Consider the following 49,279-nt stretch of genomic DNA (forward strand, 5'->3'; position numbering starts at 1 on the left):
GTGCCATTGCTGGAAATAACCATAGACCGTTCGCCATTTAGGAAAATCATGGGGCAGAAGTCGCCAGGCACACCCCGTTCTGAGCATGTAAAAAATAGCATTGAGTATCTCCCGCAGACTAGTTTTCCGTTTTCTTCCCCCAGTTTTTGCTTTGGGTAAATGGGGTTCTACCAATTGCCACTGGCTATCTGTGATGTCCGTGCTGTAAAATTCTCGAATTATCATTAATTATGGTGAAAATTTTATTCTTTTCACCATTTTCCATTCTTCACCCTACTTTTCAAACACGCTCTTAGAACGGATTTGAAAATTGTGAATGATCCATTAGGCCAAAGATTTTTGATCTAACCAATCTAGGGTGCGGTGAATCGCCCAATTTTCGTCCGGGTCGTTGCTAGCCTGCTGACAGGGACCATTGGCAATGTAGCCCACATGGCCACCCTTGGGGGTTATCTGTAAATCCACACCGGTAAGTTGGTTTTGCAAGCCGGGTAATTCTTCTACTATGGCGGGATGGAACATGGGATCATCGGCGGCGTAGAGCAATAGGGTTGGTTTAACAATTTTGCTCAACAGGGGCAAGGCACTGCTGACTTCGTAATAATCTTCCACAGAGGCCAATCCGAGGCGATCGATCACCAAATTGTGGTCAAAGCCCCAAATAGTATTAGCCCGTTCAATGGCTTGGGAATCAAATTCCCCCGGATGGTGACGATGCAATTGCCAAGCCAATTCCTTCAGCTTGTTGGCGATCGCCTTTTCCAAATATCGTCCCACTGGATGGCTGGTTAAATAATTGAGGGAGCGCTGGGAATCAAGGCTAGGGCAAATGGCCATGGCTCCCCCAATGTCTGTGGGAGAAAAGGAAGTTAGCATTGCGTCGTTGTTACCCCAATCTGCCAAAGTTTGACCCTTATAAACCCCCCAGAGAGAAAGCTGACCCCCCAGGGAATAACCCCCAAACCAAAAGGGGCCGGGGTAACCCAAAGCCTTTGCTTGGGCGGCTAAATAAACAAAATCTTCCCCTTCATATAAACCGTCGGAGGTGAGGGTAGGGGAGAGTTCCGCCGTTTTACCGTGGGCGCGCCAGTCAAACAAAATTACGTCATAGTGCCGTTCATAGGCCCAGCGTCCCCATTGTCGCAAAAAGCCTTGATCTTCCAGGGAGCCAGTGATGCCATAGGTGGCAATTAATGTCCCCTTAGCTTGGGAAGGAATGGGCGATCGCCAAACATGGAGGGGCACTCCTTGGGAGCCGGTCATTACCTGGCTGATGTATTCAGGTTCCCTCGTCCGGGCTGAGTTTAAGCAACGTTGATTGGCCACAAAGGCAGTGTAGAGAGTCATGGCCAAGCCCGATGATAGATACCAAGGGGGAGTAAACCGGGGCCAAGCTTGACACTTTTCGGACGGGGCCAACAAAGGCGATCGCATAAATTGAAGTTTAGTTAAGGGCTATGCAATCCAACCCGCTAAGGAATGGGAATGGCATCAATCTGTAATTTAACCTTTTCGTCGGGATAGCTGGCTAAACGGATCGACACACTGCGCACCGAATCCGGCAGCGGGCCAAATAACTCGATGGTGCCTTTATACGCTTGGCGATCGCCGGGTAAGGAAGGAGGCAAAGAATCAGTAAAGGAACTCAATAAATTATTATCCTGGTCCCTGACTTCCAAAAAACTATACAAAAACTCCACTTCCTCCGAGCCATTATTTTGTAAGCTCACCGCCAACTGCAGTGTACGGCGATCTTGGGTAATATTCTCTACCCGCATCAAGACCCCTTGATTTTCGTCGCTGACTAGGGGGCTTGCAGCATTAGAATCTAAGACTTTTTTTCCGTCTCCGTCTCCACTTCAGACTTTTCTTGTCCCTGGTCTGCGTTGGCAGAGTTGGTTTCCCCCTTGGGTAGTTTCTGTTGTTTCTTAATATATGCCCTAGTTTCTTTCGCCACCTGTTGAATATTGACGGGCTCAAACTTGGCACCGGATTCCGACCCATCTGTGGGTTTTTCCCCTGGCTCATCCCCAGGCGGAATAATGAACTGCTCCATGGGGTTACTGGGCGGTTGCACAACCCCCTCCAGGGCCGCATCCCCCAATTTATAGCTAATAAAGGCCGTAGCCCCCATGCCAGCCAACACCGCTAGGAAAAGGGCTAGGGGACTGAAGACAAAATCACCAAAATTGAATTTAGAGCGACGCTTAGCTTTAACGACCTCATTAGCCATGGGAAAAGGGAGAAAAATTTAATTAGAACTGGGCAACGTCACCTAGCGGTCCACCGATCCCATGATAATATCGATACTACCGAGGATCGCCATGATGTCTGCCACCTTCACCCCCTTGAGGATGTGGGGCAGAATTTGCAGGTTGTTGAAGTCCGCAGAACGGATTTTCCAACGCCAGGGGAACACATCGTCATTGCCTTGAATGAAAATACCCAATTCTCCCTTACCGCTTTCCAAGCGCACGTAATGTTCGCCGGCAGGAATCTTAAAGGTGGGAGCAACTTTTTTGGCAATATACTGGTATTGGAAATCATTCCATTCGGATTTTTTGCCTTCTTGGAGTCGTTTAGCTTCCAGATTTTCGTAGGGGCCACCAGGCATGGCTTTGAGGGCCTGACGAATGATCTTAACCGACTCCCGCATTTCCCGAATTCTGACTAGGTAACGGGCAAAACAGTCCCCAGCGGTTTCGTACTGCACTTCCCAATCAAGCTCGTCGTAGCACTCGTAATGATCCACCTTACGCAGGTCCCATTTCACCCCGGAACCTCGGAGCATGGGGCCCGATAATCCCCAGTTAATGGCTTCTTCCCTGGTCACAGTGCCCACCCCCTCCACCCGGCGACGGAAAATGGGGTTGTTGGTAATTAGTTTTTCGTACTCGTCAACCTTGGGCAAAAAGTAGTCACAAAAGTCCTCGCATTTATCATTCCAACCGTAGGGCAAATCCACAGCTACCCCACCAACGCGGAAATAATTATTGTTGATCAACCGCATGCCAGAAGCAGCTTCCCACAGATCATAAATCATTTCCCGTTCCCGGAAAATATAAAAGAAGGGAGTTTGGGCCCCCACGTCCGCCATAAAGGGACCAAGCCAAAGTAAATGGTTGGCGATGCGGTTCAGTTCCAGCATGATCACCCGGATATACTGGGCCCGCTTAGGAACTTCAATGTCGGCTAGCTTTTCTGGAGCATTGACGGTAATAGCTTCGTTGAACATACCGGCGGCGTAGTCCCAACGACTAACGTAGGGAACGTACATAATATTGGTACGACTTTCAGCGATCTTTTCCATGCCCCGATGCAGATAACCAATCACCGGTTCACAGTCCACCACGTCCTCCCCATCCAGGGTCACAATCAAACGTAACACCCCGTGCATAGACGGGTGATGGGGCCCCATGTTGAGCACCATTGGTTCGGTTCTGGTTTCAATCTTGGTCATACCCGGTTAACTGCTATCGGCAGAGATGTGGTGTGGTTTTAATGAGAAAATCTCTTTAGCAAATCATATGGCATGGCCATTGGGGAGGCAAGGCGGCATTACTGCTCTTTGGTGATCCCCGCCGGCCTTTTGGGGGAAACCGGCCTACAATATTCAAAGTTTTGTTGTTTTGCTTCCAATGGGCTGGAGCGGGGTGTGGTTTGAAAAATTTTTCTGGTGGCATGAAAAAATTAACGTCCTTTCCCTTCCCTTTATTCAAGTTATTCAAATCTCTTAAGTCTTCTAAAAGTTTTTCTTTTCAGGCGATCGCCGGCCGTTGGCCGATGTCCCGTAAATGGGCATTAATGCTAATTCCCCTCGCTTCCATTGGTACTATTCCTCTGTTGTTGGCTTGGAGTGGTTATGGGGAAGACCCCAATGCCATCGCCAATGGCAAAACTAATAGCGGTACCGAAGTAATGGCCGACATGGCCGGGGAAGAATTGATTAAAACCCTGCCGCCCCTGAGCCAAATTCCCTCCCCTCCTGGTTCTCCGGCTTCGGGCTTAAAAAGTCCCCGTCCCATCACTGCCGAAAATTTAGCGAAAAGTGCCCCGGCAACCCCCACTGGGCCAGCGGGTAATATTTCAAATCGTGCTGTTACATTCCCGGCACTTGGGAACAGCGCCCCTGTTCAAAATACCAATACCGCTTCGGTTCCATCTGCCCCGCAATCCCCAGCCTCCGGTAGTCCCCAAACAGCTCCAGCACCGCCCCCCATGGCCAGTCCAGTGGACTACACTCCCCCACCGTTGGAAATTCGGGTCGGCATTCAAAGAGATGTACCCAGTGTGGCGATCGCCGTTTCCAGTCAAGGATATCTCCAGGACCGCCAAGGCCAAGGGCTGATGAGTCTCAATGCTGGCCAAGGAATTAACGTCACTGCCCAAGGTAACAGTCTCCTGATTAACGGTCGTTCTGTTCCCGGCGTAGTCTGGTTTACGGCCGACGCCAATGGTTACCTGGCCGTAGGCGATCGTTGGTACCGGGGACGGGTGTTGTTAGTGCCCAGGGGCGACAAGGTTTTGGCAGTCAACTACGTCAACTTAGAACATTATCTAACCAGTGTAGTCGGTAGCGAAATGCACTCCACCGCCCCCACCGAAGCCCTCAAAGCCCAGGCGATCGCCGCCCGTTCCTATGCCCTGGTCCATATGGTACGCCCCGCCAGCCAGTGGTTTGACCTGGGGGATACCCAAAGATGGCAAGTTTATAAGGGCATCGGCAGTGAGCAGGGCCCTTCCCACAATGCTGTTACTTCCACCCTCGGCCAGGTGTTGAGCCATAACGGTGGTGTGGTGGAATCCCTCTATGCTTCTACGGATGAAATTGTGGCCCGGGTACATAAGGGGAGGGGCATGAGCCAGTATGGAGCCTACGACCTAGCCCGTCAGGGTTATAACTATCAGCAAATTCTCAATCGTTACTATCCTGGGGTGGAAGTGGCTCGGGTAGTGTTAAAAAACTGAGCGATTACTTTCCCGGATGCTTCCGTTTTGGCGATAAAGTATAGGCAGTTACTAATCAATTTTCTTATTCCAGTTTTCTCACCCCCAGCAAAACTATGAGCACCCAAGATAAAGCCCGTGAACTTCTGGCCAAAGAGCGTCAAAACGAACAGCAACTTCATGAAAATATGGCGGCTCGGGCGGCGGAAACCGAACTAACCGTAGCGGAAGACTTGGATGAGAAAGCCAGGGAATTGTTAGCAGAGGAACGGCAACAGGAAAAGCATGTGGAAGAAACAATGCTTAGTCGCTCCACCGAAGAGTTGAGTTAGTTTTTCCTAAACCCTTGCCTCAATAGTTTTTTCAGTGGTTACCCTAGGGGTTAGGGCGCTATTCTTCCTGTACAGGGACTAAAACTCAATGCCGGGTTGGGCCTTAACATTTTGCTCCCGGAAAGGATGTTTGATCAGGGTCATTTCTGTGACTAAATCGGCCCGGTCAATCAATGGTTGGGGTGCTCCCCGGCCTGTCAAAATAACGTGATTAGATTCCGGCTTCCCTTGCAGGCCGGCTAGTACTGTTTCCACGTCCAGATAGCCCAGCTTTAACGCCACATTTACCTCATCCAGTAGGACTAGTTGGTAATCGGGATTGCGGATATACTCCAGGGCTTTTTGCCACGCTGCATGGGCGATCGCCTGGTCCCGTTGCCGGTCTTGAGTTTCCCAGGTAAAACCTTCTCCCAGGGCCAAAAAAGTTAATTGGTCTTGCCAAGGGGTAAAGGCCGCTTTTTCCGCCGGTTCCCAGGCCCCTTTGATGAATTGAATAATTCCTACCCGATAACCATGACCCAGGGACCGCAACACCATGCCCAGGGCGGCGGTGGTTTTTCCTTTGCCGTTGCCGGTGTGAACAATTACCAGACCTTTCTCTGCCTTAGCAGAGGCAATGCGCTCATCCTGTAAAGCTTTGCGCTTTTGCATCTTAATTTTGTACTGCTCGTCGGACAGGGAATTGACCATGGTAACTGTTAAGAATTTCTGCAAAAATTGTAACTCTTACGGGGGACAAATGTTAAGAATTTGTTGTGAAAACTGCGATGATCCCCATTTTTATTTACGATAACAATAGATTAAAAAATCAATATTTTAGAAAAACTTCTAGCAATAGAGGAGAGATGAAAATGGATATCAATCAATATTTTGCCAATTGTAGTGATGATTATCTCGATTCTGAACAAGATAATTCTGAGCAACTTTTGCTGGCAGATCTAACAGGATCAGAAGAGGATGGCATTTTTTTTGATGGTTTAACTGACCGAGATACGGGTTTTGGTCATGTGGTTAGATTAATGAGAATGCCCCACCTGGACAATGGCAACCTCAGCGGTGGTGATCCCGATGACAATTGGTATCAAGCGGAAGTGGTAGGGGAAGAAGCCGTGGGGGGCGACAATCCTACTCCCGATCAGAATGTGACGGAAGGATTACTGCAATCCATGGGCATTGCCAGTGTGGACGGTAGGCCGGTGGCCACAGTGAGAAACTTTGGGGCTAGGGATGAACGTCGTTGGGAGTTGGATCCCGATTCCGCCGAAGACCATCAAAATCCCCAGGACGAAGACTAAATTCAAATTGAGTTTTGGGTAGAAAGTTTTGGGATAGAGCGATTAGAATCAGGGCTGAACTATTTACTGCCCCCCTAGCTCTTATTTTTACCGTCTGCCTTTTGCATGACTGAATTACCCCCCAATCCTAATTCCACCGTTGTTTCCCGTCGTACTGCGCTCAAGCTTTTAGGGGTGGGTACCCTGGGGGGCGCCATTGGTTATTCCCGTTTAGCTAAGCCCCAGCCGGCCCGGTACGATACTGATCGCCTAGATTTGCCGCAATATTTGTCCCAACTAAAGTCGGTGGTGGTGGTGGGAGCTGGTTTAGCTGGTTTAGCTTCAGCCTATGAACTGAGCAAGCGGGGCTTTAAGGTTACCCTTTTGGAAAAATCGCCAAATTTAGGGGGCAAGGTGGCGGGCTGGCCCATCCAGGTGGGGGAAGAAACTTTCCAGATGGAGCACGGTTTCCACGGCTTTTTCCCCCAGTATTACAACCTCAAAAGCATTGTTAATGAATTGGCGATCGCCGACAATTTTCGTTCCCTTGATTTCTATTCTTTAGTCTTTAAAGAGGGCTATGAGCCGGAGGTGTTTCGCCCTAGCCATTCCGCCTTTCCCTGGAATATTGTCGATCTGACCATTTCTTCCCCGAACCGATTGCGCTGGGGCATTAATTTAACCAAGCCTGCCCATTGGCAAGTTTTTCGAGCCATTACAGGTTTTCAAATTCCCAAAAGCTATGACCAACTAGATAGCATCACCGTCAGTGATTGGGTGGCGAAGGGTTTCCCCAAAGGTTTGTACGATCTTTACTTCCTACCCTTTGCCAAATCTAGCTTGAACGCCCCCGATGTGTTGAGTGCGGGGGAATTGATGCAGTTTTTCCATTTTTACTTTTTCGGTAATCCCGAAGGCCTAGCTTTTAATGGCACCAAGGACGATATGGTGACTAGTTTGGTCATGCCTATGGTGGAATCCATCAAAGCCCACGGCGGACAAATCATCACCGAAGCCACCGTTAGTGCGATTAACTGTGACCAAGGTTTAATCCAATCCCTCCAGTATGTGCAGGGGGATGATCCGGTCAGCGATGTGCCGTTTACTGTGCCCCGCAATGATCTGCTTACCCAGGCAAACCCAGGGGGGAATGTTTACTATGGCGCTGGCGATCGGGTTTATTGGGCTAAGCCAGAAGGAAAAGAAGCTCTATCCCTCACCTGTAGCCATCAAGGTTGCACCGTTGCCAAACAGGAGAATGGTCAATTTATCTGTCCTTGCCATGGCGCTGTGTATGATGCGGATGGTCAAGTTATCCAAGGGCCAGCTAAGCGAAATTTAGCCAAGTTTGCGGTTAAACCGGGAAGTAGTGCCACGGAAGTACAGTTGGTGTCCCGCACCAAGGACAAACCACCGGCGCAAACCCTCAAAGCAGATTATTATGTGCTGGCGGCGGATGTAGTGGGCATGAAAAACCTGGCCGATCGCCTGGGGGGAGATGTTAATCCCCAATTTGTCCAACAGGTGAAAAACCTAGCGGTGGCGGATCCCTTTGCAGTGGCCCGGTTTTGGTTTGATCAAGATTTTGAATGGCCCCACAGTAACTTCGCCTCCCTATCCGGTTACCGTTTAACCGATAGCATTACCCTTTATCACCGAATCCAAAATCAATTTATTGCCTGGGCGGAACGCACCGGGGGCAGTGTGGTGGAGTTACACGCCTATTGCTACAAAGAAAAAGAGTTCCCCACCCAGGGGGATTTGTTAGCCACCTTTGAGCAGGAATTGTACGAAATTGTCCCCTCGTTAGCTACGGCAAAACTCCTACACCGGGAATTGGTTAACCAGAAAAATTTCTCCGGTTTTCCCCCCAACAGCTACGGCGATCGCCCGGAGACGGAAACTCCGGTGGCCAATCTTTTGTTCGCTGGGGATTGGGTGAAAATGCCCTTTCCCTGCGGTTTGATGGAGCGGGCCATCAGCAGTGGGCTATTATCAGCCAACGCCATTTGTCATCAAGAGGGTTTGCAACGGCGGGAATTGTTAACGGTGATGCCCGAGGGAATTTTGCAAATTTAGCCCTAGTTTAGCCTTCGGTCTAGAACAGTGCTGGACTATTTATGGTGGGAAATCATTGTTGATTCAGATTGATCAGCAGGATTGATCAACTCTCCCGCGCCAATATCGGCGCAGAAAAACTAGGGTAAAAGGAACAAGAGCAAGGTTCTACTCCGTCTCCCTGGTGGTGATGGTATGACTAAGATGAATTGGATCTGGTTTGCCCAGGATTTTGCTGGCTAGTGTTAGCCTAACAGGGTGGTTGTGGGGAATGAATAGCGCCTGAAATTATGGTCACCGATCGCCAAAAGTCTGAGTCCCCCTTGGGGGTGCCCCGGTTAGCAGAGCATTCCAGGGCGGTTTTCCCCTGGGCAATGGTGGTGGGCTTTAGCAGTGGCGTGGTAGTGGCGATCGCCGGGGGGGTGACCTACGGTCATTATTGGGTGCAACGAAATGTGTCTCCCTTGGTGGGGCAAGCGGTGGAACATTTCTTGAATCGTCCGGTGGAGTTGGGGCCATTAACCAGTGTTTCCCTCACCCATCTAGAATTTGGTGCCACTAGCATTCCGGCTACAGCCACCGACCCCAACTGGGTACAACTCCAAAGTTTAAAGATTAGCTATAACCCCTGGCAATATCTCCAAGATGAACATCTCGGGCTGACCATCACCGCCATGGAACCCCAAGCCTATTTTGAACAGGGGCGATCAGGGCAGTGGTGGCATACAGAGATGGGGCAATTAGCGGAAGATTTTCCCTTCCAACTGGAAAAATTAATTGTTCGTCGGGGTCGGGGCACGGTGGTTAGTCGCAACGGTCACCAAGCTCTCAATCAACCCATTCAATTACGGTTAAATGATGCCCAATTTTGGCAAGGGTCGAACCAAGAGCTTTTCCGTTTTCGTCTCCAAGGTCAACTGTTACCCCTGGTGGAGCGCCACAGTTACCTAAATTTGGAGGGAACGATTGACCCAGCCCAGGAACGCTGGCAACTCCAGGTCAAAAGTCGCCATTTACCCCTCACCGCCCTCAAGCAAATTTTGCCCCTACCGCTGAATTTTCAAAGGGGTACCCTAGACAGTGACTTGGCGATCGCCGTTGAGGATCAACAACTGGCTTCCCTGGATGGGGAGGTGGATTTACACCAAGCTAGTTTGCAACTGCCCCAACTGGCCCGCCCCTTAACTGCCATTAATGGCCCTCTAACTTTCCAAGGTCGCAAAATTCAACTGGGACAAGTGAAAGGACAATTGGGAGAAATTCAAGCCCAAAGCAAGGGTCACATTGACTGGCAGGATGGCTTTAACCTGGCGATCGCCACCGCACCGTTGGAAGTCAACAAAATTTTCCAGGGGCTACAGTTTCCCCCGGCCACCATGCCCATCAGTGGTCAATTAAGTTCCACGGTCACCATTCAAGGGCCTCTCGAAAATCCGCAAATTAACGTCGCCCTACAAAAAGCAGGTAAAAATTCCCTCCAGATTGAAAACTTAGCCCTAGATGATTTCCAAGCCAACGTCAACCTAGAAGGCGATCGGGTGGTGGTGAAACATTTTCAGGCTTCACCCCACAGCGGCGGTAACCTAACCGGATCGGGGCAAATTCAAGCCCACAGACAAGGAAATAAACTGGATTGGCAACCGTTCCAACTGCATATTCAGGCTGACAAAGTTGATGTGCAACCCTGGTTAGAGGGGGATTTAAGTGCCCAATTACCACCCGTTTTACCCCTATCAGGGCAAGCCCAAATCACAGGAAAATTATCTGAACCTCCTACTTGGCAGGCCCAGGCCCAAGCTGATGTTGCCCTCGCAGGGGGATTGGTTAAAACCAACGATTTTGCCTACCAGGGAGGGCAATGGCAAGGCAATTTTCAACTGCAGAATTTATCCCTTAGCACTTTCGACACGGCATCAATCCCAGACAGTTTCAAGCAGGGCAAATTGCAAGCCCAGGTGTGGGCTGAGGGCAATCAGCAAGACCAGTCACCATTGCAGCTACAGGGTCAAGGGCAAGTAACTCTACCCCAGGGCACCGTGGCGATCGACCAATTTCAACTCCAGGGTAAACAATGGCAAGGGGTTTTTGTGGCGAAAAATATTTCCCTGGCAACCCTGCCCGGTATGGATCAATCCTGGTCGGGAACTTTGGCTGGGAACTGGACTGGCAAGGGAGAACTAGACCAACCTCTGCCGCAATGGGATTTAGCCGGGGCTGGGCAATGGCATTCCCCCCAGGGGACAGTAAACATTGAAAAATTCAGTGTAGGGGAGGAAAACTTCACTGCCCAACTCAACTCGGAGGGCATAGATTGGCAGGCTTTGCGCATTGGTCAACCGGGGCAGGTGGCGGGAAAATTGAGTCTAACCGGGCGGTGGACTGGGGAAACGGCTCAGTTGACGAACTTAACAGGAAATTTAATTAGCTCCCAGGGTTGGCAATTATTATCCGACCCCGTGGCGATCGCCTTTGACTGGCAAGGCTCCCAGCTTAAGTTAAGCCAACTCCGTAGCAAGGGTTTAAACGCCCGGGGAAATCTACAAATTGCCATTGCTGGGGTTAAAACCGGTTTTGATTTCCAAGCGGCAATCAAGGCTATGGACCTCCAGGTGGAGGCTACTGGGTTACCCCTAGCCAAAATTATTCCCACTCCCCCAGGGGCTCCGTTGGCGGGAAATTTAGATTTCAAGGGAGATGTGACTGGCTCCGGTGGGCAACCTTTATGGCAAGGGCAATTGGCAGTGAACCATTTGCAGTTAGGGGAATTTAAATTTGCCTCCCGTTTAAGGGGTGAGGCGGAAAAAGATCCGCAGGGATTACAGTTGGCTCTCCAGGGAGAAGGGGAACAAATTCGCCTCAGTTTAGACCCCAAGCACCAACCAACGGCGGTGTTATTTAAGCGGGGACCATGGCAACTGGCAGGGCAAAAACAGGCTGACCAATGGTCTTTAACAGCCCATTCCTTACCCCTAGAGGCTTTGCAAAATAGTCTGCCCTTAGCCCTTACCCTTGTTCCCAATGGCGACAAATCTTTAACGGATTCCTTGGCCAAACTCCAGAGCCAACCTTGGGGAGGACAATTGTCGGGGCATTTTCAGCTTGACCTGGCCCAAAAAACGGCGATCGCCACTAGGGTTAATATCAAGCAACCCCGTTGGGGTAATTTTAGCGCCCAGGATTTAACCGGCAATTTTCGCTACGGCCAGGGGCAACTAACGGTGGACAATGGTCGTTTGCGCCATGGCCAGAGTACAGTTTTAGTGCAGGGGCAAGCCAATTTCCAAGGCGATCAACCCCAGTGGGGCGGGGAAATTAGTTTCCGTCAAAGCCGGATTGAAGATGTTTTAACGGCTCTGCAACTGTTCACCTGGGAAGATTTTGGCCGGGGTTTTCAGCCCCCCATTTACGGTACTGCTAAGGATTTATACGGTGAAATAGGCAAAGATTTAGACCAAGAAAATTTGCCACCGCTGGTTAGTGTGGGCAATGCCTTGGATGATCTGGCCACTCAATTTAATCAACTGGCCCAGAGTGAAGCTAGCTTGGCCCCAACGGAGACCAATCATGAACCTGTACCAGATTTAGACCAACTGCGGGGACAACTGCAGGGCAAAATTACCGTGGAGAAACGGGAAGACTCTCCCCTGGCGGCCAACTTTAACCTTTGGGGCCAAGATTGGCAGTGGGGCGACCATGGGCTGGGGCAATTGCAATTGGCGGGGCGCTGGCAGGGGGATAATCTTAGCTTTGCTCCCCTGGAACTACGAAGTGGCGATCGATTTTTGCGGGTAACAGGGTCACTGGGACCCCAGGGCCAACAGGGAGAAATTCAACTCCATCAACTACCCCTTGGTCCCTTAGCCAAAATTTTACGTCTCCCGGCCCACTTTGCTCCAGAGGGGGATGTATTTGCTGATTTTCGCCTCCGGGGTAGCCGGCGGGACCCTCAATTCCAGGGCAAAGTGCAAATTAAAGAGAATCGCTTTGGTCCTTTAGCGCTGGAAAAAACTGAGGGGGATTTTAGTTACCAGGCTGGTCGCTTAGATTTTCAGTTACAAAGTCTGGTTAATTCCCTCACGGAACCCCTGCAATTACAGGGTAGTGTGCCCTACGTCTTTCCTTTTGCTAGCCAAGCCCCCAACAGTGATCATTTTTCCGTAGCGTTAAAGTTAAAAAATGACAGTTTGAAGTTGATCAACCTACTCAGCCGTGGACAATTAAGTTGGCTAGGCGGTCAGGGAGAAGTGGATTTAGCTTTGTTGGGTTGCCTTGATCCCTATAAACAAACCCTGTACCAACTCCAGGGGCTGGGGGAAATTACCATCCACAATGGGGCGATCGCCGCTCAGATGTTACCAGATAAGCCCTTAACCCAGGTCAATGCCCAAATTACGGCGGACTTAAATACGCTCCAGGTCACCAATTTAACTGGGCAGATTAGTGGCGGGAGATTAGCGATGGTGGGCAGTCTACCCCTGCAAAATGCCTTACCCGATGTGGACCAGGGTTTACAACTAAGCTTAAATAATTTGGCGGTGGATATTCCCAATTTGTACCAAGGGGCTTTGGGGGGATTGGTGCAGATTACCGGCACGGCGATCGCCCCCCAAATAGGAGGTCAATTAGCCCTGGGCAATGGCAATATCTCCGTGGGGCAAACCCTACCTACCTTGGGTTCCGGTGCTTCTTCCCAGCGGGGCTTAACGTTCAACAACTTAAACTTGGTGTTGGCGGAAAATATCCGGGTGCAAAATTTACCTTTTCTCGATTTTGCCGCCGCTGGCCAAGTGACCCTGAATGGTACCCCACAAAATTTACGTCCTGAGGGGGAAATTAAGCTCAAAGGGGGCCAGGTGAATCTATTTGCCAGCCAATTAAGGTTGGATAATAACCAAAATAACAGCGTTTATTTTCTGCCCCAGCGGGGTTTGGACCCCTATCTCGATTTATATTTGCTCAGTTCCGTCAGTGAAACAAGCCGCAATATTGCTAATCGTCCTTCCCAATCCTCCGAGATTCCAGAACCCTTTAGTGCTAACCAAGACAGCCTACAAACGGTGCGTATCCAAGCCCACATTAATGGCTATGGCAGTGAGATTAACCAAAATATTCAGCTCACCAGTACCCCCCGGCGATCGCCGCAGGAAATTATTACGTTGTTAGGGGGCGGTGTGCTCAGTACCCTTGGTCAGGATAGTACTCAAACCACAGTGGGGCTAGCTAATTTGGCCGGGTCCGCAGTGTTGGGCCCAGTCCAGGGGCGCATTGGGGAAGCTTTAGGACTAAGTGAATTTCGCATTTTTTCCACTCCCTTAATGAACGAAGGCGATCGCCTCCAGGGAAATCAAATTGGAGTAGCGGCGGAAGCTGGAATTGATATTACCCCCCAAATAGGAGTGTCGGTGCAAAAAATCATCAACTCTGATCGCCTACCCCAGTGGGGCTTGGAATACCGGGTTAACGACAGCACTGTGATCCGGGGGTCTAGCAATTTCCAAGACGACAGCCGGGGCATAGTGGAATTTCAAAAAAGGTTTTAGCCTTTGCTAGCCGGAGGTCTCAACTTTATGGGGGGAGCATGTTAGTGACGGTAGTCAGTTCCTAGGTAAAAATGATTTAGCCATTGGCAATGATGTGCAGATCAACAGTGGGCAAACAGCGCATTAACCGTTGAATAATGGAACCCTTGATCAGTAAATGCCACCGCGATCGCCGACTTTCCCCCAACACAATTTGGGTGATGCGATAGGTTGTGGCCACCTGGGCAATGGCCCCCACCACGTTGTCGGATTCCTGGCGAATAAATTCCCCTTCAAACTCCTGGGTCAGATGTTGACAAGTTTCCACATGGAGTGCCTCCACCTTGGAGAGAAACTGATTGGTGGGAGCCACAAACAAGACAAATAGACGACCATTCATTTGACTGGCAATGCGCCCCCCCCGTCGCAATAATTGAATGGAATTGGGGTAGGTGGAAATACACACCAAAATCCGTTCGTGGACAGCACAGTGATTAGTCTGTTGATCATGGCGACTATTTTCCTCAATATTGTTGGCCACTTCCCGCAAAGCCAGTTCCCTCAGGGCCACCAAATTCTGGCGCTTGAAAAAGTTTTGCAGGGCTTGGTTGATTTTGTCCTGGGCGTAAATTTTGCCTTCCTGCAAACGCTCTTGCAAGGTTTCTGGGGTAACATCAACCACTACCACTTCGTCAGCTTCATCCAAAAGGCGATCGGGCACCCGTTCCCGCACCACCACCCCGGAAATTTTATACACCAAATCATTGAGGCTTTCTAGATGTTGAATGTTGATGGTGGAATAGACGTCAATGCCTGCGGCCAAAATAAGTTCCACATCTTGATAGCGTTTTTCCCGCTCCGCACCGGGGATGTTAGTATGGGCCAACTCATCCACTAACGCCAACTGCGGCGATCGGGCCAGAATGGCTCCGGTATCCATTTCCAGCAACGATCGCCCTTGCCAAATCATGGTTCTGAGGGGGACTTGCTCCAGACCAATGGCTTTTTGGGCCGTTTCCTCCCGGCCGTGGGTTTCCAACAGGCCAATCACCACGTCAAAGCCTTCCTGCTTGAGCTGTTGCCCCTCCTCCAACATGCGATAGGTTTTGCCAACCCCCGGGGCCATGCCAATGAAAATTTTGTGTTTACCCCGCCGGTGAGGGGGGGACGCCGCTGGAGTCAAGGAACTGGATTGACCGGCATGGATCATGGTGATGGGGCAGAGGGGATTTGCAGAAAGCAGAGGGGCCTGCCTCGGTCCGTCGTTGAACGGTCTAAGTTTTCATGGGCAGGACGATAGGTCGGATCAAGGTTTCAATTCCCAACCCGGTGTAGCTCATAGGTAAGGGAAGTTGAATGCAAACTCTGGCTAACCATGGCCCGTAGGCGATCGCCGTGGTGAACCACAAGAATTTTTGCTTGAAACATCAGAGGCAAGGGTTTAACGGTTATCGAGGGCCAGGTTGAGGGTGAGGACATTGACCCCAGGCTCACCAAAAATGCCAAGGAAGCGCCCCTCAGTGTGTTTAGTTATCAGGCTTTGCAACTCCTGGGGAGGAATAGATCTGGCCTTGGCCACCCGGTCGAACTGGGCTTGGGCCGCCGCTGGGCTAATGTGGGGATCAAGCCCTGACCCAGAGCTGTAAAGCAAATCGGCAGTGGGTTGCACGGCATTGTCCTCTAAGCGTTGGGCCTCTGCTTCAATGCGGGATAAAAGGTCAGGATTACTGGGAGCTAGGTTGCTTGCACCGGAAATGCCCGTGGGGGAAGCATCTGCCCCTTCACTGTAGTTAATGGCACTGGGGCGACTCCAAAAATAGCCCTCCTCGGTGAAGGTTTGTCCGATCAAAGCCGAACCCACAACTTGCCCCTGGGAATCAGTGATCAGGCTACCATTGGCCTGGTAGGGAAAGACCAGTTGACCAATCACTAATACGATCGCCGGGTAAATGAGGGCTGTTAAAATCCAAAGCAGGGCAGTACTGCGTAAACTAATCACAAAATTGCGAATCATGGCAAAGTTTTAGAGTTTTTTTGAAAGGTTTTATTTTGCCCCCTAAATTTCCCAATAATGGAGGATTTTTACTTAACTTCCCCCTAATTTTTTTGGGGGGGCAGGGGGCGTTTGAAAGATGCTTTTAGGCAAAATATCAGGTTAGTAATGGAGCATAAAAATTAACCAAACTAGTTTGAAAAAGTAACCTTAAAAACGTTCCGGCTCAATAATTACCATGGCCAGGTAAACAGCCAATCCCAGAACAATGATTACTAGGAGGCCAAGGGCATAGGCCGTTCCCCGGTCAATGGCGCCGTTACCAGCAGCATAAATGGGGGAGGCGATCGCCAAATTGCATAAAGTCGCCAGCAAGATGATGCGGCCAATGACGGAGGTTTTAGAAGTAGAAAACATCGGAGTTGGAGTAAAGGAGAAAGTAGGGAAAAATCTCTGGGGAAAGGGCACAATGGCAAAACCTTGCAGTCATCGGACATCAAAGCAACGAAATACCGAGGTCTATGAGCTTGATGGCCACAAAGGGCACAATGATGCCCCCCAGCCCATAAACCAAAATGTTGCGCTGGAGTAATTGATCGGCACTTAAAGGACGAAACTTCACCCCCCGTAGGGCCAGAGGAATGAGGGCAGGGATGATCAGAGCGTTGTAAATCAGGGCCGAAAGTACGGCGGATTGGGGACTCTTCAAATCCATGATGTTGAGGGCACCAATGCCAATACCGGCGAACATGGCAGGAATAATGGCGAAATATTTGGCAATGTCGTTGGCCAGGGAAAAAGTGGTCAATGCCCCCCTAGTGATTAGAAGTTGTTTGCCAATGGTGACCAGGTCAATCAGTTTAGTGGGGTCAGAATCGAGGTCCACCATATTGGCCGCTTCCTTAGCCGCTTGGGTGCCGGAATTCATCGCTAAACCCACATTGGCCTGGGCGAGGGCCGGGGCATCGTTGGTACCGTCTCCGGTCATGGCCACCAACTTACCAGCGGCTTGTTCCTGTTGAATAACCTGGATTTTGTCTTCCGGAGTAGCTTCGGCAATGAAGTCATCAACCCCCGCTTCCTTGGCAATTACCGAAGCAGTAATGCGATTGTCCCCCGTGAGCATAACGGTGCGGACCCCCATGCGTCGCAGTTGATTAAATCGTTCTTGAATACCTGGTTTGATGATGTCCTTAAGATAAATTACACCGTAAATCTCATCGTTACGACAGACCGCTAAGGGGGTGCCCCCTAGATGGGAAACCTTTCCGTAGGCTTCGTCAAGGCCGGTGGGAGACTTGCCCCCCCTTGACCGCACAAAGCCCCGGATGGCATCCACCGCCCCTTTCCGCACTTCACTGCCATCGGGTAAATCGGTGCCGCTCATGCGAGTCCGAGCAGAAAATTCCACCCCCTCCGCCTGCTGGCGATCGAAGTCCAAAGTAGCTCCCATCTTTTCCGCTAGGCGCACAATGGATTTTCCCTCTGGGGTAGTGTCAAAAATACTTGCCGCCAAGGCGATCGCCGCCACTTCTTTCAAAGAATGACCATTCACTGGCAGAAAGGTCTCCGCTAAACGGTTCCCCAAAGTGATAGTGCCCGTCTTATCTAACACCAAGGTGTTGATGTCGCCGCAGGCCTCCACGGCCCGCCCGGAAGTGGCCACCACATTAAACTGGGCTACCCGGTCCATGCCAGCAATGCCAATGGCACTCAGCAAACCGCCAATGGTGGTGGGAATCAACGCCACCAAGAGGGCAATAAGTAGGGTAATGCTCACCGGGCTATCGATGTAATTAGCCGGGGGAGGCAGAGTTGCCACCACAATTAGGAACACCAAGGTCAACACCGCCAACAATACCGTTAGGGCAATTTCATTGGGGGTTTTACTGCGTTCTGCCCCTTCCACCAGGTCAATCATGCGGTCAATAAAGCCCTTACCGGGATCTGCTGTCACCCGGATGATCAGTTCATCGGAAATGATGCGGGTGCCCCCCGTCACGGAACTGGCCACATCGGAACCTGGTTCCTTCAGTACCGGAGCCGATTCCCCCGTAATGGCGGATTCATCCACCGAGGCCACCCCCTCCAACACTTCCCCGTCGGCAGGGATAATATCGCCGACCGAAACGACAATACGATCGCCTTTCCGTAGATGGGTGGAGCTGACCATTTCTAGGGAACCATCGGCTAAAATTCGCTGGGCATAGGTCTGAGTCTGGGTTGAACGCAGGGCATCGGCCTGGGCCTTTCCCCTACCCTCGGCCACGGCTTCGGCAAAGTTGGCAAATAAAACCGTAAATAACAAAATAACCGTCACTAACCCGTTAAACATGGCTGAGGTGCCAGTAACCCCAAATAGGTTGGGATTGAGAGTCAACATCCCAGTGATCAAGGTGCCGACCCAAACCATAAACATGACCGGATTTTTGACCATGATTTTGGGATTGAGCTTCACCCAGGCTTCCTTGAAAGCCCTTTGATAGAGATCGGAAAGATTGGCTTTTGGGGTGTGTCGCCGCTGCTGCCGTGGCCCCCCCGGTTGTCGCACAGTGGAAGTGGAGTTCATAATCTTAGGTAAAAATCGGATTTAAGGGTAGAGAAAAGGTAGCAACCAAGGATCTGCTAAACCAAATTGAAAGCTTCCGCCACTGGACCGAGTACCAAAATGGGCAAAAAGGTCAGGGCACCGAGGATGATGATGGCTCCGGCGGTAATCCCGGTGAATAGGGTTGTATCGGTGTGGAGAGTACCGCTGGTTTCCGGAACGGGTTGTTTGCGGGCCATGCCATCTGCCAAGAAAATTAGGGCAACAATTGGTACATAGCGTCCGGCAATTAACGAGAAACTGGCGCTTAAATTCCACCAAAGAGTGTTATCCGCCAAACCTTCAAAGCCAGAACCATTGTTGGCGGCGGCGGAAGCATATTCGTAGGCCACCTGGGAAATGCCATGGAAGCCCGGATTACTAATGCCCGCTAGGGTGTCAGGAAAGGCGAGGGTGATAGCGGTGGGAATTAAAATGGCAATGGGGTGGATTAGAAGAATTAAGCTAGCGAGGACAATTTCCCGTTTCTCAATTTTGCGACCCAAAAATTCCGGTGTCCTTCCCACCATCAATCCAGTGAGAAAAACCGTCAGGATGAGAAACACAAACAGATAGGCTGTGCCCGTGCCCTGGCCTCCCCAAATAATTTGCAGGAATAGGTCCGATAGGGTAACAAAACCCCCAGGGGGCATGAGGGAGTCATGCATGCCGTTGACTGCTCCACACATGGTTCCCGTTGTGGACACAGCCCACAGGGCCGTTAATACCCAACCAAAGCGCACTTCTTTACCTTCTAAATTGGGTTGGGTTTCCCCCAGAATTTGATTGATCAGAGGATTACCTTGAAATTCCCCCACAGCGGCAATGGCAATCAGAATTCCATAAAGAATAAACACCATCCAAAAAATTAACCACCCTTGCTCGGGGTTGCCTGCCATGATGCCGTAAGTAATGATGAGGCCGGCGGGAATCACCATCATAATTACCGTTTCCAAGAGGTTGGCAAAATTATTGGGATTTTCGAAGGGATGGGCAGAGTTTATACCAAAAAAACCGCCACCATTTTCCCCTAGTTCTTTGATGATTTCAAAATGGGCCACCGGACCCCGGGCAATCCATTGGGTGGCCCCTTCCAGGGTGGTTACCTGGGCTGGCCCCGCAAGGGTTTCCGGTACCCCCGCCACCAGGAGGAGTATTGCTCCCACGAGGGAAATTGGCAATAAAATTCTAGTAATTGATAGCACTAAATCCTGGTAAAAATTACCGATCGCCTGGCCGGTTAGGCCCCGAATAAAGGCGATCGCCACTGCAATGCCGGTGGCCGCAGAAGTGAACATCAAAAACCCTAGGGCTCCAGCCTGACTAAAGTAGGTGTAGGTCGTTTCTCCGGAATAGTGTTGTTGATTGGTATTGGTCACAAAGGAAATGGCAGTGTGTAGGGCCAAATCCCAAGACGGAGCAGCTAAACCCGTGGGATTGAGGGGTAAACTGCCCTGGAACATCAAGATTAGGAAGACAAAAACCCCCATAACCAGATTGCTGATCAGCGCAGCACTAACATATTGGGTTGCTCCCATGGAGGGATGTTTTGTAATCCCGGAACCGGCAAAAATCAACGACTCTAGAGGACGGGCAATTTTATCGAGCCAAGTGGACTGACCAAGAAAAACCCGTGCCATATAACGCCCAAGCAAGGGGGCCGTGGCCACAAGGATAGCTAAAATTAATGCAATTTGTACAAAACCTTGCAACATAAAATTTTGTCATCTCCAAACCATCATCAAAACAGGATAAGTGGGGGTTACTGGCTATGGGAAAAAAATCAAATTCCGCCCCTAATTTATCCATATCATCAGTTTGCTGTGATAAATGAACTTTCACAAGGTATAGAAGGGCATTTAAAAGGTATTTATAGATTATGCCTAAGCAATTTCCTTACCTATATTAAAGTTGTTTAGCTTTTGCCTATACCAAATGATATAGAAGTAATTAAACGAATAGATCTATCTTTTTTGTTTTAGTATGGGCGGGAAGACCCCTGCAACTTTTCCCCTTGAAAGCCATTTCTGTTCAATCATTGGCCGACCAAACAGTGCGTATTTGGACCCGTACCCACTGGTTGTTGGCAATTCTTTTTTTAATCGTGATCAGTTTGGATTACAGCACTCCCCCTCCCTACGTGCTCGGCTATCTGTACATTGGGGCAGTACTATTGGCTAGTGTGCGGCTGGGGCATCGGGCAACCCTCTGGGTAACAGGTACTGCGGTGGTTTTAACCCTGCTCAATTTGTGGATTCCGGGCATTGAACCCATCACCCCCATCACCGTGGCCAATCGGATAATCACCGTACTGGCACTGCTAGTCACCGCTTGGCTGAGCGATCGCCTGCAACAATACGAAGCGGCCATGGTGAAACAACAGGTGCAACTGGAAACCCAAATTCAACTGGCTAAGGTGCGGGAGGATTTTGTCTCAACCCTGACCCATGACCTGAAAACTCCCCTTTTGGGGGCAATTGAAACCCTTAATGCCTTCCAAGCAGGACAGTTTGGGGCTGTTACCCATAACCAACAACGGGCGATCGCCATTATGATGCGTAGCCACCGCATGACCCTGCAACTGGTGGAAACCCTGATGGATGTTTACCGCAATGACACAGAGGGTTTATATCTGCACCAGGAACCGGTCAATCTCACTAGTCTGGCGGAGGAAGTAATTCTGCAACTCACCCCCCTGGCCACGTCCCGCCAAATCCATTTATGTCTGCGTCAAGGTAACTCCGACTTTCGCCAAGCCTATTGGTTACAGGCCGATGCTTTGCAACTGCAACGGGTTTTTAATAACCTCATTACCAATGCCATTAATCACTCCCCCCGGGGCCGTAAAGTGGAAATTTCCCTTACTTCCAAAAATAATCATTTCCAGGTGCAAATTGTCGATGAAGGGCGGGGAATTCCCGACTATGAATTGCCCAATCTCTTCGAGCAATTTTATCAAGGCCATGGCGATCGCCAAGCAAAGGGAGCCGGACTGGGGTTATATCTTAGCCGCCAAATTATTGAAGCCCACGGTGGTAAAATCTGGGCGGAACCCCGCTCTCCCCAAGGGGCTATTTTTGCTTTTTCCGTACCCATAGAATCCTAGGGTTTAACGTTCTCTTTAGTTTATTGCTATTCATCTTTAAAACTGTTTTAAAAGCCCCCCTGGCCCCCTCAATTTAGGGAAAACTGAGTGAAAGTCCCCCAGTGTTGGGGGATTTAGGGGGCGGAATAAAACTTTCCAAACACGTTTTAAAGGAAAATGATAGGGTTCAGAAAGCATAATTTTGGGATAGATAGCAGGCATTGGATCGGCTAGTTTTGACCCCCAATTTAGGCCAATTATCCAGACTACCTTTGTTAATCAAAACCATTTATGGCAATTTCCCCAACTTCAATCCGGATTCTTTTGGTGGAGGACGATGAACTCTTCCGTTTGGGATTGGTGACCCGTCTCAGCCAGGAACCAGGGTTGGACGTGGCCGGGGAGGCGGAAGATGGAGAAACGGCGATCGCCTACGTCAATCAACAGCTTTTTGATGTGGTGATTTTAGATGTGGGATTACCCGGTATCGGCGGCATTGAAGCCTGCCATCAAATCAAAAAAATTCATCCACAATTACCAGTCCTAATTCTTACTTCCCATTCCCAGCCTGCCTTAATTAACCGCCTGATTGAAGCCCAAGCCCAGGGCTATTGCGTTAAAGGGGTGGCCGCAGAAACATTAGTGCTGGCGATTCGCTCAGTGGCGGCTGGTGCATTCTGGTGGGATGCCATTGCTTCTCAGGAAATTCAGACCGCGTTTCAACACAGTTCGTCCACGGGGGCGGTGCTGCCATTGGCGGATGCAGATGGAGAGAACCCACTCACTAAGCGTGAACTAGAAATTTTATCTTTGGTGGCCAAGGGTAAAAGTAACCAAGAAATTGCCGACGAACTTTACATTGCGCCGGGCACAGTGCGGGTCCATGTACACACTATTTTGCGTAAGTTGGAGGTGCGAGATCGTACCCAAGCCGCCCTTTTAGCCATTGAAAGAAGATTGGTTTCCTTGTGACTACCGCTAGCATATGCCCAGTTTTATCCAGGCTCTCCAGGAACTGGGAAACGCTGAAATTTTCCTGACCATGGGAGAAATTTTAGTGATCCAAAAACTGGTTTAGGCCAAACAGAATCGAATCATATCCAAGAATATGTTTGAAAAGTTTTCTTTTTCTCCCTAAATCGACCTACTAAAGCTCCGGCAATACTGGGGAACTTTTACTTAAATCCCCCCAAAGTTTGGGGCTAGGAGGGGACTTTTAAAACACGCTCTAGGATGGTTCGGCCACATTTTCCCCTTCCAGGGTGACCAGTAAAGGCATAATATTCTCCTCCAAGCGACCCATACGAATTAAATCGGCATAGGTTTCCGCCTCTATATCTAGTACCGTCTGGTCGAATTTTTTGTTGGCCACTTCCTGCAATAGGGGATATTCCTGCAGGAGCAGTTTGAGTTTGTCGGTGACGCTTTGCAGTTGTCCTTGGACTAATTCCTGCTTATAACGCAACCGCTCTGGGTTAATGTCGGGAAACTCATCGGTTTTTTCCAGTTCCGCCAACACCCGCCGTAGGGCAATTTGTCGGGATACTAGCTCTGCATATTCCAACCGTTGGGGTTGATCGCCAATTAAATCTAGGCCTTTGAGCACAAATTGGGTAGTCAGTCCTTGCACCAGTAGGGTGAATAGCACCACACCAAAGACAATGTCGATGATGGCCTGTCTCTCGGCGATCGCCTGGGGCACACTCAGGGCCACGGCAATGGCGACGGAACCCCGCAATCCGCCCCACCAGAGTACGGTTTGTTCCTGGAGAGTAATGTGGGTACTACTAATCTGGTCACTCACCTTGTTGCTGATCAAGCTCAGACCAAAAACACTCACTAAGCGAGTCACCACCACCGCAGCAATGGCAATCAAAATCAGGTTGAGGTGGTCCGAAAGACTGCTCAAGCCAATTTGATCCCCAATCAGTAAGAAGATAATGGAATTGACAAAGAAGGCCACAAATTCCCAAAAAATGCTGACAATCAGTCTGGTGCGGGGATTCATGCCAATGCGGGAACCATAGTTGCCCAACACCATGCCCACTACCACCACCCCAATTACTCCCGATCCCCCCAGGTTTTCCGCCAGAATATAGGCACCGTAGGCCGACACCAGGGTGAGGGACTGTTCCACAAAAGGTAGGTCAAATCGTTGGGTCAACAGGGACAAACTAAAGCCAATCACCAGGCCACAGCCCACCCCAATGCCGATCACGGTGACAAATCGAGCGAGGGTAACGGACAAGTCAAAAGTGCTGGTGCCTAGGGGAATGCCCACCAAAATGAGGAAGACCACCACCGCCACCCCATCGTTAAATAGGCTCTCCCCTTCCATTAACGTATTTAGTTTTTTGCTCGCCCCCAACTCTTTAAATAGGGCAATCACCGACACTGGATCTGTAGCAGACAAGGCCGCCGCGGCCAAAAAGGCGATCGCCAACTCCATCCCCCCCCAATAGGAAAGGGGAAAGGCAATGCCCACCACACAGATGACCACTCCCAAAGTGGCAAAGAGAGTAATCGGAAACCAATTTTCTTTGAGATTGCGCCACTGTAAATTCCACGCAGCCTCAAACAGTAGGGGAGGCAGAAAAATTTCCATGATCAATTCCGGCGACAGATTGATCAATTTCACATCGACAAAGGCCAGGGCCATGCCCACAATTACCAACAGCAGGGTGTAGGGAATTTTCCGCAGAATTGGCACCGTCTTGGACAGGGTCGCAATGCTCAGGGAGACCGAGAGCACAATCAAGAACTGTTCTAAGTTATAGGAAATCGAGAGGGATTCGTTGACCGCTGTATCCACGGTGTAGGCTCCTTTCTGACTGAAATCTCCCCCATTATGGGGCCACTCCGCTCTGAGGGCAAAATAAACCTTTGGGTCCGGGTCAGTTCATGGCCGCCTAAGCTGATTTGCGTTAGTCAACAGTTCTGTCATGGGACTGAGAATCGGGCCTCGGCCCCAGGTGGCGGTTTATCAATGCCAACTCCCCGGACTAAGCTTGTCAAAATCATTGGCTTTATTCTATCATTGGTTATCTAACAACAATCCCAGGTCTATGAAAGTGAGTGTAATAGCCATAGGTCTATTTTAGTTATTGACTTCAGCACATCCTAGACCCAAGCCCAGCCAGGACCGACAACTGAAAATTACCGAAACTTAGTTTAGGTTCCTGTTCAGTGCGGGCTTGAAAAAAATTAATCTGCCCCTTCAAATTGTCCCCCCATCTAAATCACCATCTTCGTCAAGGACATGCAAGCAACCTTACACCAATTAAAAGTTTTTGAAGCCACCGCTAGACATGGCAGTTTCACCAGGGCAGCAGAAGAACTTTACATTACCCAGCCGACCGTTTCTAGTCAAATTAAACAGTTATCTGAAACTGTCGGACTTCCTCTGTTTGAGCAGATTGGCAAACGGCTTTACCTCACCGAGGCGGGGCAAGAATTGTTGGTAACTTGCCAAGATATTTTTCAGCGACTGGACAATTTTGCCATGAAAGTGGCGGATATTAAGGGCACAAAACAGGGGCGTTTACGCTTGGCAGTGATTACCACAGCCAAATATTTCATTCCTCGTTTACTGGGGGAATTTATCCAAAAGTATCCCGGCATTGAAGTATCCCTCAAGGTGACTAACCATGAGCAGATTCGTCACCGGATGCAAAACAATGAAGATGATTTGTACATTGTTAGTGAGCCGCCGGAGGAAATTGATCTCAATTACCAGCCTTTCCTCGACAATCCTTTAGTGGTCATTGCCCGTCGGGACCACCCCCTAGCTGGGAAAAGCAATATCCCCATCACGGCGTTAAATGATGAAGCGTTTATTATGCGGGAAAAAGGCTCCGGTACTCGTTTAGCAGTACAAAATTTGTTCCACCGCCATTATGTGGATGTGCGGGTGCGGTTGGAATTGGGTAGTAATGAAGCGATTAAACAGGCGATCGCCGGTGGCATGGGCATTTCTGTGTTGTCCCAACATACCCTGGTATCGGAGGGAGCCCGCAGTGAGCTGACAATTTTGGACATTGACGAATTTCCTATCAAGCGGCGTTGGTACGTGGCTAACCTAGCGGGTAAACAACTGTCGGTGATTACCCAAACCTTTTTGGACTATCTCATGGCCGTTACCAAAAATATGCCGGCTCCGTTTGCAGAGCAATTAACGACCCAACAAACCCCTGTGAAGTTAGTTCTTTAATCACCTTGATTGATTTTTAACAATTTTATCTGCTTTAACCATTGATTTTGTCCCTGGATAAACCCTGGGCGGAGGGGATGGCGCAAACGGTGGGGTTAGTGGTTTTAATTTCCACCTGCCGGTGCCCTGTGTTTTTCAATAAACTCGCTAGGGCCACTTCGGCCTTCTGGTTAGCCTGGTTCAAAATGCCTTGGTCACAGGCGGCGGCGGTGATTTTGGCTAGGGTCTGCCGTTGGGCCAAAGTTTGTAGCTCCGGAACAGTGTCGGGTCCTAGGTTTAAAAATCCCCGGTCATAGTGGTAAATGCGGGAGCGTTCCACATCAATTTTTTGGTCAAGAATTTGCGGCGGCGGCAGGGTGACAATTAGCGTTTCTCCCTGTTGTTGAATACTTTGTTCATTTATCTCGGCTAGATCAATGCCGGCCCGCACTTCCCCGTAGCCAATGTAGAGTAAGTCGGTGCGCCCCAGGGTGAAATTACCCCATTGCCGTTCCTGACTAGTGGGCACTACGGTTTCCATGGCAAAAATGGTGGTGGTTAGTTCACTCACTGCCCGGATTTGCTGCACCACGAGGGTAGAAATTTCCGCCTTGGCCTGATTATTGCCGATGCGGAGCCAAGGGCTGATGGTACGTAGACCCTGGACAATGCCCATAACGGCGATCGCCATGGTTAGAACTACGCCCCCAGTCCCCAGAAGCGGTAGTCGCTGAAAAATGTTCCGGGCTGGTGGTGAGGAAGATAGTTTTTCTGCCATGGTTTAAGCAATGGTTGAGGGGGGAATAACTTGATTGTAGTAGCCGGGGATCGCAGTTTTAATGGATACTATTGCCGTGACTGTATGGGTCCATGGGGCCAATTCCATGGTCAACTAGCTTCTAAATGGAACTCAGGCGGAAAATTAGGTAAATTTCACCATACCCGACTAAGGCACTTTCTGTTGCTGGGGTCTGGGTCCGCTAATGTGACAAAAAGTTATTACTGAAGTCATGGGGTTGGCCTTGGTCGGGCAGTTGACAACAATGGCGATCGGAGTAGCCCATGCCTACGGTGTGATCATTGCTCAATCTCGGCAAATTAATAGTGGGAATATTGTGCGAACATAATTACGACAAAAACTCAAACATAAATTTAAACACCATTGGCAATGCTGGCAAGTAAATTGAATCCGTAAAAATCATGACAGATAACAGCCAAAGTCTCTCTCTAATTAAATGCCCCACCGGGATTCAAGGTTTTGATGAAATTACCAACGGTGGTTTACCCCAGGGCCGACCAACCCTCATTTGTGGTTCAGCCGGTTGTGGTAAAACTCTATTTGGGGTGGAATTTTTAGTGCGGGGGGCAGTGGAATATGGAGAGCCAGGGGTTTTAGTTTCCTTTGAAGAAAGCGCCAAAGAGATCATTCAAAATGTGGCGTCCTTAGGGTGGAATTTACAAGATTTAGTTGCCGAAGAAAAAATTTTAATTGATCATATTTATGTTGAAGCTAGCGAAATTCAAGAAACAGGAGAATATGACCTCGAAGCCCTATTTATTCGCTTAGGCTATGCCATTAATAAAATTGGTGCAAAGCGAATCCTTTTAGATACAATTGAAGTTCTTTTTTCTGGCTTAGAGAATACCAATATTGTCCGAGCAGAATTACGTCGTTTATTCCATTGGTTAAAGCAAAAAGGCGTTACCGCAGTGATCACAGGGGAACGGGGCGACAAAAATTTAACTAGGCAAGGCCTGGAAGAATACGTGTCTGATTGTGTTATTAAACTCGATCAAAAAACTGTGGAAGAGGTTGCCACCAGAACTATTCAGGTCGTTAAATATCGAGGCTCACGCCATAGCAATAATGAATATCCTTTTTTGATCGAAGAAAATGGCATTTCCGTGTTGCCTATCACTTCCCTGATTCTCAATCACAGCGTCTCCCAGGAGCGAATTTCCACTGGCATTCCCCAATTGGATGATATGTTTGGCGGGCAGGGTTATTACCGTGGCAGTAGCATTTTAGTAACCGGGAGAGCTGGCACTGGCAAAACTACCCTGGCGGCCTTTTTTGCCCAGGCAACTTGCTTACGGGGAGAACGATGTTTATATCTTGCTACCGAAGAATCGCCCCAACAAATTTGCCGCAATTTAAATTCCATTGGTCTAGATTTATCGCCCTATTTAGACAGCCAATTACTACAATTTGATGCCACTCGTCCTACTAATTATAATTTAGAGATGCGTCTGTTTAAGATTCATAGTTGGGTCAGGAATTTTAAGCCAAGCTTGGTGGTAGTTGATCCAATGAGTAACCTAATTACTAGTGGCAATTTAAATCAAACAAAAAACTTTTTCATGCGTCTAATTGATTATCTAAAAAGCCAAAAGATTACCGTATTTTTGACGGATTTGACCGGCGGCAATGTGGGATATGATAATGAACAAACAGAAGTTGGTGTTTCTTCCTTAATGGATACATGGCTGGAGTTACAGACCCTGAGAATAAATGGAGAAAGAAATCGTATTCTCTATATTTTGAAATCTAGGGGCATGGCCCACTCCAACCAAGTGCGGGAATTCATCCTTAGTAATGATGGGGTAGATTTGATTGAAGCTTATATTGGTGAAGGGCAAGTACTAACAGGTACCCAAAGGATTAATCAAATTTTAGAAGAAGAGGCGATCGCCAAAAGGCGGCAACAGGCCCTAGAACTCAGCAAACGGAATTTTGAGCGAAAAAAGTACTTACTGCAGGCGAAGATTGATGCCCTCCAAATGAAACTAGCCAGTCAAGATGAGGAATTAGAAGTACTAATGTTAGAGGAGAAAGAATTCAAACAAACAATGTTGGCCAACCGTAATCTGATTAAAAAGTCTCGCCACATTTATCAAAACCCCTAAGTACTGAAGAGTCTTCTATTATGGAAAATTTAAACGCTCTATCTGGCAATCAAAACTTGGAAGTTTGGCAACTGCGTCTGTATGTAGCGGGACAAACTCCTAAATCCGTCACAGCTTTTATAAATTTAAAAAAGATTTGTGAAGAATATCTAAACGGTCAATACCAAATTGAAATCATCGATTTGACCCAACAACCTGAATTGGCGATTGAAGATAGTATTTTGGCATTGCCTACTTTAGTAAGAAAATTACCCGAACCAATCAAAAAAATTATTGGTGATTTGTCCAATACAGAAAAGGTATTAGTGGGCTTACAAATTTTACCCTCTATGGATTGGAAAATCTAGCATTTTAGGTTGTCGCAATGAATGTTCCGGAGGATTTAAAACCCGCAATTACAGAAATATTTGAGCACCTTCTTACAAAATCCAAAGAACAGTATTACGTACTGCGGCTTTGCATTGCAGGGAGCAAATTCTAGTCTTTGCAAGCCTAGGAAAGTGTTTGAAAAGTTTTAAGCAAGCCTTTGAGGCATAAGATGAACCATGGCAACATAGAGCATTGTCTCACTGGTGGTAGGTAAATATTCATAATCCTTACTTAAACGACGATAACGTCCAAACCAAGCAAAGGTGCGCTCGACTGCCCAACGGCGGGGTAGGACTTCAAAGCCTTTTTGTCCCTACTTTTTGCTGACCACATTCAAGGTCCAACCAAAAGTATGCTCCGCCCAATGGATAAAATCCTTTCCGCCAAAGGTACTGTCAGTCCATATAACTTGCAGGCACTGCCAAAGGGGAGCAAACCAGGTGCCAAGTAGAATCAGACCCTGATGGTCGGAGCGATGGGCACCATGGACGACAACATCGAGAATTAATCCCATGGTATCCACAAGGATTGTACGTTTACGACCATTGACCTTTTTTCCACCGTCATAGCCAGGTTCTTGGCCAGTTCAAGCCCTTTTGAGTGACTGTGAATCTAAACAACCGGCACTAGGGTGAGTATTTCTTCCAGCTTTGAGCCGAACTTTCTCACGGAAGATACGGTTTAATTTTTTCCAGGTACCATCTTCGTGCCATGGCTGGAAATAACCATAGACCGTTCGCCATTTAGGAAAATCGTGGGGTACAAGTCGCCAGGCACACCCCGTTCTGAGCATGTAAAAAGCAGAAAGTTTTAGTGGTCAGAAAAAGCCCACGAGCTTACCAGTTGGTAAAAGTTAAGAAATTTTAACTCCCCGTTTTCACTGCAATTATGAGAAGATAATGAAAAATGAGATGATCATGAAAGACCATTATCACTATGGCAACATCATTTGCTTCCCGGGGAGGACTGCTGGCGTCTGGTTTGGCGATCGCCTTTTGGCTGACCGGTTGTGGCACGGCGGAAGTCACGACATCCAATGCTCCCAGCGAAGAAGTGACAGCCGTAACCACAGAAGTCCAGGGGGAAACAGAGGAGAAAAAGAAGGTTTTAACCACCTTCACCGTATTGGCCGACATGGTCCAGAATGTTGCCGGAGACAAGTTAGTGGTGGAATCCATCACTCGCATTGGTGCAGAGATCCACGGTTATGAGCCGACTCCCAGTGACATTGTCAAGGCTCAGGACGCAGACTTAATCCTTTACAACGGCATGAACCTAGAGCGTTGGTTCGAGCAATTTTTGGGCAACGTGAAGGATGTGCCCTCTGTGGTGCTAACGGAAGGCATCGAACCGATTCCGATCGCCGACGGCCCCTATACCGATAAGCCCAATCCCCACGCCTGGATGTCGCCCCGTAATGCCCTGGTCTATGTGGAAAATATCCGCCAAGCCTTCGTCGAACTTGACCCGGACAATGCCAAATATTACAACGCCAATGCAGCAGTCTACAGCGAGCAGTTAAAGGCGATCGATCGCCAACTGGGAGCGGATTTGGAACAAGTGCCCGCCAACCAGCGGTTTTTGGTGAGTTGCGAAGGAGCGTTTTCCTATTTGGCCAGAGATTACGGTATGGAGGAGATTTACATGTGGCCAATTAATGCCGAACAGCAGTTTACCCCCAAGCAAGTGCAAACCGTGATTGAGGAGGTGAAAACCAATAATGTACCAACAATCTTTTGTGAAAGTACCGTCAGCGATAAGGGGCAAAAACAGGTAGCCCAGGCCACCGGCGCTCGCTTTGGCGGCAATCTCTATGTTGACTCCCTTTCCACAGAGGAAGGCCCTGTGCCCACCTTTTTAGATTTGCTGGAATATGATGCCCGGGTGATTACCAACGGTCTTTTGGCCGGTACCAATGCCCAGCAATGAAAACAACTTTGTGTTTTGACACGTTGAGTTTTTCTGTAATCAACTGGACTTAATCTTGACGATTTACCACTACCTAAAATCTGAACCCCTCTTTTGCCATGGCAGCCACCCTATCTCGTCTTGATATATCCGTCGATGGTGTCAGCGTTACCTATAACAACGCCCGTTTGGCCCTTTATAACGCTACCTGCACCGTTGAACCCGGCACCATTACCGCCCTGGTGGGGCCCAATGGCAGTGGTAAATCGACTCTGTTCAAATCCATCATGGGGTTTTTGCAACCGAGTCAGGGACGGGTACGCATTGGTGGCTTTTCCGTACAAAAGGCCCAAAAGCAACAGTTGATGGCCTACGTTCCCCAAGCTGATGAGGTGGACTGGAACTTTCCGGTCAGTGTGTTTGATGTGGTGATGATGGGGCGCTATGGCTATATGAATGTGTTGCGTATTCCTAGCGCCAAAGACCGTCGTTTGGTGATGGAAAGTCTAGAGCGGGTGGGCATGGTGAAATACCGCGATCGCCAAATTGGGGAACTTTCCGGCGGTCAAAAGAAGCGGGCATTTTTGGCCCGGGCCTTGGCCCAGGAAGGCAAGGTAATTCTGTTAGATGAGCCTTTTACCGGGGTTGATGTGAAAACAGAAAAAGGCATGATTGATTTACTCATGGAACTGCGGGATGAGGGGCACACCATTCTGATTTCTACCCATGATTTGGCCTCCATTTCCACCTTTTGTGACCACACCATTCTGCTCAACCGCACTATTTTGGCCCAGGGTAAAACTGAAGAAACCTTCACCAAAGAAAATTTGGAACTGACTTTTGGTGGGCTACCAATGCTGAGTCTGAATCAGATGTTTGAATCGACAGAGGTAGATGCGTGAATCAGTTAGTGGTGGCCTTTCCCTTTTGGCATTGGTTAGTGGAGCCTTTGCAATATGAATTTTTAATCCGGGCAATTTGGGTGAGCGCCTTTGTGGGACTAGTGTGTGCGGTGCTCTCTTGCTACATCACTCTCAAAGGTTGGTCCTTAATGGGGGATGCCATTTCCCATGCAGTGGTCCCCGGTGTAGTGCTGGCCTATGCCTTGAATATTCCCTTTGCCATTGGAGCTTTTACCTTTGGCTTTGGGGCAACGGTGGCGATCGGTTACGTCAAGTCTAAAACCCGGTTAAAGGAGGATGCAGTCATTGGCATTGTCTTTACGGGATTTTTTGCCCTTGGATTAGTGTTGGTGACCAAAATTCCTAGTAATGTTGACCTATTCCATATTCTGTTTGGCAATGTGCTGGGCATTTCTCAACAAGACATCATCCAAACCTTGATTGCTGGCTCCATTACCCTAATCGTGATTTTGTTGCGCCGCAAGGACCTGCTCTTGTTTTGTTTTGATCCAAACCATGCCAAGGCGATCGGTCTACGCACCCAAGTGATGTATTACACGCTGTTGTCGGTTCTGGCCCTCACCATTGTGGCGGCTTTACAAACAGCGGGCATTATTTTAGTAATTTCCATGCTGGTCACTCCAGGATCCATTGGCTATCTGCTCAGCGATCGCTTTGATCATATGCTTTGGTACTCGGTCGTCAGCAGTGTACTGTCCTGTGTGCTTGGCACCTATTTGAGCTATCACTTTGATGTTTCGACCGGGGGCATGATTGTGGTTATCCTGACAACGCTATTCGTAATAGCCATGATTGGTGCACCCAAGTATGGCATTTTGGCCCAGGAATGGCGCAAACGCTCGGGGCCAAATCCGGAAGACGATGAAAATCAGACTGTGGTGGTAGATCAAGTCTAGTTGGTTTGTATCGCCACAATAATGAAAACTTCCTTGCTATCAACTCATTGGGATCAGAGGAGCAACTAACCTTATCTGGAAAGAGTGATTTGCGACATCAGACCTAAAACATATTTACGAAACTATCATCTCCATCGGGTTGGATCTTCTGTCAAAAACAGTTCTCCTTGGGAGACAACTATTATGGCGATCGCCAGTTTGGTGGGGGCATTATTTGCTTGGCATTTGACCAGTATTTACCCGGGTAATTTTGACACGTTGTTGATTTTTAACGCTTGAATTATTGTGGTGCTGGGGGGAGCTGACAGTAATGTAGGCACGGTGTTAGGCACCATTATTTTTTGGGCCTATGATTCCCTCACCAGGTTTTTATTGCCCCAAATTGCTTTTTTAGACCAGAGTCAAGCTGGAGCTTTACGGGTTATGGTCATCGGGCTAATTTTAATGGTGTTAATGGTATGGCGACCCCGGGGCATTTTGGTTAAAAAAGAGGAGTTAACCCTAGGGCGCTAATGGCAACCTGACAATTTTTGATTAAAGTTTAAGGATTTAGAACGTATTTGGAAAATTTTATTCCGCCCCCTAAATCTCCTTACTAACGCTCCGGCGGTACGAGGGTAACTTTTACTCAGTTTCTCTCCAAATTTTGGGGGGATTAGGGGGACTTTTCAAACACGTTCTTAAACTCCCTCAACTTTGCTATCAAGCACTCCGGGCCAACGGCCATATTTGAGATAAAAACCCCCTAAACAAAGGATGATAATTAAAATTGTCCCGATCGCCAAATAACTAGGCACAAAAAAGGTCGTTTCAATAACGTTAATTTGTCCAGGTTTTAACTGCCATTGCCCAGGCACTTCTGTGCCTAATTCTTCCCCCGGAGCATTGGGAGTTTGGAGAGTTAAGGGAGTTTGCAAATCAAAATTGAGGTTAATTAGGGAGCCGGGACTAAGGATAATGTTGCCTTGGTTGGATAAAACCCCTAGGGCCCGCAGGTCAACGGTTAACTTGAGATGATTGCGGTCTGCTAATAACCAATTACTTTGCTCTAGTGCGAGTTCCGCTTTCAAATTAAGCAAATCCAACTGGTCTGGCTCTGGCGATCGCCTTCCTTTGGGGGGTTGGGGATTAAAAAAGCGATTGAACTTTTCCACCAACTCCTGGCCGCTACCAAAAGGAATGGTTATCACAAGGGTTTCCTCCGACGGGCGATCCGTGTGACCGTTTAAGTCCTTAGCCCGCTGGTCTAAACTTTTGAGCCAACGATCGGCTTCTGCTTGGCTCAGGGTAGTTAGTTGTTCCCCCAGGGTAATGTGTTGGACAATTTCCCCATAATGTTGCTCTGGAAAACGAATGCCCACGTCATAATCCACACAGCCGGTTAGCAAACAGCAAACACCCAAAACCATGGGTAATAATCGTTTAAACCATTTCTGGGGGCACATCATCCTGGAAGCCTCATGGGCAAATAACATTAGGCAAATTTAAGACTCGACCGTCAGTATATCAATCCAGACTATCCCATAGTCAGCTTTGTATCCCATTCAACCTTTCAACTACCGTTAAACTCTATGACGAAGCCATTGCCATATGACCTGATAATTGTGGGTGCGACGGGATTTGTCGGTGGGATTGTTTGCCGCTATTTGTTGTCCCACTGGGAAACTGCAGCAGCAAAAAACTGGGCGATCGCCGGCCGTTCCCAAGCTAAACTTGACCGTTTGGTTCAATCCCTTGGCCCTCAAGCTGCCCATTTGCCCACCTTTGTGGTTGATATCAAAGACGAAGCCGCTGTCACTACACTGTGCTCCCAAACCAAAGTTGTGGTTTCCACAGTCGGCCCCTATGCCCTTTATGGAGAAACCCTAGTCCGGGTTTGTGCCATTACCGGCACAGATTACTGCGATCTGACTGGGGAAGTCCAATGGGTACAACAAATGATCCAAAAATATGAGGCGATCGCCAAGCAATCAGGGGCTCGCATTGTCCATTGTTGCGGCTTCGATTCCATTCCTTCTGACCTCGGGGTGTATTACTTACAACAACAAAGTCAACGGCGTTGGGGGGAACCTTGCATCCGGGTCAAAATGGGGGTTAAAGCTTGCCAAGGTGGCATTTCCGGAGGCACGATCGCCAGTGGCATCAACCTGATTCAAGAGGCGATCGCCGATCCTTCCACCCGCCAGGCCCTCCGCAATCCTTACATCCTTTGCTTTAAACCTGATCACCGGTCTGACCATCCCCCCAGCCTCATCCCCGTGCAAAATGACCCCATCTTTTCCGGATGGACTGCCCCCTTTGTCATGGCAGGGATCAACACTCCCATTGTTTTACGTTCCAATACCCTCCAAAACGAAGTCTATGGTGAAGGGTTCCAATATGAGGAAGGCATCTTAACGGGGCCAGGGATAATCGGTTGGTTAGCAGCCCAGGGCATTAAATGGAGTTTGGATCTTATGGCCTTGGCTTTGGCGATCGGCCCCAGTCGATGGTTGTTACTCCAAATCCTACCTAAACCAGGGGAAGGCCCCACTGAAGAAGCTCAACAGCAGGGCTTTTATGATTTACGCTTTTGGGGAGAAACTGCCTCTGGCCAATCCACCATGGTCAAAGTTACAGGGGATCAAGACCCCGGCTATGGTTCCACGGCAAAAATATTAGCCCAAGCCGCATTATGTTTAGCCAAAGACAGACCCAAATCATCTCTCCAAGGCGGTTTCTGGACCCCTGCGGCTAGCTTTGGTCAGGATTTAATTCACCGGTTAATTGACTATGCTGGACTAACTTTTACCGAAGAAAATGGCTCTACCCTTTGACTCCACTGCTGGCCTCGGAGGGGATGATATAACGTTGCACAAACAGAAATAGTACGATAATGGGAGCAATAGCAATCACGGAAGCCGCTGCAATGAGCCGCCAGTCAAAATCCAAAGCACTAGATAATTGAGCAACGCCCAAAGGCAATGTGTAATATTCTGGTTGATCGAGCACAATCAGTGGCCAGAGAAAATCGCTCCAGGCACCGATAAAAACAAAAATAGCTAGGGTTACCAGGGCAGGGCGAATGGCCGGAATCATAATGTGCCACCAAATACCCAGTTCTCGACAACCATCGATGCGGCCCGCTTCTTCCAATTCCTTGGGCACCCCTTGGAAAGCTTGCCGGAGCAGAAAAATACCAAAGGCAGAAGCAAGGCTGGGGAAGATAATGCCCACGTAGCTATTCCTGAGCCCTAAATTCACTGCCAGAATGTAGAGGGGAATCATGATTAACTGGAAAGGAATCATCAACGTGGCCACGATCGCCGCTAGGGTCATGTCCCGACCGACAAAGTTTAAACGGGCCAGGGGATAGGCGGCCAGGGCGCAAAAAAACAAGTTAAGGGCCACAGTGATGCTGGACACCACCACGCTGTTGAATAGGTAACGGCCAAAGGGATAGTCTTGCCAAACCTTGATAAAATTCCCCAGGTTGGGTTGCCGGGGTAACAATTGTCCCAAACCCCCAAAGACATCCTCCGTCGGGGCCTTCAACGCCGTAGCTACCAACCACAGCAACGGTAACAACATGGCGATCGCCAATAGGACTAAAACTAGGTAAGTTTTCCAGTGTTTCACAGCGGCGGGGTAATAGCGGGTAGTGGTGGGGCATTGGTCAACAAGGCCCAGACCAGGGTAACAAATAAACCCAATAAAAATCCCCCCAGAATAATCCCAGGGGGTTGATAGTTGCAATGGCAAGAATTACTTACCCATACCCAACTGTTGGGCTTTTTGGTAAACCTTACCCTCCGTGAGCAGGGAAGGGGCAATGACCACATCCACCTGTTGCATCTCTTTCATATCTTTGGCTCCTAGGGTGCCCATGCTAGTTTTTATTGCCCCCAGTAGATTATGGGTGCCGTCATCCAATTTGGCGGGCCCTACTAAAATTTCCCGAATGGTGCCAGTGGTACCGACGTTGATGCGAGTACCCCGGGGTAATACGGGACTGGGGGTGGCCATACCCCAATGGAAACCACGGCCGGGAGCTTCCGCCGCCCTGGCAATGGGGGAACCAATCATCACTGCATCAGCACCGCAGGCAATACATTTACAGATGTCCCCACCAGTAATGATGCCCCCATCGGCAATGACAGGCACGTAACGACCCGTTTCTTGCAAATAGTCATCTCTGGCTGCTGCACAATCGGCGATCGCCGTCGGTTGAGGTACCCCTACTCCCAAAACTCCCCGGGAAGTACAGGCCGCACCGGGGCCAATACCCACCAGCACCGCCGCTGCACCGGCCCGCATCAACTCCAGGCTGACTTCGTAGGTAACGCAATTGCCCAACACCACCGGCATGGGCATTTCCTGACAAAGCTTGACCAGGTCCAAACTCTCCACCGATTCGGGGGATAGGTGGGCCGTGGAGACCACTGTGGCCTGGATAAATAACAAATCCGCCCCAGCTTCGGCCACCGTACTGGCATATTTAGATGCCCCCACCGGAGTCAGACTAACTGCGGCAATGCCCCCAGCGGCTTGGATTTCTTGAATGCGCTTGGTAATTAACTCCGGCTTGATGGGTTCGGCGTAGAGTTCCTGCATTAACCCCACAAATTCCGTTTTGCCCACCGAAGCGATGCGGTCCAAAATCGGATTGGGATCTTCGTAGCGGGTTTGAATGCCCTCTAAATTGACTACCCCCAAAGCGCCTAGTTCGGATAGTAGTACTGCCATGCGGCTGTCCACAACCCCATCCATGGCGCTGGCAATAATGGGGATTTCCCGCTCAATGGCGCCCACTTTCCAGCGGGTATCGGCCAGGGCTGGGTCTAAGGTCCGCACTCCGGGAACCAGTGCAATTTCGTCGATACCATAGGCTCGACGGGCTGTTTTTCCCCGTCCAATCGTAATGTTCACGCTTACTTACTATTCCCAAACTGTTTAAATTAGCGTACCAAATAATCTGACCCTTTGGACGTCAGCACAGCCTAATAACCCTAATCCAGTGGGGATCAGAGCCTATGGCATCCAACGGGGAGCAAAACCAGCGGTCAATTCTTGGGGATCGGGATCCGCATCGGTTTCCGTGGCCAAATCTCCGGGTAGGGGCAACAACCAAACTCGTCCATCCACAATGGATCTTTGAGAATTGGTGAGAAGATCATGGGAACCAAGAGTAGGTCCTGTGGCTACCTGGTCAAACATTAACCCCAGACCATCGGGAGCAACGGTGAGATCAACTTCGGGGTAATTGGGTAAAGCTAAGAGGGGGCGGGCTTGACCGTCGGTTAAATTAATCACCGCCAGGTAGGGTTCTGGTTGCACAGGCTCGCCTTCCCGTTGGATAAAATCCGCCTGCAAGCAATAGGCCCTGGGTTGGGAGCGGGGGTCAAAACGACAGCTTATTAGGGGGTAGGGACCCCGTAAAACTTCCCTTTGAGTGCGTTCCTGCAGGTCGTAAACAATTAGGGAATGGCTAAAGTCTGGGTTTTGTTGGCTTAATAGCAATTGTTTGCCATCAGCAGAAAAATCCAAGGCTTGCTCCATTGCTTCCAAAAAATGGGGCGCCCCGGCCTCCGGAATTAGGGGAATTAAACCCACTCCCCCCTCCTGGCCCACTGCAAGGAAATTACCATTGGGTCCAACAATAAATTTTTCGGCCCTAATACCTAGAGGTCTGGGATTTTCTCCACTGGGGGCTACCCACAAACCAGAGTCAGCAGAATTTTGAGCATTTTCTCTAGCAATAACTAACATACTGCCGTTAGCAGCCAGGGCAATGCGCTGGTTATCATAATCCTGGTCTTCCCAAAGCCTTTCCAATTTGCCTGGTAGAACTTTAGTTTGGGTGTTGAGGTTATTAATACCGGTGGCGACAGTGAAAATATTCTGTTGTCCCCCCCGACGGGTCGGATCGGTGGCGGTGAAAATCAGGCGATCGCCTTGGGGATAAATTTGAAACTGTCGAACGGTGAGGTCCTTAGGGGTGAGGATAATTTTTTGGGGTTGTTGGGGGTTGGTGATGTTGTAGAGAATTAACCTTCCCCTTTCTTCGCCGGCCACACCAATATAGGCCAAAGCCCGGGCCCGACTGGTGATCAGACTGGTGAAATCCTGTCCCCTTGGACCCCGCACCATGGCAGGTAAAGGTAAGGTCAATTGATAGTTAGTGCCATAACGGGGGATGTCCGTTAGGGTGTAGAACCAACGCCGCCCCTGCCAAATGGTTTTGCCCGCCAGGGGTGGGTCAATTACCAAGCCTGACTCCATTACGTCCGGGTCAACGGGATGGTTAAAAGTCATGGTCAGGGCCTGGGTTTGGGCCCCGATGTTGGTGTTGCGCCAACTGTATTGCGTTACCATCAGGGGACTTTGATTGCCCCGTAATAGCACCACCGCAATTAGAAGAACCAAAACGATGGCGATCGCCCCCACGGTGCGGTCAAAGAGGCTCAATTTTTTCCATAAAGCCGTAGTAGGGGAAAAACGTTCCATCATGGGGGCCAATAAAAAACAGGGCTACCTAGTCGTCCACTTTAACTTTAGGGACGTAAGTAGAAGCCACGGACAATTCCTTGAGTTGTTTTTTATCCACCGCCGCTGGTGCTTCCGTGAGCAGACAACTGGCCTGTTGGGTTTTGGGGAAAGCAATCACATCCCGAATGGAATCTTCTTTAGCCAACAACATCACTAACCGGTCTAAACCGTAGGCAATGCCGCCGTGGGGAGGGGTGCCATACTCGAACGCATCCAATAGGAAACCAAATTTTTCGTGGGCTTCTTCGGGGGATAAACCGATGGTGGCAAAAACTTTTTCCTGTACTTCCCGTTGGTAAATCCGCAAACTACCGCCGCCAATTTCCACGCCGTTCATGACCAAATCGTAGGCCTGGGCCCGGGCAGTTTTCAGATCGCCTAAATCATCGGGGTGGGGCGCAGTGAAAGGATGGTGCAGAGCTTCAAAGCGTTTTTCATCACTATTCCACTCGAACATGGGGAAGTCGGTGATCCAAAGCAGGTTAATGGCATCGGGATCGATCAAACCCAACTGTTCTCCCAGCACCAACCGGAGGCGGGAAAGGGATTTATCCACCGTGGCAGTGTCTCCGGCACCAAACAGGAGTAAGTCTCCGGCTTCAGCTTGGGTTAATTGCAGTAACGTTTTTACCTGGGCCTCATCTAGGTTCTCTTTAATAGCCCCAATGGTGTCGATTTCTCCGTTATCCCGCACCCGAATGTAGGCAATGCCCTTAGCGCCCGCTTCCGTGGCTTCTTTGAACAAATCTCCGCCGGGTTTAATCCGCACATTGGAAATAGTCTCATTGCCCCCCGGCACCCGGATAGCTTTGATGGACCCCCCACTACTGACGGCAGCGGAAAAAACCTTAAAACCTGTGTTACCCAGCAGGTCGGAAACGTCCACCAATTCCAAACCAAAACGGGTATCCGGGCGATCATTGCCATACTTAGCCATTGATTCTTGATAGGTCAATCGGGGAAATGGCCGGGGCAAATCGATATTTTTAACAACTTTGAAAATGTGGCAAATTAACGCTTCGTTGAGGTCAAGAATTTCCTCCTGGCCCATAAAGCTCATTTCCATATCCAACTGGGTAAATTCCGGTTGGCGATCGGCTCTTAAATCTTCATCCCGAAAACAACGGGCAATTTGATAATAACGATCCATCCCCGCCACCATCAATAATTGCTTAAACAGTTGGGGCGATTGGGGCAGAGCGTACCATTCCCCTGGGTTAACTCGGGAGGGAACAAGATAATCCCTGGCCCCTTCGGGGGTGGAACGGGTGAGAATGGGGGTTTCAATTTCCAGAAAATTCTCTTGATCTTCCAGGAAACGGCGCATAGCTTTGACCACTTGATGCCGCAGTTGTAGATTTTGACTCAACCTAGCCCGCCGCAGATCTAGATAACGGTATTTAAGGCGCACATCTTCCCGCACCTGTTCTGCTTCGTGACTAGACACCACAAAAGGTAATTGTTGATTGACGCCGTTGAGCAAGATAATGCTGTCGGCATAGATCTCAATTTCCCCGGTGGGAATTTTTTCGTTCAATGATTCCGGGGGACGTTTACTGACCACACCGGTAACTTGCACCACGTATTCATTACGTAATCCTTCCGCCACTGGATAGGAAGCGGGGGTTTGGTCAGGACTACTGGCGATTTGCACTATGCCCTGGCGATCGCGCAGGTCAAGGAAAATTACGCCACCATGATCCCGACGGCGATCGACCCAACCGTAGAGGGTCACTGTCTCCCCCAGATGGGTTGTCCGTAGGTCGCCGCAATAATGAGTACGCATAGAGGTGTTAATCAAGCAAAATTTCGTTGAACAGCAGGAGTTAGGGGTGAGAAGTAAGCGTTAAATGGGAGTCGGAGCGGGTTCAGCAATTAGCCACTCAACACTAAATTGCTAAACACCAAACCTTAGTTAGGCAAAGGAGTTTTCCCAGACCAATTCTTCCAGGGGAGTTTGACCGCCTTTTGCCCGGGCATCTTCGGTGCGTTTACCGATCGCCACCATGGGGCCAATGGCATAGTCAGCGGGTAATTTGACCAACTCGGCTACCTTTTGGAGGTCAAAGCCGATCATGGGACAGCTATCATAGCCCATGGCCTTGGCCGCCAACATCAAATTTTGCATGGCCATGCCAATGGACCGTTGGGCTTCATCCCGTTGCAACTGTGGTTTGCCACCATAGAAAGAGGCGATCGCCCCAACAAGATAATTGGCCACTTCCCGGGGGGCATTGCGCCAGTAACGGGCGGGGTCTTTATCCCAAGCGTTAACATCCGCCGCTACCAAAATTAACAGGGAAGCGTCGGTCATTTGGGCCTGATTGCCATATTTTTCCCGGATGGTTTGCCGCAGTTGGGGATCCCGAATGATCAAGAATCGCCAATGTTGGATGTTAAAACTAGTGGGAGCTTGGATGGCCGCTTCGAGCAACTTTCTTTCTTCTTCGGCCGTTAAACGATGGTCAGGGTCAAAATGCTTAACCGATCGCCGTTGGTAAATAGCGTCAAAGGTGTCCATAGTGTTTTAGCAATGATAGCTAGGAAAATGATTAGGAGAAGAGAACTCAAAACTTAAATATAAAGACAATTCTCGAATTTAAGCAGCGGTCAACACCCCTGGCGACACTTGTTTGGGCAGAATATCAATTAAATCCTCTGTGGCGCAGTAGCGCAAATCCTCTAGGCGGTCAAGCTTGAGTAGCCGTTGGCCATGGCTGGCTTGTTTAAACAAATTCAGTAAATCACTCCGCCATTGGCGGTACAAACTTTGGGCCGCCACCACTTCATCATTGCCCACGGTGAAATCAATGCCTTTTTCCCGGAGCAAGCTGGCGATCGCCCCAGCACAGACCGTATCTTCTAGGGAATAACCCCCTTCCCAACCGGAACCCAATAGCCACACTGTTTTGGGCTGGGTTTGGGCTAGGTAATCCACCGCCGCTCCCCGGTTAACCAAAGAAGCTGTGACCAACTGAGGACAATCCTTCACCCTCTGCAAAGCCCTAGTGCCATTGGTGGTGGAAAGAAACAATCTTTTCCCCGCCATCAACTCCGACGTACAATCTAAGGGAGAATTACCCAAATCGTAGCCCGCCACGGCGGCCCCGCCCCTTTCCCCCGCCCGGAGACGTTTTTCCCCCGGCCAGGATTCACTGGTGGCCATCAAATCATCAAGGGAGCTAAAAACCTGAACCGCTTCTGCGCCAACTTTTAAGGCAGTGGCGATCGTGGTCGTAGCCCGTAGGACATCAATAACCACGGCACAGTCAGGCAAGGATTGATCTGGTGTTAATTCCGGCGTGTGATAAACAAAGATTTCCACAGGATTTGGCGGATTGTTTGGGGAATGAACAACCCTCCCATCTTATCGGTAGTGGGCCAACCCGGAAGAAGAATTGGCCAATTTTTCTGGGCTCATGGCCCAGGGGGGATCCCAATGGGCTTTAAACTGGTTTTCGGTGGCGATCGGGCCTAGAACCTGGCCAAAGTGCTGGACCTTAACTAAGCGTTGCTGGGAATAACCTGGTTTGCCAAAGTTTTTCAAAAATTTTCGTTTGTCCTAGATTTTTAGCAAAAGTTTTCCCATGGCAATGTCAACTCCGGAGGTGACTCCCACTTTAAGCGATAGTAATGGCAATGAAGCCGGTGTCCAAACCCAATTTACTATCCAGGAAATTAGTGATTTACTGCCCCACCGTTACCCCTTCGCCTTGGTGGACCGCATCATTGATTTTCAACCGGGTAAATGCGCCGTTGGCCTAAAGAATGTCACCATCAACGAACCGTTTTTTCCCGGCCATATTCCCGATCGCCCGATTATGCCGGGGGTGTTAATTGTGGAATCCATGGCCCAGGTGGGGGGAGTGATTTTGACCCAACTGCCGGGGATGCGGGGTAAATTCTTCGCCTTTGCTGGCATTGATGGGGTGCGGTTCCGGCGGCCAGTGGTGCCTGGGGATCAGCTAATTATGACAGTGGAATTACAATCCTTTAAACTGCAACGCATTGCCAAAATGCAAGGGGAAGCTAGGGTCGATGGACAACTGGTTTGTGGGGGGGAAATGCTCTTTTCCCTAATTGATTAGGCAAAATCGATAGAAATTGTCATTTAGTTGGCATTTTGCCCAGTTATGTTCGTTTTTCTCTCCAAACTTTTACCCCTATTCCTCTATCCCCTGGGGCTAATTTCCTTACTGCTGTTGGGAATTATTTTTTGGAGTTGGCGACAGCAGTTGGGTTTGCAGTGGCTGGCCCTGGTGGCGCTGGCTATTTTACTAGTCAGTGCTAATAGCTGGGTTAGCGATGCCCTGCTACGGACTTTGGAGTATCAATATCTGCCTATGGAAGATTTCCCCCAAGCCCCAGTTATTGTTGTTTTGGGGGGCGGTCTTTACCAGGCCACCTATCCCCGGCAATTTCCCGAAGTGGCCGAAGCTGGCGATCGGGTTATCTACGGCGCACAAATCTACCAAGAGGGCAAAGCTCCCTACATTATTACCACGGGGGGAAGGATTCCTTGGTTGGGCACAGTGGCCACCTCGGAAGCGGAGGATATGGCCCTATTGTTGCAACGGTTGGACGTGCCTAGGGAAGCTATCATCAAAGAAGAGAAATCCCTTAATACCAGGCAAAATGCGGTTTTTACCCAGAAAATTCTCCAGCAACGGGGTATAAACACGATTATTTTGGTCACGTCTGGTTACCATATGCCCAGGGCCAAAAGAGTATTTGAAAAACTGGGTATCATTGTCATTCCCGCCGCCACCGACTTTTTGAGTCAACCTTTGGGCAGAAATAATTTCAACCTTGCCAACGTCATCCTTGGTCTGATGCCCGATGCCAAAAGTCTGCAAATGACCACCATGGCCCTGAAGGAATATTTAGGGCTGGTTATTTATAAACTGCAGGGCTGGGTTTAGCCTTGGGCTTTCCCCTGTTCCAAAGAACTAGGCTGGGATGCCGTTGGTTTTGGTTATTTGGTCAAAACCCGATTTAGCTTGCCGCTTTGGTAACCTTCTAGGTCTAGGGTGACGTAAAGGAAACCAAAGTTTTGAAAAGTTTGCACTAATTCCCCCAGGGACACATCCTGTACAAACTGTTGGATCTGTTCCGGGGGCAATTCAATGCGGGCCAAATTTTGTTCCGATCGCACCCGGACTTGGTTATAGCCGAGACGACGCAGATAAATTTCTGCCCGGCCGACCCGCTGTAATTTCTCCACTGTGATTTCTTCGCCGTAGGGAAAGCGGGAGCTTAAACAAGGTTGGGCTGGTTTATCCCACCAGGGCAACCCCAATAACTGGGAAATTTGCCGCACTTCCAACTTGCTAATTTGCAATTCGGCCAATGGCGATCGCCCACCCCGTTCCTTAGCTGCTTGGATACCGGGGCGATAATCCCGTAGATCATCTCCATTGACTCCATCGATAACGTAGTTGTAACCCAGGGCCAAAGCTAAGGGCTGAAGGGTGTCGTGGAGTTCACTTTTGCAAAAATAACAACGATTTTCCGGGTTGGCAGTGTAATTAGGGTTAGCCATTTCGTTGGTTTGCACCAGTTCATGGGCAATGCCAATCCATTGAGCTTGGGCCTGGGCATCTTCCAATTCTTCCGGTAACAGGGAGGGTGAAACGGCGGTGATAGCCACGGCATTTTGCCCCAACACGTCGTAGGCTACCTTGGCCACTAGGGTACTATCCACTCCACCGGAATAGGCAATTAAAGCCCGGTCTAGTTCCCCAAAGAATTGCCGCAGATTTTCAAGTTTGCTTTCTAACATAGCCTTTGGCGATCGTCCTTATTTGTCGATTGTTGATCAAATTCACTTCTAACGGTAACAAAATCTTTGGCAGGTAAAAGTCATCGGCCCAAAGACCGAAAAACATCTTTTTTTACTTGGCATACTAAAGACCTTTAAGCGATTATAATGCTCATAGATTTACCGGGGAAAATGTCATGGGTAGTAATAGGGAAAAAGAACGTCTCATTTGGCAAAAAAGAATACTGGAGCTTGAAATAGAGAAGTTGAAAAGACAAAAAGCTCATAATCATCAGTCGAAAAAGGATGAATTGAGTGATTTGACCGACACTGCTATGGGGGGCGCATCAATTGCCGCTGGCACTGTCGCCGGAGTTGCCACATCTTCTCGTCTGTAAATGTTCGTCTTCGTTTTTGACTCATTGGGACATTCTCCTTGATTTTTGGCTCTTCTCTAATGTCCATTTTTTTTAGTCAGGATCAGAAACGGCTCTGGATGCTTTTTCTCAGAAATGGGATAACTTCTACCCAGCCATCAGTCAAATCTGGTTACGTCATTGGGACCATGTCATTTCCATTTTTGACTATCCTAAGGAGATAAGCCGCGTTATTTACACTACCAATGCGATTGAATCCTTAAATAGCCCTTTTTGCAAGATTATCAAAATAAAATCCGTTTTTCCCGGTGAAGATTCTGTTTTTAAGCTATCATATTCAGCAATGATAAACATCACTAAAAAATGGCAGCGCCCTATACGAGATTGGCGAGCCGCTGCTTCCCATTTTGCTGTTCTTTTTCCTGAACGCTTTTCACTTTAATTCTCCTCTTTACACAAAATCTTGATCACTCTCGTTTGTGTCTCACAAAACGCAATTTCGTTAACATCAAACTCCTTTCTATCCATCCATGACTTTCTCCTTCCCCATGGCCCGTTGGCTAGAGCAATGGCAAGCCCGTCTGCAAAACTTGCCCGAGTCTAAAACGGAGGAATCGATTGTTTTCCGCATTTTGGTGCAGTTAATGGTGATTGTGGGCATTGTGGCCACAGACGTAGCGGCCCAAACCACCTGGAGTTTATGGGCCATTCCCCTCAGTGTCATTGGCTCTTGGTGGAGTTGGCGTCAAAGAAAAAAGAAGAATATTGCCCTCAAATTTCTGCTGGCGATCGCCATGGTGGCCATGTTGTTTGTCTTTTTGGGCAACTTGGTGGAAAATCTCAATGCTAGCCAGGTGGCCCTAGCGGGATTATTGGTGCAACTACAGGTATTGCACAGTTTTGATTTGCCTCAGCGGAAAGATTTAGGCTATTCCATGGTGATTGGGCTCATCCTTTTAGGAGTGGCGGGGACTTTATCCCAAACTCTCGCTTTTGCCCCCTGGTTATTGCTTTTTCTCGCCGTAGCTATTCCCACTTTGGTGTTGGATTACCGTTCTCGTTTGGGGCTAGAAGAAATTCCATTTTCCCTACCGTTCTGGAAAAGTGCAGAGAAAGCTAGGCGATCGGAGCGGACGGAATATTCCCCCTTAGTACCGAAAAAGTTATTCGCTCTGTTAGCGGTCACCCTGGCCTTCGGTTTGTTACTCTTTGCTCTGATGCCTCGCTTTCCCGGTTATAGACTGCAAAGTTTTCCCGTCTCTAGTCCTGGGGAAATGCAACAACAAACTTTTGAGGGGCAAAACCAAGATATCAACAACCCTGGTTACCGTCGAGGAAATGGCACTGGTACCGGCGGAGAGGGAGATGGTTCAGAACCCGGCCAGGTGGACGACACCTTCTACTACGGTTTCAACAGCCGTATGAATCAAAATTTACGGGGGGAAATGACCAAACAGTTAGTTCTGCGGGTACGTTCCCAAGCGCCAGGTTTTTGGAAAGCGTTATCTTTTGACCGCTATACGGGCCAGGGTTGGGAAATTAGTGATAACGAGAAGATCACCACAGTGGAACGATCGCCGTGGTCCTATCGTTTTGTGCTGGATAACATTGACTCCTTCCTGGAAACGGAAAATGTGGTGCAAACCTATACCGCTGTGGAGGATTTACCCAACGTAATTCCCAGTCTTTACCATCCCCGGTTTTTATACTTTCCCACCAGGGAAGTTGGCATAGACAGCAATGGCAGTTTACGATCGCCGGTGGGTTTGCTAAAAGACATTACCTACACAGTGATTTCAGAAGTGCCGGTGCGAGATCGCACTAGGTTGCAGGAGTACCGCATTCCCCCGGAAGTGAAAATTGACCCCCAATTGCTCCAAGTTCCCCCCGATATCAAATCGGCGGTGCGGGTTAAAGCGCAAGAACTGTTAGCTAAATCAGAACGGCCCCTAGAAACCCCCTATGAAATTTCCCTCTACCTAACCCAAGCTCTCAAGCAAAATTACCGCATTCGCACTGATTTACCATTTTTTGAAGACGATGAAGATTTGGTCAGCGCCTTTTTGTTTGAATACGAAGGGGGGTTGCCGGACCACTTTGCTACAGTGTTGACCATTATGTTGCGGAGTTTAGACATTCCCGCTCGATTAACCGTGGGCTTTGCTCCCGGACAGTTTAACCCTTTCACTGGTTATTATTTGGTCCATAATACCGATGCCTACGCCTTGACGGAGGTACTTTTCCCCCGGCTGGGTTGGTTTATGTTCGACCCCATTCCTGGCCACGAACTCTATCCTCCCTCCATCGAAGATAACGAAACCTTTAGCGTGCTTCAGCAAATCTGGCGTTGGGTGGCCGGTTGGTTGCCTTCTCCGGTGAGCGGCTTTCTGGCTAATGTCTGGGCTGCTGTTACCGGATTCCTGGTCACTGTTTTACGGTGGTTCTGGAATTTAATTTCCACTAGTTTGGGCGGCGCTTTACTCGGACTCATTTTGGCGATCGCCGCTGGTTTTCTGGGTTGGCTTGGTTGGACCCAGGCTAAACGTTGGTTACAATATCGTCGCTTAGCCCAACTCCATCCTATGGCTAGGCTTTATCAAACTTTGCTGTATGACTTGGAGCAAAGGGGTTTTCGCAAAAGTCGAGCCCAAACCCCAGGGGAATTTGCCCAATCCCTGCGGGAACATCTAACTCCAGAGCAGGTAGAAATAATTGTGGAAATTTCCACAGCCTATGTGGCTTGGCGTTATGGAGAGCAACAACCCCACCTAGATTATCTGGGTCAGCAGTTTAAACTTCTAGAACACAGTTGGCGGAGCAAGGCAAAAACGAAGTTACCCTAAAATATGCCTGTGCTTAAATGGACAATTTTTTGAAATTAAACAGTAACAAAAAGTTAAAGCTAAACTTGAATCAGCCAAATAAAACAGGGGATCAATGATGGTCGTTGCTACAACTAAAATCCTAACAGCGGCTGAGTATCTGCAACGGGAAGAACAGGCCACTGAAAAAAGTGAGTTTATCCAAGGAGAAATTATTCCCATTGCCGGAGCCTCCGCCAACCATAATCGCTTAACCTTTAATTTAAGCCGCTTATTACCTCTAGAAATTGGCGATCGCCAATATGAAATTTTTGTCAGCGATATGAGGTTATGGATTGCTGAGTCTGAAAGTTATTTTTACCCCGATGTGATGGTAATTGCGGAAGAGCCAAAGTTTACTGATAATAGTCAGATGGCGGTGACCAATCCCTCTTTGATTGCCGAAGTCCTCTCCACTTCAGCAGCGGGCTTTGATAAAAATCAGAAATTTGGCTTTTACCGGACTATCCCTAAATTACAAGAATACTTATTAATTGATCAATTCTGTTATCGTGTAGAACATTACCAAAAAGTTGGTGATCGCCAATGGTTATTAACGGAACTGATGGGAGAAAATGCCGAAATTGAATTTAGTTTTATGAAAATATAGTAGTTTCAAATAAAGCTGAGACGCTAAACGCCACAGTAAGAACGGATAATTTCATCAAGAGACGTGTCAATAGGAGCGTACATTCTAGCTCGTTTCAAGGCACTAAAGTCATGCTCAATATCATTTAAATCAGGAGAATATTTCGGCAAAAAAAG

Annotated in this window: 42 protein-coding genes and 3 pseudogenes; 21 read left to right on the plus strand and 24 right to left on the minus strand. The window is 49.0% G+C overall.

Translation table 11 applies throughout. The features are described from left to right. The 5 genes from H6G46_RS08885 to H6G46_RS08905 form a co-directional block, all read right to left on the minus strand. Nucleotides 1–225, minus strand: a 225-nt coding sequence (locus tag H6G46_RS08885; protein ID WP_190759827.1) for a transposase, incomplete at its 3' end; no start/stop codon positions are given. A gap of 99 nt (nucleotides 226–324) precedes the next feature. Beyond that, entirely contained in the window at nucleotides 325–1,434 is a 1,110-nt protein-coding gene (locus H6G46_RS08890) for a YheT family hydrolase (RefSeq protein WP_010872569.1), read from the minus strand. A 38-nt stretch (nucleotides 1,435–1,472) separates the two neighbouring features. Further along, a complete protein-coding gene (locus tag H6G46_RS08895) occupies nucleotides 1,473–1,778 on the minus strand; it encodes a hypothetical protein (RefSeq protein ID WP_010872568.1) in 306 nt (101 codons plus the stop codon). Nucleotides 1,779–1,828: 50 nt separating this feature from the next. After that, nucleotides 1,829–2,233, minus strand: a complete 405-nt coding sequence (locus tag H6G46_RS08900; RefSeq protein WP_010872567.1) for a hypothetical protein — start codon at nucleotides 2,231–2,233, stop codon at nucleotides 1,829–1,831. A 42-nt stretch (nucleotides 2,234–2,275) separates the two neighbouring features. Continuing rightward, nucleotides 2,276–3,460 carry an NAD(P)H-quinone oxidoreductase subunit H gene (locus tag H6G46_RS08905; RefSeq protein WP_010872566.1) on the minus strand — a complete coding sequence of 395 codons (1,185 nt, stop codon included), beginning with the start codon at nucleotides 3,458–3,460 and terminating at the stop codon, nucleotides 2,276–2,278. 221 nt (nucleotides 3,461–3,681) lie between these two features. Between H6G46_RS08905 and H6G46_RS08910 the strand changes: the two genes are divergently transcribed. Beyond that, the gene (locus tag H6G46_RS08910) at nucleotides 3,682–4,968 is read left to right on the plus strand and encodes a SpoIID/LytB domain-containing protein (protein WP_010872565.1); all 1,287 of its coding nucleotides are present in this window, start codon (nucleotides 3,682–3,684) and stop codon (nucleotides 4,966–4,968) included. A 95-nt stretch (nucleotides 4,969–5,063) separates the two neighbouring features. Continuing rightward, nucleotides 5,064–5,279: a hypothetical protein gene (locus tag H6G46_RS08915; RefSeq protein WP_010872564.1), complete on the plus strand. Its 216-nt coding sequence runs from the start codon at nucleotides 5,064–5,066 to the stop codon at nucleotides 5,277–5,279. A 78-nt stretch (nucleotides 5,280–5,357) separates the two neighbouring features. On the opposite strand, the gene cobO is transcribed toward H6G46_RS08915, so the two are convergent. Next, the gene (cobO, locus tag H6G46_RS08920; RefSeq protein ID WP_010872563.1) at nucleotides 5,358–5,969 is read right to left on the minus strand and encodes a cob(I)yrinic acid a,c-diamide adenosyltransferase; all 612 of its coding nucleotides are present in this window, start codon (nucleotides 5,967–5,969) and stop codon (nucleotides 5,358–5,360) included. Nucleotides 5,970–6,130: 161 nt separating this feature from the next. Here cobO and H6G46_RS08925 point away from each other — a divergent pair, with 161 nt between their 5' ends. The 3 genes from H6G46_RS08925 (at nucleotide 6,131) to H6G46_RS08935 (ending at nucleotide 14,151) form a co-directional block, all read left to right on the plus strand. Beyond that, nucleotides 6,131–6,574, plus strand: a complete 444-nt coding sequence (locus tag H6G46_RS08925) for a DUF6335 family protein (protein WP_020861726.1) — start codon at nucleotides 6,131–6,133, stop codon at nucleotides 6,572–6,574. Nucleotides 6,575–6,679: 105 nt separating this feature from the next. After that, complete coding sequence (locus H6G46_RS08930) at nucleotides 6,680–8,632, plus strand: FAD-dependent oxidoreductase (protein ID WP_010872561.1); 1,953 nt, start codon at nucleotides 6,680–6,682, stop codon at nucleotides 8,630–8,632. A 269-nt stretch (nucleotides 8,633–8,901) separates the two neighbouring features. After that, nucleotides 8,902–14,151, plus strand: a complete 5,250-nt coding sequence (locus H6G46_RS08935) for a translocation/assembly module TamB domain-containing protein (RefSeq protein ID WP_010872560.1) — start codon at nucleotides 8,902–8,904, stop codon at nucleotides 14,149–14,151. Between the two features lie 76 nt (nucleotides 14,152–14,227). Here H6G46_RS08935 and H6G46_RS08940 read toward each other — a convergent pair whose 3' ends face one another. The 5 genes from H6G46_RS08940 to kdpA all read right to left on the minus strand — a co-directional run bounded on the left by H6G46_RS08940 (nucleotide 14,228) and on the right by kdpA (nucleotide 20,425). Next, nucleotides 14,228–15,340: a sensor histidine kinase KdpD gene (locus tag H6G46_RS08940; protein ID WP_010872559.1), complete on the minus strand. Its 1,113-nt coding sequence runs from the start codon at nucleotides 15,338–15,340 to the stop codon at nucleotides 14,228–14,230. A gap of 231 nt (nucleotides 15,341–15,571) precedes the next feature. Continuing rightward, complete coding sequence (gene kdpC, locus H6G46_RS08945; protein WP_010872558.1) at nucleotides 15,572–16,144, minus strand: K(+)-transporting ATPase subunit C; 573 nt, start codon at nucleotides 16,142–16,144, stop codon at nucleotides 15,572–15,574. A 189-nt stretch (nucleotides 16,145–16,333) separates the two neighbouring features. Further along, nucleotides 16,334–16,540: a potassium-transporting ATPase subunit F gene (locus H6G46_RS08950; RefSeq protein WP_020861724.1), complete on the minus strand. Its 207-nt coding sequence runs from the start codon at nucleotides 16,538–16,540 to the stop codon at nucleotides 16,334–16,336. A 79-nt stretch (nucleotides 16,541–16,619) separates the two neighbouring features. Next, on the minus strand, nucleotides 16,620–18,692 hold the full coding sequence (gene kdpB, locus H6G46_RS08955; RefSeq protein ID WP_010872556.1) for a potassium-transporting ATPase subunit KdpB: 2,073 nt from the start codon (nucleotides 18,690–18,692) through the stop codon (nucleotides 16,620–16,622). A gap of 56 nt (nucleotides 18,693–18,748) precedes the next feature. Further along, entirely contained in the window at nucleotides 18,749–20,425 is a 1,677-nt protein-coding gene (gene kdpA, locus H6G46_RS08960) for a potassium-transporting ATPase subunit KdpA (RefSeq protein ID WP_010872555.1), read from the minus strand. A 299-nt stretch (nucleotides 20,426–20,724) separates the two neighbouring features. Here kdpA and H6G46_RS08965 point away from each other — a divergent pair, with 299 nt between their 5' ends. Continuing rightward, a complete protein-coding gene (locus H6G46_RS08965) occupies nucleotides 20,725–21,816 on the plus strand; it encodes a HAMP domain-containing sensor histidine kinase (RefSeq protein WP_020861722.1) in 1,092 nt (363 codons plus the stop codon). Between the two features lie 270 nt (nucleotides 21,817–22,086). Then, nucleotides 22,087–22,767, plus strand: a complete 681-nt coding sequence (locus H6G46_RS08970; RefSeq protein WP_010872553.1) for a response regulator transcription factor — start codon at nucleotides 22,087–22,089, stop codon at nucleotides 22,765–22,767. Nucleotides 22,768–23,023: 256 nt separating this feature from the next. On the opposite strand, the gene H6G46_RS08975 is transcribed toward H6G46_RS08970, so the two are convergent. Beyond that, on the minus strand, nucleotides 23,024–24,607 hold the full coding sequence (locus H6G46_RS08975) for a Na+/H+ antiporter (protein WP_010872552.1): 1,584 nt from the start codon (nucleotides 24,605–24,607) through the stop codon (nucleotides 23,024–23,026). 447 nt (nucleotides 24,608–25,054) lie between these two features. Here H6G46_RS08975 and H6G46_RS08980 point away from each other — a divergent pair, with 447 nt between their 5' ends. Beyond that, entirely contained in the window at nucleotides 25,055–26,005 is a 951-nt protein-coding gene (locus H6G46_RS08980; protein WP_190759845.1) for a LysR family transcriptional regulator, read from the plus strand. A gap of 34 nt (nucleotides 26,006–26,039) precedes the next feature. Here the strand turns inward: H6G46_RS08980 and H6G46_RS08985 are convergent, their stop codons facing one another. Beyond that, entirely contained in the window at nucleotides 26,040–26,762 is a 723-nt protein-coding gene (locus tag H6G46_RS08985; RefSeq protein WP_010872550.1) for a DUF4230 domain-containing protein, read from the minus strand. Between the two features lie 422 nt (nucleotides 26,763–27,184). Here H6G46_RS08985 and kaiC point away from each other — a divergent pair, with 422 nt between their 5' ends. Next, nucleotides 27,185–28,891 carry a circadian clock protein KaiC gene (gene kaiC, locus H6G46_RS08990; RefSeq protein WP_010872549.1) on the plus strand — a complete coding sequence of 569 codons (1,707 nt, stop codon included), beginning with the start codon at nucleotides 27,185–27,187 and terminating at the stop codon, nucleotides 28,889–28,891. A 20-nt stretch (nucleotides 28,892–28,911) separates the two neighbouring features. After that, nucleotides 28,912–29,238, plus strand: coding sequence for a circadian clock KaiB family protein (locus H6G46_RS08995; protein ID WP_010872548.1), 327 nt, complete (start codon nucleotides 28,912–28,914; stop codon nucleotides 29,236–29,238). 167 nt (nucleotides 29,239–29,405) lie between these two features. Here the strand turns inward: H6G46_RS08995 and H6G46_RS09000 are convergent. Continuing rightward, nucleotides 29,406–30,059: pseudogene (locus H6G46_RS09000) on the minus strand (IS5 family transposase); the annotation flags it as partial. A 137-nt stretch (nucleotides 30,060–30,196) separates the two neighbouring features. Here H6G46_RS09000 and H6G46_RS09005 point away from each other — a divergent pair. The 4 genes and pseudogenes from H6G46_RS09005 to H6G46_RS09020 form a co-directional block, all read left to right on the plus strand. Then, entirely contained in the window at nucleotides 30,197–31,189 is a 993-nt protein-coding gene (locus H6G46_RS09005; protein ID WP_010872546.1) for a metal ABC transporter substrate-binding protein, read from the plus strand. A 98-nt stretch (nucleotides 31,190–31,287) separates the two neighbouring features. Continuing rightward, a complete protein-coding gene (locus H6G46_RS09010; protein WP_010872545.1) occupies nucleotides 31,288–32,070 on the plus strand; it encodes a metal ABC transporter ATP-binding protein in 783 nt (260 codons plus the stop codon). Beyond that, nucleotides 32,067–32,987, plus strand: a complete 921-nt coding sequence (locus H6G46_RS09015; RefSeq protein ID WP_010872544.1) for a metal ABC transporter permease — start codon at nucleotides 32,067–32,069, stop codon at nucleotides 32,985–32,987. The genes H6G46_RS09010 and H6G46_RS09015 overlap by 4 nt, the downstream gene beginning before the upstream one ends. A 186-nt stretch (nucleotides 32,988–33,173) precedes the next feature. After that, nucleotides 33,174–33,500, plus strand: a pseudogene (locus tag H6G46_RS09020) (branched-chain amino acid ABC transporter permease); the annotation flags it as partial. Between the two features lie 167 nt (nucleotides 33,501–33,667). Here the strand turns inward: H6G46_RS09020 and H6G46_RS09025 are convergent. Next, nucleotides 33,668–34,396, minus strand: coding sequence for a DUF3153 domain-containing protein (locus tag H6G46_RS09025; RefSeq protein ID WP_231848057.1), 729 nt, complete (start codon nucleotides 34,394–34,396; stop codon nucleotides 33,668–33,670). 162 nt (nucleotides 34,397–34,558) lie between these two features. On the opposite strand from H6G46_RS09025, the gene H6G46_RS09030 reads away from it, so the two are divergent. Further along, nucleotides 34,559–35,803, plus strand: a complete 1,245-nt coding sequence (locus tag H6G46_RS09030) for a trans-acting enoyl reductase family protein (RefSeq protein WP_010872541.1) — start codon at nucleotides 34,559–34,561, stop codon at nucleotides 35,801–35,803. Here H6G46_RS09030 and H6G46_RS09035 read toward each other — a convergent pair. The 7 genes from H6G46_RS09035 to H6G46_RS09065 form a co-directional block, all read right to left on the minus strand. Then, a complete protein-coding gene (locus H6G46_RS09035; RefSeq protein WP_010872540.1) occupies nucleotides 35,793–36,605 on the minus strand; it encodes a carbohydrate ABC transporter permease in 813 nt (270 codons plus the stop codon). The genes H6G46_RS09030 and H6G46_RS09035 overlap by 11 nt on opposite strands. 126 nt (nucleotides 36,606–36,731) lie before the next feature. Then, a complete protein-coding gene (locus H6G46_RS09040) occupies nucleotides 36,732–37,895 on the minus strand; it encodes a GuaB3 family IMP dehydrogenase-related protein (RefSeq protein ID WP_010872539.1) in 1,164 nt (387 codons plus the stop codon). A 102-nt stretch (nucleotides 37,896–37,997) separates the two neighbouring features. Continuing rightward, nucleotides 37,998–39,476, minus strand: a complete 1,479-nt coding sequence (locus H6G46_RS09045) for a hypothetical protein (protein WP_010872538.1) — start codon at nucleotides 39,474–39,476, stop codon at nucleotides 37,998–38,000. A 25-nt stretch (nucleotides 39,477–39,501) separates the two neighbouring features. Next, nucleotides 39,502–41,301, minus strand: a complete 1,800-nt coding sequence (gene aspS, locus H6G46_RS09050) for an aspartate--tRNA ligase (RefSeq protein ID WP_010872537.1) — start codon at nucleotides 41,299–41,301, stop codon at nucleotides 39,502–39,504. Between the two features lie 129 nt (nucleotides 41,302–41,430). Continuing rightward, on the minus strand, nucleotides 41,431–42,036 hold the full coding sequence (locus H6G46_RS09055; protein WP_010872536.1) for a nitroreductase family protein: 606 nt from the start codon (nucleotides 42,034–42,036) through the stop codon (nucleotides 41,431–41,433). Between the two features lie 78 nt (nucleotides 42,037–42,114). Next, nucleotides 42,115–42,840: a 2-phosphosulfolactate phosphatase family protein gene (locus H6G46_RS09060; RefSeq protein WP_010872535.1), complete on the minus strand. Its 726-nt coding sequence runs from the start codon at nucleotides 42,838–42,840 to the stop codon at nucleotides 42,115–42,117. Between the two features lie 42 nt (nucleotides 42,841–42,882). Next, nucleotides 42,883–43,062, minus strand: coding sequence for a hypothetical protein (locus tag H6G46_RS09065; RefSeq protein WP_041425809.1), 180 nt, complete (start codon nucleotides 43,060–43,062; stop codon nucleotides 42,883–42,885). A 40-nt stretch (nucleotides 43,063–43,102) separates the two neighbouring features. Here H6G46_RS09065 and fabZ point away from each other — a divergent pair, with 40 nt between their 5' ends. Together fabZ and H6G46_RS09075 are read left to right on the plus strand one after the other, a co-directional pair. Further along, entirely contained in the window at nucleotides 43,103–43,603 is a 501-nt protein-coding gene (gene fabZ / locus H6G46_RS09070) for a 3-hydroxyacyl-ACP dehydratase FabZ (RefSeq protein WP_010872534.1), read from the plus strand. A 45-nt stretch (nucleotides 43,604–43,648) separates the two neighbouring features. Continuing rightward, nucleotides 43,649–44,437: a YdcF family protein gene (locus H6G46_RS09075; protein WP_010872533.1), complete on the plus strand. Its 789-nt coding sequence runs from the start codon at nucleotides 43,649–43,651 to the stop codon at nucleotides 44,435–44,437. Between the two features lie 53 nt (nucleotides 44,438–44,490). Here the strand turns inward: H6G46_RS09075 and larE are convergent, their stop codons facing one another. Further along, entirely contained in the window at nucleotides 44,491–45,297 is an 807-nt protein-coding gene (larE, locus tag H6G46_RS09080) for an ATP-dependent sacrificial sulfur transferase LarE (protein WP_010872532.1), read from the minus strand. 176 nt (nucleotides 45,298–45,473) lie between these two features. Here larE and H6G46_RS09085 point away from each other — a divergent pair, with 176 nt between their 5' ends. The 4 genes and pseudogenes from H6G46_RS09085 (at nucleotide 45,474) to H6G46_RS09100 (ending at nucleotide 49,124) form a co-directional block, all read left to right on the plus strand. Beyond that, nucleotides 45,474–45,674, plus strand: coding sequence for a hypothetical protein (locus H6G46_RS09085; RefSeq protein ID WP_020861716.1), 201 nt, complete (start codon nucleotides 45,474–45,476; stop codon nucleotides 45,672–45,674). Between the two features lie 82 nt (nucleotides 45,675–45,756). Further along, nucleotides 45,757–46,095: pseudogene (locus H6G46_RS09090) on the plus strand (transposase); the annotation flags it as partial. Nucleotides 46,096–46,183: 88 nt separating this feature from the next. Further along, a complete protein-coding gene (locus tag H6G46_RS09095) occupies nucleotides 46,184–48,496 on the plus strand; it encodes a DUF3488 and DUF4129 domain-containing transglutaminase family protein (protein ID WP_010872531.1) in 2,313 nt (770 codons plus the stop codon). A 94-nt stretch (nucleotides 48,497–48,590) separates the two neighbouring features. Further along, nucleotides 48,591–49,124, plus strand: coding sequence for a Uma2 family endonuclease (locus H6G46_RS09100; RefSeq protein ID WP_010872530.1), 534 nt, complete (start codon nucleotides 48,591–48,593; stop codon nucleotides 49,122–49,124). Between the two features lie 23 nt (nucleotides 49,125–49,147). Here the strand turns inward: H6G46_RS09100 and H6G46_RS09105 are convergent. After that, a partial coding sequence (locus tag H6G46_RS09105) for a transposase (RefSeq protein ID WP_190759818.1) occupies nucleotides 49,148–49,279 on the minus strand: 132 nt, incomplete at its 5' end.

Source organism: Synechocystis sp. FACHB-908, assembly GCF_014698595.1.
Lineage (GTDB): Bacteria > Cyanobacteriota > Cyanobacteriia > Cyanobacteriales > Microcystaceae > Synechocystis.

Coding starts and splice junctions, on each gene's coding strand:
- H6G46_RS08890 (WP_010872569.1), bottom strand. CDS start 1,434: ATGCGATCGCCTTTGTTGGCCCCGTCCGAAAAGTGTCAAGCTTGGCCC.
- H6G46_RS08895 (WP_010872568.1), bottom strand. CDS start 1,778: ATGCGGGTAGAGAATATTACCCAAGATCGCCGTACACTGCAGTTGGCG.
- H6G46_RS08900 (WP_010872567.1), bottom strand. CDS start 2,233: ATGGCTAATGAGGTCGTTAAAGCTAAGCGTCGCTCTAAATTCAATTTT.
- H6G46_RS08905 (WP_010872566.1), bottom strand. CDS start 3,460: ATGACCAAGATTGAAACCAGAACCGAACCAATGGTGCTCAACATGGGG.
- H6G46_RS08910 (WP_010872565.1), top strand. CDS start 3,682: ATGAAAAAATTAACGTCCTTTCCCTTCCCTTTATTCAAGTTATTCAAA.
- H6G46_RS08915 (WP_010872564.1), top strand. CDS start 5,064: ATGAGCACCCAAGATAAAGCCCGTGAACTTCTGGCCAAAGAGCGTCAA.
- cobO (WP_010872563.1), bottom strand. CDS start 5,969: ATGGTCAATTCCCTGTCCGACGAGCAGTACAAAATTAAGATGCAAAAG.
- H6G46_RS08925 (WP_020861726.1), top strand. CDS start 6,131: ATGGATATCAATCAATATTTTGCCAATTGTAGTGATGATTATCTCGAT.
- H6G46_RS08930 (WP_010872561.1), top strand. CDS start 6,680: ATGACTGAATTACCCCCCAATCCTAATTCCACCGTTGTTTCCCGTCGT.
- H6G46_RS08935 (WP_010872560.1), top strand. CDS start 8,902: ATGGTCACCGATCGCCAAAAGTCTGAGTCCCCCTTGGGGGTGCCCCGG.
- H6G46_RS08940 (WP_010872559.1), bottom strand. CDS start 15,340: ATGATCCATGCCGGTCAATCCAGTTCCTTGACTCCAGCGGCGTCCCCC.
- kdpC (WP_010872558.1), bottom strand. CDS start 16,144: ATGATTCGCAATTTTGTGATTAGTTTACGCAGTACTGCCCTGCTTTGG.
- H6G46_RS08950 (WP_020861724.1), bottom strand. CDS start 16,540: ATGTTTTCTACTTCTAAAACCTCCGTCATTGGCCGCATCATCTTGCTG.
- kdpB (WP_010872556.1), bottom strand. CDS start 18,692: ATGAACTCCACTTCCACTGTGCGACAACCGGGGGGGCCACGGCAGCAG.
- kdpA (WP_010872555.1), bottom strand. CDS start 20,425: ATGTTGCAAGGTTTTGTACAAATTGCATTAATTTTAGCTATCCTTGTG.
- H6G46_RS08970 (WP_010872553.1), top strand. CDS start 22,087: ATGGCAATTTCCCCAACTTCAATCCGGATTCTTTTGGTGGAGGACGAT.
- H6G46_RS08980 (WP_190759845.1), top strand. CDS start 25,055: ATGCAAGCAACCTTACACCAATTAAAAGTTTTTGAAGCCACCGCTAGA.
- H6G46_RS08985 (WP_010872550.1), bottom strand. CDS start 26,762: ATGGCAGAAAAACTATCTTCCTCACCACCAGCCCGGAACATTTTTCAG.
- kaiC (WP_010872549.1), top strand. CDS start 27,185: ATGACAGATAACAGCCAAAGTCTCTCTCTAATTAAATGCCCCACCGGG.
- H6G46_RS08995 (WP_010872548.1), top strand. CDS start 28,912: ATGGAAAATTTAAACGCTCTATCTGGCAATCAAAACTTGGAAGTTTGG.
- H6G46_RS09005 (WP_010872546.1), top strand. CDS start 30,197: ATGGCAACATCATTTGCTTCCCGGGGAGGACTGCTGGCGTCTGGTTTG.
- H6G46_RS09010 (WP_010872545.1), top strand. CDS start 31,288: ATGGCAGCCACCCTATCTCGTCTTGATATATCCGTCGATGGTGTCAGC.
- H6G46_RS09025 (WP_231848057.1), bottom strand. CDS start 34,396: ATGGTTTTGGGTGTTTGCTGTTTGCTAACCGGCTGTGTGGATTATGAC.
- H6G46_RS09030 (WP_010872541.1), top strand. CDS start 34,559: ATGACGAAGCCATTGCCATATGACCTGATAATTGTGGGTGCGACGGGA.
- H6G46_RS09045 (WP_010872538.1), bottom strand. CDS start 39,476: ATGATGGAACGTTTTTCCCCTACTACGGCTTTATGGAAAAAATTGAGC.
- aspS (WP_010872537.1), bottom strand. CDS start 41,301: ATGCGTACTCATTATTGCGGCGACCTACGGACAACCCATCTGGGGGAG.
- H6G46_RS09055 (WP_010872536.1), bottom strand. CDS start 42,036: ATGGACACCTTTGACGCTATTTACCAACGGCGATCGGTTAAGCATTTT.
- fabZ (WP_010872534.1), top strand. CDS start 43,103: ATGGCAATGTCAACTCCGGAGGTGACTCCCACTTTAAGCGATAGTAAT.
- H6G46_RS09075 (WP_010872533.1), top strand. CDS start 43,649: ATGTTCGTTTTTCTCTCCAAACTTTTACCCCTATTCCTCTATCCCCTG.
- larE (WP_010872532.1), bottom strand. CDS start 45,297: ATGTTAGAAAGCAAACTTGAAAATCTGCGGCAATTCTTTGGGGAACTA.
- H6G46_RS09085 (WP_020861716.1), top strand. CDS start 45,474: ATGGGTAGTAATAGGGAAAAAGAACGTCTCATTTGGCAAAAAAGAATA.
- H6G46_RS09095 (WP_010872531.1), top strand. CDS start 46,184: ATGACTTTCTCCTTCCCCATGGCCCGTTGGCTAGAGCAATGGCAAGCC.
- H6G46_RS09100 (WP_010872530.1), top strand. CDS start 48,591: ATGATGGTCGTTGCTACAACTAAAATCCTAACAGCGGCTGAGTATCTG.